54 protein-coding genes, 1 tRNA gene and 3 pseudogenes (1 of these 58 running past the window's edge) are annotated in these 57671 nt (G+C 54.7%); 25 read left to right on the plus strand and 33 right to left on the minus strand.

Annotation, left to right across the window (positions count from 1 at the left end):
* Positions 1-318: 318 nt before the first annotated feature.
* The 8 genes from ENN68_06800 to artC form a co-directional block, all read right to left on the minus strand.
* The gene (locus ENN68_06800) at positions 319-1626 is read right to left on the minus strand and encodes a hypothetical protein (protein ID HDS45783.1); all 1308 of its coding nucleotides are present in this window, start codon (positions 1624-1626) and stop codon (positions 319-321) included.
* Between the two features lie 99 nt (positions 1627-1725).
* Positions 1726-2823, minus strand: a complete 1098-nt coding sequence (locus tag ENN68_06805) for a DUF354 domain-containing protein (GenBank protein ID HDS45784.1) — start codon at positions 2821-2823, stop codon at positions 1726-1728.
* A 37-nt stretch (positions 2824-2860) separates the two neighbouring features.
* The gene (locus tag ENN68_06810; GenBank protein HDS45785.1) at positions 2861-3514 is read right to left on the minus strand and encodes a hypothetical protein; all 654 of its coding nucleotides are present in this window, start codon (positions 3512-3514) and stop codon (positions 2861-2863) included.
* A gap of 40 nt (positions 3515-3554) precedes the next feature.
* A complete protein-coding gene (locus tag ENN68_06815) occupies positions 3555-3944 on the minus strand; it encodes a hypothetical protein (GenBank protein ID HDS45786.1) in 390 nt (129 codons plus the stop codon).
* Between the two features lie 240 nt (positions 3945-4184).
* A complete protein-coding gene (locus ENN68_06820; GenBank protein ID HDS45787.1) occupies positions 4185-4814 on the minus strand; it encodes a PIG-L family deacetylase in 630 nt (209 codons plus the stop codon).
* 41 nt (positions 4815-4855) lie between these two features.
* Complete coding sequence (locus ENN68_06825) at positions 4856-6439, minus strand: hypothetical protein (protein HDS45788.1); 1584 nt, start codon at positions 6437-6439, stop codon at positions 4856-4858.
* Complete coding sequence (locus ENN68_06830; GenBank protein HDS45789.1) at positions 6429-6791, minus strand: DUF1616 domain-containing protein; 363 nt, start codon at positions 6789-6791, stop codon at positions 6429-6431. Before ENN68_06830 ends, ENN68_06825 begins: the two co-directional genes overlap by 11 nt.
* Complete coding sequence (artC, locus tag ENN68_06835) at positions 6788-7696, minus strand: archaeosortase C (GenBank protein HDS45790.1); 909 nt, start codon at positions 7694-7696, stop codon at positions 6788-6790. Before artC ends, ENN68_06830 begins: the two co-directional genes overlap by 4 nt.
* A 313-nt stretch (positions 7697-8009) precedes the next feature.
* On the opposite strand from artC, the gene ENN68_06840 reads away from it, so the two are divergent.
* On the plus strand, positions 8010-8435 hold the full coding sequence (locus tag ENN68_06840; GenBank protein HDS45791.1) for a DUF1616 domain-containing protein: 426 nt from the start codon (positions 8010-8012) through the stop codon (positions 8433-8435).
* 112 nt (positions 8436-8547) lie between these two features.
* Here the strand turns inward: ENN68_06840 and ENN68_06845 are convergent, their stop codons facing one another.
* The 5 genes and pseudogenes from ENN68_06845 to ENN68_06865 form a co-directional block, all read right to left on the minus strand.
* Positions 8548-8898, minus strand: coding sequence for a hypothetical protein (locus ENN68_06845; protein ID HDS45792.1), 351 nt, complete (start codon positions 8896-8898; stop codon positions 8548-8550).
* Between the two features lie 498 nt (positions 8899-9396).
* Positions 9397-13350 (minus strand): DUF1616 domain-containing protein, encoded by a 3954-nt coding sequence (locus ENN68_06850; protein HDS45793.1) that lies wholly within the window; start codon positions 13348-13350, stop codon positions 9397-9399.
* Between the two features lie 384 nt (positions 13351-13734).
* Positions 13735-14757 carry a hypothetical protein gene (locus tag ENN68_06855; GenBank protein ID HDS45794.1) on the minus strand — a complete coding sequence of 341 codons (1023 nt, stop codon included), beginning with the start codon at positions 14755-14757 and terminating at the stop codon, positions 13735-13737.
* 363 nt (positions 14758-15120) lie between these two features.
* Positions 15121-16058: pseudogene (locus ENN68_06860) on the minus strand (Gfo/Idh/MocA family oxidoreductase).
* Between the two features lie 132 nt (positions 16059-16190).
* On the minus strand, positions 16191-16805 hold the full coding sequence (locus ENN68_06865) for a PEF-CTERM sorting domain-containing protein (GenBank protein ID HDS45795.1): 615 nt from the start codon (positions 16803-16805) through the stop codon (positions 16191-16193).
* 672 nt (positions 16806-17477) lie between these two features.
* On the opposite strand from ENN68_06865, the pseudogene ENN68_06870 reads away from it, so the two are divergent.
* Positions 17478-17785 (plus strand): annotated as a pseudogene (locus ENN68_06870) (nucleotidyltransferase).
* An 11-nt stretch (positions 17786-17796) separates the two neighbouring features.
* Here the strand turns inward: ENN68_06870 and ENN68_06875 are convergent.
* The 3 genes and pseudogenes from ENN68_06875 to ENN68_06885 form a co-directional block, all read right to left on the minus strand.
* A pseudogene (locus ENN68_06875) lies at positions 17797-18980 on the minus strand (IS3 family transposase).
* A gap of 77 nt (positions 18981-19057) precedes the next feature.
* Positions 19058-20056: a UDP-N-acetylglucosamine-1-phosphate transferase gene (locus tag ENN68_06880; GenBank protein HDS45796.1), complete on the minus strand. Its 999-nt coding sequence runs from the start codon at positions 20054-20056 to the stop codon at positions 19058-19060.
* Between the two features lie 55 nt (positions 20057-20111).
* Complete coding sequence (locus ENN68_06885; protein HDS45797.1) at positions 20112-20948, minus strand: undecaprenyl-diphosphate phosphatase; 837 nt, start codon at positions 20946-20948, stop codon at positions 20112-20114.
* 330 nt (positions 20949-21278) lie between these two features.
* On the opposite strand from ENN68_06885, the gene ENN68_06890 reads away from it, so the two are divergent.
* From ENN68_06890 to ENN68_06905, 4 genes are all read left to right on the plus strand, one after another.
* Complete coding sequence (locus ENN68_06890; GenBank protein ID HDS45798.1) at positions 21279-22301, plus strand: hypothetical protein; 1023 nt, start codon at positions 21279-21281, stop codon at positions 22299-22301.
* 208 nt (positions 22302-22509) lie between these two features.
* Positions 22510-23112, plus strand: coding sequence for a DUF11 domain-containing protein (locus tag ENN68_06895; GenBank protein HDS45799.1), 603 nt, complete (start codon positions 22510-22512; stop codon positions 23110-23112).
* A gap of 371 nt (positions 23113-23483) precedes the next feature.
* Positions 23484-24596 (plus strand): DegT/DnrJ/EryC1/StrS family aminotransferase, encoded by a 1113-nt coding sequence (locus ENN68_06900; GenBank protein ID HDS45800.1) that lies wholly within the window; start codon positions 23484-23486, stop codon positions 24594-24596.
* 33 nt (positions 24597-24629) lie between these two features.
* Positions 24630-25223, plus strand: a complete 594-nt coding sequence (locus ENN68_06905; protein ID HDS45801.1) for an N-acetyltransferase — start codon at positions 24630-24632, stop codon at positions 25221-25223.
* Between the two features lie 36 nt (positions 25224-25259).
* Here ENN68_06905 and ENN68_06910 read toward each other — a convergent pair whose 3' ends face one another.
* A complete protein-coding gene (locus tag ENN68_06910) occupies positions 25260-26612 on the minus strand; it encodes a nucleotide sugar dehydrogenase (GenBank protein HDS45802.1) in 1353 nt (450 codons plus the stop codon).
* Positions 26613-26844: 232 nt separating this feature from the next.
* Between ENN68_06910 and ENN68_06915 the strand changes: the two genes are divergently transcribed.
* Positions 26845-27156, plus strand: a complete 312-nt coding sequence (locus ENN68_06915) for a hypothetical protein (protein ID HDS45803.1) — start codon at positions 26845-26847, stop codon at positions 27154-27156.
* 671 nt (positions 27157-27827) lie between these two features.
* A complete protein-coding gene (locus tag ENN68_06920) occupies positions 27828-28316 on the plus strand; it encodes an IS110 family transposase (GenBank protein HDS45804.1) in 489 nt (162 codons plus the stop codon).
* Between the two features lie 268 nt (positions 28317-28584).
* On the opposite strand, the gene ENN68_06925 is transcribed toward ENN68_06920, so the two are convergent.
* Positions 28585-29421 (minus strand): hypothetical protein, encoded by an 837-nt coding sequence (locus ENN68_06925; GenBank protein HDS45805.1) that lies wholly within the window; start codon positions 29419-29421, stop codon positions 28585-28587.
* A 105-nt stretch (positions 29422-29526) separates the two neighbouring features.
* Between ENN68_06925 and ENN68_06930 the strand changes: the two genes are divergently transcribed.
* Together ENN68_06930 and ENN68_06935 are read left to right on the plus strand one after the other, a co-directional pair.
* Positions 29527-30711, plus strand: coding sequence for an NAD(P)/FAD-dependent oxidoreductase (locus tag ENN68_06930; GenBank protein ID HDS45806.1), 1185 nt, complete (start codon positions 29527-29529; stop codon positions 30709-30711).
* A gap of 76 nt (positions 30712-30787) precedes the next feature.
* Entirely contained in the window at positions 30788-31633 is an 846-nt protein-coding gene (locus ENN68_06935) for a radical SAM protein (GenBank protein ID HDS45807.1), read from the plus strand.
* Here the strand turns inward: ENN68_06935 and ENN68_06940 are convergent.
* The 3 genes from ENN68_06940 to pfdA all read right to left on the minus strand — a co-directional run bounded on the left by ENN68_06940 (position 31611) and on the right by pfdA (position 34423).
* A complete protein-coding gene (locus tag ENN68_06940) occupies positions 31611-32732 on the minus strand; it encodes a hypothetical protein (protein ID HDS45808.1) in 1122 nt (373 codons plus the stop codon). The genes ENN68_06935 and ENN68_06940 overlap by 23 nt on opposite strands.
* A 55-nt stretch (positions 32733-32787) precedes the next feature.
* A complete protein-coding gene (gene ftsY, locus ENN68_06945; protein HDS45809.1) occupies positions 32788-33846 on the minus strand; it encodes a signal recognition particle-docking protein FtsY in 1059 nt (352 codons plus the stop codon).
* A gap of 82 nt (positions 33847-33928) precedes the next feature.
* Positions 33929-34423: a prefoldin subunit alpha gene (gene pfdA / locus ENN68_06950; GenBank protein HDS45810.1), complete on the minus strand. Its 495-nt coding sequence runs from the start codon at positions 34421-34423 to the stop codon at positions 33929-33931.
* A 124-nt stretch (positions 34424-34547) separates the two neighbouring features.
* On the opposite strand from pfdA, the gene ENN68_06955 reads away from it, so the two are divergent.
* Both ENN68_06955 and ENN68_06960 read left to right on the plus strand, forming a co-directional pair.
* Positions 34548-34952: a DUF126 domain-containing protein gene (locus tag ENN68_06955; protein ID HDS45811.1), complete on the plus strand. Its 405-nt coding sequence runs from the start codon at positions 34548-34550 to the stop codon at positions 34950-34952.
* Complete coding sequence (locus tag ENN68_06960; GenBank protein HDS45812.1) at positions 34927-35874, plus strand: 4-demethylwyosine synthase TYW1; 948 nt, start codon at positions 34927-34929, stop codon at positions 35872-35874. The genes ENN68_06955 and ENN68_06960 overlap by 26 nt, the downstream gene beginning before the upstream one ends.
* A gap of 102 nt (positions 35875-35976) precedes the next feature.
* On the opposite strand, the gene ENN68_06965 is transcribed toward ENN68_06960, so the two are convergent.
* From ENN68_06965 to ENN68_06990, 6 genes are all read right to left on the minus strand, one after another.
* Positions 35977-36150 (minus strand): 50S ribosomal protein L24e, encoded by a 174-nt coding sequence (locus ENN68_06965; protein HDS45813.1) that lies wholly within the window; start codon positions 36148-36150, stop codon positions 35977-35979.
* Between the two features lie 8 nt (positions 36151-36158).
* The gene (locus ENN68_06970) at positions 36159-36371 is read right to left on the minus strand and encodes a 30S ribosomal protein S28e (protein HDS45814.1); all 213 of its coding nucleotides are present in this window, start codon (positions 36369-36371) and stop codon (positions 36159-36161) included.
* A 30-nt stretch (positions 36372-36401) separates the two neighbouring features.
* Positions 36402-36797 (minus strand): 50S ribosomal protein L7ae, encoded by a 396-nt coding sequence (locus ENN68_06975; GenBank protein ID HDS45815.1) that lies wholly within the window; start codon positions 36795-36797, stop codon positions 36402-36404.
* A gap of 11 nt (positions 36798-36808) precedes the next feature.
* Positions 36809-38026, minus strand: coding sequence for an ORC1-type DNA replication protein (locus tag ENN68_06980; protein ID HDS45816.1), 1218 nt, complete (start codon positions 38024-38026; stop codon positions 36809-36811).
* A gap of 142 nt (positions 38027-38168) precedes the next feature.
* The gene (locus ENN68_06985) at positions 38169-39332 is read right to left on the minus strand and encodes a thiolase domain-containing protein (GenBank protein HDS45817.1); all 1164 of its coding nucleotides are present in this window, start codon (positions 39330-39332) and stop codon (positions 38169-38171) included.
* Between the two features lie 16 nt (positions 39333-39348).
* Entirely contained in the window at positions 39349-40386 is a 1038-nt protein-coding gene (locus ENN68_06990; protein HDS45818.1) for a hydroxymethylglutaryl-CoA synthase, read from the minus strand.
* A 48-nt stretch (positions 40387-40434) separates the two neighbouring features.
* Between ENN68_06990 and ENN68_06995 the strand changes: the two genes are divergently transcribed.
* Complete coding sequence (locus ENN68_06995; protein ID HDS45819.1) at positions 40435-41535, plus strand: aminoglycoside phosphotransferase family protein; 1101 nt, start codon at positions 40435-40437, stop codon at positions 41533-41535.
* Between the two features lie 104 nt (positions 41536-41639).
* Here ENN68_06995 and ENN68_07000 read toward each other — a convergent pair whose 3' ends face one another.
* The gene (locus ENN68_07000; protein ID HDS45820.1) at positions 41640-42575 is read right to left on the minus strand and encodes a hypothetical protein; all 936 of its coding nucleotides are present in this window, start codon (positions 42573-42575) and stop codon (positions 41640-41642) included.
* Between the two features lie 111 nt (positions 42576-42686).
* On the opposite strand from ENN68_07000, the gene ENN68_07005 reads away from it, so the two are divergent.
* A complete protein-coding gene (locus ENN68_07005; protein ID HDS45821.1) occupies positions 42687-43526 on the plus strand; it encodes a methyltransferase domain-containing protein in 840 nt (279 codons plus the stop codon).
* A 25-nt stretch (positions 43527-43551) separates the two neighbouring features.
* Here ENN68_07005 and ENN68_07010 read toward each other — a convergent pair whose 3' ends face one another.
* Positions 43552-44790, minus strand: a complete 1239-nt coding sequence (locus ENN68_07010; protein ID HDS45822.1) for a radical SAM protein — start codon at positions 44788-44790, stop codon at positions 43552-43554.
* Positions 44791-44861: 71 nt separating this feature from the next.
* On the opposite strand from ENN68_07010, the gene ENN68_07015 reads away from it, so the two are divergent.
* From ENN68_07015 to aspS, 5 genes are all read left to right on the plus strand, one after another.
* Entirely contained in the window at positions 44862-45548 is a 687-nt protein-coding gene (locus ENN68_07015) for a threonylcarbamoyl-AMP synthase (protein HDS45823.1), read from the plus strand.
* Complete coding sequence (locus tag ENN68_07020) at positions 45463-45624, plus strand: DUF1610 domain-containing protein (protein ID HDS45824.1); 162 nt, start codon at positions 45463-45465, stop codon at positions 45622-45624. Before ENN68_07015 ends, ENN68_07020 begins: the two co-directional genes overlap by 86 nt.
* Positions 45625-45648: 24 nt before the next feature.
* Positions 45649-46023 carry a 30S ribosomal protein S8e gene (locus ENN68_07025; protein ID HDS45825.1) on the plus strand — a complete coding sequence of 125 codons (375 nt, stop codon included), beginning with the start codon at positions 45649-45651 and terminating at the stop codon, positions 46021-46023.
* A gap of 116 nt (positions 46024-46139) precedes the next feature.
* On the plus strand, positions 46140-47627 hold the full coding sequence (locus ENN68_07030; GenBank protein HDS45826.1) for a DUF87 domain-containing protein: 1488 nt from the start codon (positions 46140-46142) through the stop codon (positions 47625-47627).
* Between the two features lie 87 nt (positions 47628-47714).
* Positions 47715-49016, plus strand: a complete 1302-nt coding sequence (gene aspS, locus ENN68_07035; protein HDS45827.1) for an aspartate--tRNA(Asn) ligase — start codon at positions 47715-47717, stop codon at positions 49014-49016.
* A gap of 40 nt (positions 49017-49056) precedes the next feature.
* On the opposite strand, the gene ENN68_07040 is transcribed toward aspS, so the two are convergent.
* On the minus strand, positions 49057-50994 hold the full coding sequence (locus ENN68_07040) for a U32 family peptidase (protein HDS45828.1): 1938 nt from the start codon (positions 50992-50994) through the stop codon (positions 49057-49059).
* A gap of 163 nt (positions 50995-51157) precedes the next feature.
* On the opposite strand from ENN68_07040, the gene ENN68_07045 reads away from it, so the two are divergent.
* The gene (locus tag ENN68_07045; protein ID HDS45829.1) at positions 51158-51646 is read left to right on the plus strand and encodes a hypothetical protein; all 489 of its coding nucleotides are present in this window, start codon (positions 51158-51160) and stop codon (positions 51644-51646) included.
* 210 nt (positions 51647-51856) lie between these two features.
* Here ENN68_07045 and ENN68_07050 read toward each other — a convergent pair whose 3' ends face one another.
* From ENN68_07050 to ENN68_07060, 3 genes are read right to left on the minus strand one after another with little or no spacing between them, the layout of a single operon-like run.
* Positions 51857-52549, minus strand: coding sequence for an amino acid racemase (locus ENN68_07050; protein HDS45830.1), 693 nt, complete (start codon positions 52547-52549; stop codon positions 51857-51859).
* A 54-nt stretch (positions 52550-52603) separates the two neighbouring features.
* Positions 52604-54352 carry an adenine deaminase gene (gene ade / locus ENN68_07055; protein HDS45831.1) on the minus strand — a complete coding sequence of 583 codons (1749 nt, stop codon included), beginning with the start codon at positions 54350-54352 and terminating at the stop codon, positions 52604-52606.
* 45 nt (positions 54353-54397) lie between these two features.
* Entirely contained in the window at positions 54398-55087 is a 690-nt protein-coding gene (locus ENN68_07060) for a lysine transporter LysE (GenBank protein ID HDS45832.1), read from the minus strand.
* An 87-nt stretch (positions 55088-55174) separates the two neighbouring features.
* Between ENN68_07060 and ENN68_07065 the strand changes: the two genes are divergently transcribed.
* The 5 genes from ENN68_07065 to ENN68_07085 all read left to right on the plus strand — a co-directional run.
* Positions 55175-55246, plus strand: a tRNA-Ala gene (locus ENN68_07065).
* 41 nt (positions 55247-55287) lie between these two features.
* Complete coding sequence (gene psmA / locus ENN68_07070) at positions 55288-56073, plus strand: archaeal proteasome endopeptidase complex subunit alpha (protein ID HDS45833.1); 786 nt, start codon at positions 55288-55290, stop codon at positions 56071-56073.
* A gap of 5 nt (positions 56074-56078) precedes the next feature.
* A complete protein-coding gene (locus ENN68_07075) occupies positions 56079-56771 on the plus strand; it encodes a ribosome assembly factor SBDS (GenBank protein ID HDS45834.1) in 693 nt (230 codons plus the stop codon).
* A gap of 6 nt (positions 56772-56777) precedes the next feature.
* Positions 56778-57455 (plus strand): RNA-binding protein, encoded by a 678-nt coding sequence (locus ENN68_07080; protein HDS45835.1) that lies wholly within the window; start codon positions 56778-56780, stop codon positions 57453-57455.
* Between the two features lie 11 nt (positions 57456-57466).
* A protein-coding gene (locus ENN68_07085; GenBank protein HDS45836.1) for an exosome complex exonuclease Rrp41 crosses the window boundary here: on the plus strand, positions 57467-57671 show its beginning. The gene runs 530 nt beyond the window's last position; only the first 205 of its 735 coding nucleotides appear in the window; it begins with the start codon at positions 57467-57469; its stop codon lies beyond the right edge, outside the window.

The following is a 57671-nucleotide window of genomic DNA, read 5'->3' on the forward strand; positions in this document are numbered from 1 at the left end:
ACAGGAAAGGGTGAGAAGAACAGAGAAAGAACACCGTGCATGGCTGAGGGCATCACAGATCATATTTGGAACTGGAAGGAATTATTGATGTTTAAGGTAAGCCACGAAATTTAGGACATTACCAAAATTAGAGAGAATATCGCTCAACGGTCATAAAAAGATCTTTATATGTCGACTATATTTTACTTTGCTTAAACCAATCGTAATTTATAATTGCTGCGTGACAAATTGTGTCTCCGAAAAATGGTGAAAAAATCATTATTATCCGTTCTTACAAGTAATTCTTCATCCGTATTAATGTTCTGGTACGCATAATCATTAGATTTCATTATATTCGCATTCTAACGTACTTTCTTCGCGCAGCTTCCACCATCTCGCCAATTCCCCCGCTGTAGCTATCCAAGCACCCTTTTCTTTACAAACCCGAATCAACTTTTCGTAGACCTCAGCACACTGTGGATATTCATCAGTATTAAATACGGTATGGTGCCAGAGCAGTGTTAAAACGCCCCCGTAGTTCTTCACTTCAGTAACTACCTTTACACATGATTCCCATGCAGTTACACCTGAATTGGTTGTAAGGGATATGTCCATAATTGCCAGCGGTATCTCTAAGAGAGACAATTCTTCGTTGTCGTCAGTCGGATGAAAAGGAAAACTGGTCCCCCATTTAAAACCTATAGCTTCGCCGCCTTTGAAGCCGAGCGAAGTATCATATTCCAGTCCAATGCTTTCGTGATACTTCCAGGTTTCTGGTATCATTAAATTCAGGTGATGCTGCCGTATCCCGTGTACCGTACTTCCTAACGTCTCTTCCAGATAGTCTTTCTCCTTCTGTAATTTCTCTTTATCTCTATAAGAGTCATACGAACCATGGAGTCCTATCTCCCAGCCGTTTGCAGCGAGATCTTTTATGAGCTCAGCGATTTTTGGGTCTCGAAAATCGTACCTCCGTGCATAATGGATCCACGTTGCCGGCTTAAGCAGGTTCACGTTTGCCGTCTCGTTCAAGAAGAAGAACGTGGATTTGACGTTGAGTGCGTTCTCAATCCTCATGATCTCCTCAAAGGTCCAGTAGGGGTTCCTCCCGGTAAGCTTGTCGGTGAAAAAGGTGGAGAGCTGATACCATCCTCTCCGCAATTCGCCGCGTTTCAGATGTTTCAGAAAACGCGTGAAATACTGGTAGGTTTTCCTGATCTCGTCGACGTCATGCGTTAAACATACTGCGAACTTCTTGCCCTCAGGCCAGAATGCCTTGTGGACTAACGGTACACCCGATTGCGCGCAGGCATGGCGTATAAGATCAAACAGCTCTTTTTCGTAGATATCGACAATCGGTACCGTTGAGAATATACGCTGCTTCTGGGTATCGATTTTCAACAAGGCCGCCTCAAACTTACCAGATAAAACGAAACCAATTTCTCTGAAAATGTTAAAATCCAGTTCTATTCCGTTTTCTGAATAGTTAACGGTATTTTTGAGGCTAACCTCTTCAGTTTCATTCTCAATCCTCTGCAAAATGCGGTGCGCAATCGCTTCATCGCCCAGCTCTTCATCTGGAACAAAAATACTGAATTCACTTCCGCTGGTATCATCTCCATTTATAATCACTTTTCCTGATTTCATACGAATTGTTGGTGACAATAGGCCGTAGGTTTGCACAAAATGAGTAAAGCCATAGGTACTGTAACGATCAGGATGGTCAGAGTGTAATGAGATCATTTATTAGTTAGTCCCTTTACTCTGTTGCTGCTGCTTATATCCAATAAAACTTTCTGGATATCGTTCGATGAAGTCGGTCATCCACGCCGTTACGTCTATCTTATCTTCCAGGAGTTTCTCCCTCTTCTGCTGCCATTTCTTTTTTGAATTCGTATCCTCTAAAATGCTCATCGCCTTCTCCAGAGCGTGTTTCTGGTCGGGATAGAAGCACAACAAATCGTATGTATCACGTAACTCCAGGAAATTGCCTGAGAAGTTACCGGTTGCAATCCCTTTGGATGTCGATTCTATATGTATCGCCGGTGTTCCCAGTATCGCCGCTTCCGCAGCCATCGTGCCGCCTTCGCCTATATATAAATCCGCATAATACAGGAGAGAAAGCATCTGCTCCGGTGGAACAGCTAATCTATATTGCTCGAGTTCAGTACTAAGTTTCCGCTCGGACGTGATAAAAACGCGTCCGTAACGTTCAAGCGATTTGATGAACTCTAATGCCGATCCTTTATCAATACCCATTAAATGAACATCATGAGATGCGCCCCACGAGATGAATCGTAGAATGATAAACTGATCATTACGTGAGAGACCCATTCCCGCTAAGACGGTATCATCGGGCGCGAAATACTTCGGATGGAGATAGGCAAGTTCATGGTAGCCATTATACCGGACATGTTTTTGGGGATTGAGTCGTTCTTTAAAGCAGGCCGGTGTGCAAATAACATTTGTAAAAGGGAATGTCAGTTTACTGCTTAATCTCACGTGTTCCGTATCGGTAAAAGTTATCGAGGGCTTTCTTAATAATTTCCCTACCTGGGCGATATACGGATCATGGACACCAACCAAAATATTGGGAACAAATTTTTTTGCGATTCTATATAATTTATAATTTCTTTTGATCATACCAGATGCTTTACCTAACGTGGTTGCGTAATGTTCGCCTAGATCATAATAAGTGAGTCCGTAAGCATGTAATAAATTCAGGGTAACCTCCTTCTTCCTCGCGGTAACGATAACTTCGTGCCCACTCCGTTCGAGATTCCATATACAGTGTTTGAATAAATGGACATGCGCAGGATGGCCGATGTCAATTAAGACTCTCATTTGTTTGCGTTAATCCCTTCAGGTTGTTACTGCACCATCATACGATTTTTTCTAACGCTATTTTGAGATCTGAATAATCTAATCCATGCTTTTCGAAAATGTCCTGTAACACTTGCTCGGGAACGTCTCCCTCGTTATTTAATCGCTCTAACGCTTCTGCCCGCGTTAATTGATGATCCCGTATCAAACTACTCAACCCGTCATCTTTATCATTGAATCCAAGCGTCTTTTTATACAGATAATCCTTTAATATCGCTATTTCACAATCGCCGCGCCAGGTTGATTTAATGCCCGGGTATTCCCTCCAGTTTAATTCAGTCTTGATTGTTCTAAGTATCTCATTCTCACGCCAATGTAAGTGTGCATGAAATGGTGAAATTTGTGTTATGCCCATTTTCTCCGCTAGTTTTTTCCGACCAGGATAGAAATAGTAATAGAATTCTTTGCCTTGTGTAATTAAAGAATCGCTATTCATAATCCATTTTGGATTCCTTACTATCTGGTATAAATACCCTGATACAAACGAGCTCATCCCACCATTTGGATTAACTTTCATAATATTAGTTTTATAGCCCTGACCCTCAAAAGGCGTTCCTCCACTAATAATTAAGGGGATATTGTTGTTCTTTGCCAAATTTAAGATTCCAACAGTTATGCCCAGCCTGCATCCTGTGCAAAGCACGCCGATCATCGCTGCCGAAGGTCTTCGCATCCATGATTTGATGTGGTGCTCAAAGCATTTTTTTTAGATAGACGTGCTCTTCAATAACTAGGTTCACCTTTAAAATATCGCACATGTTTTTCATATTCAGTTTCGTCTGTTCGGGAATAACGCCATTATCAACAGAGTATGCGAGTACTCTTAGATCCATCTCTTTTACAAGATAATATAAAAGGTAAGAACTATCCCTTCCGCCACTTATGCCAATTACACAGTCATAATCTTTATTCCTATCGCTTTTTTTAGTATTAGTAAGAAAAGAGTCTATTTCCGCTTTTAAAATATCTTTACCAAGATATTCCCGCTCCTTATAAGCAACACAATGATTGCAGACCCCTTCTTCATTAAAGGTTATCCCGGGATAATTTCCCGGTAAAATACAGTTTGAACATCTTTTCATGGTTGTGCTCCTTCAGTTATCAAGGACGGTATAAGATAACTATCAAACATTTGAGAGTTGATGCCATTGCCGTGTGAGGTTTTGTACCATTCGTATTCCGGAGTTGTTTACCAGGTATGTTTTTATCAACTCAACCGATCCAGGCAGTGATAAAACTCGACGAACATGCCCGTAATACAAAAGCGGGTTGATGATCCGTCCATAGCTCGTCGAATAGGCGATTGGGAGGGAAAGAGAAAATCACCGTATTACCCACCGTATCACTTCGAACACCTCGGCGTATTCCGTATTGATCTGCACCCCGCGGGTCCGTGCAAGGCTCCGTATGAACTCCTCACTGAGGTATGACCGACCCTTCTGCGAGTCGTAGCAGTGCAAGGCCGCGATCTTCTTCTGCACATGCGCCTCGTTCAGCAGCACGAACGCGGTCGTATCAAACGTGATGTTGTTCCAGGGCTGCTCATAGCCCAAAATCGTACAGCCCTTGAACGCACGCAGCGTTTCCTCACGCGTTACCCGGTGGTCCTGATGGGTATCGTAAGACGACGGCGTGAAGACCACCTCCGGCTGTAAATGCTCACGGATATCGATTAAGGTATCCAGTATCTCCTGCCGCAACCGCGGGAATTCGCGCACTTCATAATCGTATAACAGCAAATTGCTGCGGGGTATACCCAGTACTTCAGTCGCTCGCTTCACTTCCGTCTTCAGGATGTCGCAGGGATACGCTGCTGGAACTGACTTCTCACAGCACGATAAGGCGACATAAAAGAGCTCCTTGCGCTCGGCCGTAAAGCGCGCGACACTGCCGCCGCAGCCCAGTTCACCATCGTCCGTATGCGGGCTCAGGATCAAAATTCTCGTGAACATCTGCTGCTGCTCCTGGGTTCCCAAACGCCCCGGGGGCTCGCTCATCCGCATTCACCTGCTTGCGCTTGCTCACCGAGCACGTTCAGGTTTTGATACAGATTGAACAGGCGCGCATCACCGTGAATCACCGCACGAGGTATCAGGTAAAACGCCTGGTTCGTCAGTTCAGCATCGATCAGTGCCCGCTTCCAGTGCGCGAGAAGCGCCTCCAGGCCCACAGAAACGAGGAGATCAAGGAACGAGGGCGTAACCGCGAAGCAGCGTGATGCGGTCTTCAGCTGTGTATCGAGGCTTAAAGAGCGCCCCTGATACTTCTGTAAATCCTTCTTCACCACTGTTCCACCGCCCGATTGCTCCAGATGGTTGATCTTCACGGCAAGTTCTGCTTTTGTGGCTGCTAACTGCGTTAGAAGTGGCTGCGCATCGCCATAAAACGTATCCTGGGCCAACCCTGAGCTGCGCTGTAAATCCTTCAAAACAGTCCGGTGGGCGGGACCTACATAGTAATCACGGCCGAGCCATGCGACCGTCAGCGGCACGGTGAACCTGAACTCACGCGCGAGCTTATCTGAAATTAACCCGTATCTGAGACCACCGCCTGCTCCTGAGACGAAGAGCGCGGTGCCCAACCCTTCCGAAAAGACGAGATTGCGCGCCACGGCGTTAGGACTCATGCGGTCATAACGGTCTGCGAGCTCTGCAAACGGCAACTCGTACTGCTCCCTGCAGACCGGGCAGGTACCAGCGTACCGCTCGTTAGCGGGCGGTCTCGTGTGGCTGCCAGAGAGCGGTACCTTTCCACCGCAGCCGCAGTGATACCAGAACGGCACGGATTCCTCGCTAACGGTGCTGATATCCTCCAGGCCTTCTTCCTGTATGATTTCAGTATACCGCTGGTTGAAGCGCTCCCGCTCGGTGAGGAGCCGTACCGACTCGTCCATAAAGATGCCTGCGCGCTGCACGTCGGAATATCTGAAGAACAGCACCTGCAAGCTCAATAAACGATTACAGATGCGGGAAACCAGAAAAGCGTTCAGATCCGCAAAGTTAGTGCTCAACGCGTAACTCCGGGCCATCTCGTCGAATACCTGATCGAGCTGAGCCATCGCATCGTCGCGCGCATGTACACGATCGTGATAGAACGTCCGTATACGTTCGAGTTCCTTTAACCAGGTTTCATCCTTCGGCTTTTCGGTGCACGCAAACCGCTTCCAGCGGTCCTTGCCCGATATCGAGAAGCCGATCGTCTCGAAACCGTCCCGTGAGTTCGACGGGATCCTGTTCTGGTAGAGCCATTTCGCGGTGCTTAGATTGTGATCGGCAAACCCGAAGAGCGGTATACAATCCCGCCCAGAGGCTGCCAGGTGCTGCGCAAAAAAATCGAGCAAGAATACCTTCTTCCACACGCCGGCATACGGCCAGAAGTTCGGCTGGTGCCCTGATTCCAGCACGATCGTTTCCTCTTCTGGTAGTGCCGTCGTGAGAAGCGCTTGTACTTCGCTATGAGTTCCTGCAGCTCGATGGAACGTTTCAGCTATTTCCCTGATTCGCGCTAAATTCGCACGCTGCGTATCGCTCAAGGCCGGCCGTGCTTTCAAAAGACTGAGGAACTCCTCAGGGCTCATTGCCGTTTCCCTCGCCTTTTACGCGCCTCGTCGTCGAACTTCGTCGTCGTCGCTCAAGATACGCTAAGACAAAGAGTTCCAACCGCCAGAGCAAAAGAGCTGCCCCGGTAAGCGTCAGTAGCGCGAGTACAATATTCACCGCGGTCGTTGGTATGTGCAACGCCAGATCAATGAACAGGGTGGTCAAGAGAGCCGCAACGATGCTGAGTGCGCCGGCAAAGCCGAGGCGTTCGACCACACCCAGATCGTCCTTCTGCGGAAAGAGCGCGAGCGTCAAGGCATACCCCGGCACCAGCAGGAGAAACAGAAGACCAAAAACGATCCTGAGCAAACCCAGCAGGTCTGAGATCATTCCCGTCCTGATACGTTCGTTGAATCAGCAGAAGGATAGTCTTCACTCAGAAGCAGGTAGTACAGTACGGGCAGTAAGATGACGGCAAAGAGTACCCAGCCTAGATGTGAATGCGCCAGCATCATCGTGTCAAAACCGTAATAAAAACCGAGCGCCACTAATACCGTAACGCGTAAGAAATTAGCAGCGTACGAAGCGCCGGTTAAAATGAGCAGGAATTTTATAAAGTCGCGACGCGTAAAACGATGCAGAACGATAGAATACGCCAGCAGTGTGCTTATAATGAGGAACATCGAATACCACCCGAAACAGGCTAGATCCATCTTTAAGGTCATGAACTCCGTACCATGAACGTCTATGAGTCCCAGCGTATCAGGTACTAAAGAGAGCTCCAGCCCGAATAGCCGCAGAACATAAAAAACGGGTAACAGAACAGCATAATGACCGTAGTAAAGCGGCAGGCCGATGCCCAGTCTCGTCGGTACCACATAGATGATCATGAAGAAAGCAATGAAAAAAGAGGACAGATAAGCGCTGAAGAGCCCGATATCCCTGACCTGCTCGTTCCTTACGCTGGCGAGTATGAGTGATACACCAAGTAGTAAAACCATTGAATCCAGCGTCTGTAATGTGGACTGTGTATAATAGTTATACAGAAGATCGGCGAATAGCAACGTCGCACCGAGAAGCAGAAGGATACGCCGGTTGTTCTGTTTTCGGGCGATTCGCCGGTCAGTGCTCAATTTAATGAGCATGAGCACAGAGAGCGCGAAAAAAGCTGCTCCCAGGTATGCAGAGCCGTAGGTCAGCTCGATAAAACCGGCAATGATAAAAATGAGGAAAAGCACCAGAAGCAGTTTCTGGCTTTTATTCACGTTCTTTCCGGTTTCTCTGGCTGTTGCCATTCAGCTACCCCCAAAAATACACACACACACAAAAAAAAAACGATAAGCGTGTTAGTGCCGTAGTGTGTTCGTATCGCCGTATAGTTCTGAAATGGTGTGAGTCTCGTAAGTGCTTCCTGCACCGGTTATCTGAACTCATGCTATGCCCTTCCACCCGGTGCCTCTACAGCCTGGCGCCAGAGACCCACAACGGAATTCAGCTGATGCATCAGGATCGTTTGGTTACGTACGTACGTACGTAGGTACGTACCGCAGACCCCTGCTCGTGCAGGTCGCGTGGCAAGGTTTATAACCGCGAAGATATCCTTTTAAGATGGGTGTATGGCGCATGACGCAGGAGATGGACAGGCTCATTGAGAAGACTATTATTATTGCGATCATACTCGGCGTGGTGGTAGCTGCGTATCTTATCTGGGTCGCGTCACAGGAGTCATATTCCGCACTCTATCTCTATCCCGACTCGTATACAAATTACGTTGAGGCTGGTGAGACCATCTCATTTGTTTATGGCGTGCAATCCTTTGAAACAGAGCGAACAAGGTATATCTTGCTGATCTACGTGGGCAACGAGTTGCGAGACACAAAGGAATTCTGGCTTGATCGCGAAGCAATTCATGAAGAGACGCAGACCATAACCCTGCCCGAAGAGATTGACTTCCCCCTTAAAGTGCAGCTGCTGCTCGAGGCAAATGGTAACTCATATGACGTCCATTTCTGGTTAAAAGAGAAGTCCGTGTGATCTGTTGCTGTCATCTATAACCGCTGGATCGTATCAATGTTACCGGTGCGCCGTATAATGCACGATAAAAAAACGATACTCGTGGCCCGGTAAGGACGGTGTTGTCAGCATCCTAAATTCGCAAACCCCCGGTTCCAAGCCAGAACACATAATCCTGCTCCTGTAACCATGCCCGTAACGACGGCGCCCATGCAAAGACGCCGCGATCGCCCGTGCTCAATAAGGCACGAGCCTTCTCATAGCCGCGCTGCAGGATGCGCGTGCCCCGGGTCGACTTCAATATCGACACAAGAGCCGCTAACTTCTGCAGGAGCTGCGCATTCACGATCTGTCCGTACCTCTTCGCATAGGCGGTCGCGGTCATGACTAACGCCTTCTCTAATCGGCTCAGTCGCCGCCAGTTGCCGTTCCGTACGCCTTTCCTGAAACTCGCCTGGAGTTCAAGATACTGGGTGTTCTGCATGCGTGCCCTGCTGCTTATCTTGCAACGGTATAGTATAAACGTGAAGAATAAATAAAGCACCATACGGGCTTTGTGTTCGTACCCCGGGTTCGGGCATTCGGTTCTTCTCGTGCACCGCGAGCGGTCTGCTGCTCTGCAGGAGGTTCCTTGACGGTAACAACTTAGAAACTACTCGCATAATAAGGTATCGATTCCACCCGCCTGCGTGGGCTTGCGTAGACAGAGGATTATACCAGATAAAGCGGATAAAGGAAAACGAGCAGCAAAAAGCAGTGGCCGAATATGGATTCGATTATGCTCTCAGAACGCGGGATAGCTTGCAACGTGCAGCGATAAAAACAGTAAGTACGTGTTACTGGGTCGTCTGCACAGTTGCACGATTGTGCGGTAAGAATTCGATTGAACGGCTTTCACGGGGAGAGTGGGGCGGCATCCAGGGACAGTGGATCCAAAAAGGCCAATCTGCTGAAGCTCGTGCGGAGTTCAGCGCGTAGCTCACTATCTGTAGCGCCGCAATCTGGTACGATCTCCCACCTGCACCAGATCACCGATCGGCGTGAACGCCACATCGTCCCAGTAAACCGTCACATCGAGATACTCCACCGATTCCGCAGCATAAACGCGCAGGGTCACGGTCGTATCGCCCGCGGTGAGGTACACGGGAACCTCAACCAGGCGCCAGCCCGATTTCACCCGTGGCACGGTACGCTTGATCCACTCAGCTTCCCACCAGTCGTATCGTGACTGCACCCAGTCATTAAAAGCTTCACGGGTCTTGATATGCTCATTCCAGATCCAGTACGGGCCCACAAACTCCTCCACCACCCAGCCGGTATAGCCCGCATCGCGCCCTGAAACGTCATCTGACCAGACGACCTCGTCATTCACGAGCACCTGCTTGATCAGCTTCTTACCTTCAGCCGAGGTCGTTTCATACGTATCGCGGACCGTGAACGATAAAACCGCAACACCGTCATTCGCCACATAAACGTCCTGACTCAGCGCGGCATAATCGCCGCTCGTCAGCCGGCCACGCTGCGTCATGCCATAGGAGAACGGTGGTGAGGTATTTTCGTGCGCGTACAGCGCGCTGTCAAAATGGCCGCGGGACGCAAACGTCCACCACCCGATCGAGCGCATATCACCGTTATCCACCACGGGCAACGGCTCGAGGCCGTACCGCACCAGCGGCTCTAAAGTATTGAGATTGAGCGCGGTCGAGACCGAAAGCGCGATAAAGCGGTAAGGCTTCTCACTCACGCGGCTCTTGAAGAGCAGGAATTCGAGCTGCTGGGTACTGCCGACCCTATCAGAAGTGAAGGTCAGCGGTTGCTCCCATGTTTCACCCTGCTTCAGCCATTTGCTCCTCGTCTGAAGTACACGGCCTTCAAATCGCAGCTGGAGCAGATACTCCTGTTCCGCGCGATCATGGTGCTCTACCCGCGCGAGAAACGCCATCGGCTCGCCGAGATACAACGCGGTGGGGTACGTATCCTCCCTGCCTGCCGCATCAAGAATGGCGAACGAGGCGGGTAGCGATTCCTCGAGAAGTGCGGTGATCGGCTCGATCCGCACATCATCCCACCAGACCGTGATCGGGAAGTCTGAGCTCGATCGTTCCGCATACACCCGCAGCATCAGGCTGTTCTGCTTCGCACGCAGCGTCACCGGTAGCTTCACCTGCTGCCACGCAGCGTCACCCGCAACGTTATCCTCCCAGATCACCACGTCATTCAGCAGCACCTGCTTCACAAACGGGCCCGCACGGTCACTGGTATAAGAATCCTGCACGCTGCAGGCGATAACGACCGTAGCAGGATAGCGCGTAACCGTGAAGTCCTGGTAAATACCCGCAGAAGCGCCTGCTTCCAGACGCGTCCGGCCGGGATAGCGGAGTTCATACGAAGTCCAGGGCGATAAGTATACCGCGTCCGTTAACCCACCGGCGAAGTCCGCTGCGGTCCCTGAATAGCGCCACCCGTCTGCTGTGTCGAACTCGGCATTAAGGAGTGCAGGTAACGGCGATACCACGTAATTCGAGAGTATGCCCGTATTCGTGTGATCAACCTCCGAGGAGACCTTGAGCTGGAACGACTTATACGGCTCCTCGTCTACGTGATCTGAGAACAGCAGAAACTCCAGCTTTAAAAGCGCGCCAAGCCGGTCGGGCACGAATGCAAGTGGCTGCTCCCACCGGACGCCATCCTCCACGAACACCTCCTGGCTGCTGAGCACCGCGCCATCGAGTCGCACCTGCAGGATATAGGTCATTGGTCGGTGCTCGTTATTATCGATACGCGCCAGTACCGCCGCAGGCACACCCAGATGGAGCCTCGTGGGGTGGTAATGCTGCTCCGTGCCGTTCATATCGAATATCGCGAATGAGGTCTCCGGCTCGTTCAAGAGCACCGCCAACGGCTCCAGGCGCACGCTATCCCACCAGACGGTCAGCGGAAAGCTGGTCGCATCTTGCTTCGCATACACCCGCAGCGTGACGCGGTTCGTGCCATTATCGAGCATCACGGGGATCCGGACGTCCTGCCAGCCGTCATCGCCCGCAACATCGTCCTCCCAGACCACCAGATCATTCACCACCGCCTGCATGGAGAGGTACCCCACGCTCCGGGTTGTACGGTAAGAATCGGCGACCGTGAACGAGAGCGTGGCAAGACCTTCCGCAGACTCGAACTCCTGATAAATACCGCCCAGAGCACCCGTGGCTATCGCGGTGCCCGAGGGAATATCGAGTTGATACGTGCTCGCCGGATATGCATCGAGTGCCACCTCGAGCGTTACCCGCTGCCCGTCACCTGTACTGAACTCAGTAGCGGTTGCCAGGTATCCAGCAGGAAGCACGTCCAGCCATAACCGCCCCGGGATTACATCCAGTTCGAAGTAGCCCGTGCTAGCCGTCAGCGCGGACTTATCGTACTGGTCGCGGTCACTGACCACCACCGTCACACCACTCAGGGGCGTCGCATTATAAAGGACATACCCGCTCACCGTGGAGACCGCTGCCGGCAACAGCTCGGGCGGTAACACTGGTATCGTCTCGTTGATCCCCGACAGTTCCGCAACGGTCCGGTTATGCGCGATGATCGGTTCGAGACCCAGGTTGCGTACCAGCGGCTCATCCGCTGTCAGCTCGAACGCCGTCTCCAGCTTCTGGTACTCGCGCGCAGTGATATCGCGCCAGTAAAAGTCCGGCATGAGCTGGAACTCATAAAAACCGGTTTCGTCCGTGATGTTCGTCCGCTCGATCCCGTAACGGTTCGTCACGTGGATCCGGGCGTTCCCGATCGCCACTCCCGTGCGGTTATCAAGCACGTAGCCACTGACCGTCGCATCCTCCACCATCTGGTAGAACTTCGTGTAATGCCCCCGGAAAAGCTCCCCGGTCCTCATAAACTGCCAGTTCGAGTCCAGCTCCATGTCCGAATTCGCGAGCACCGGCAGCTCCGTGAGCGCATAGCCACTCAACGCTGCCAGATTGGCCGGGTTGATCACTGACTCAACCCAGAAGTGCACCGACCGATACGGGCTGGTGAAAGAGCCGTCCTTGAAGAGCAGGAACTCCAGCTTCGCGTGCTGCGACACGTGCCGCGGCGTGAACTGCACGGCATCTTTCCAGGTCTCACCGTGTGACAGGCGGATCTGCTCTTCATGCAGCTGATAGCCGTCCAGCAGCACCTGCAGCGTATACGTCACCGGGGCACGCTCATAGTTCTCGATGACCACACTGATCGTGCTGGGCTCCAGCAGGTGCACCGCTTTCGGATAGGTATCCGCCTTGCCGCCCGCGCCCATGATATATAACGCGGTGTACGGCTCATCATCGATGGTGACCTTCGCATAGATCAGTATCCCGCCTACAATAAGGATCAAGCAGATCACCGCAATGATGAGCGCGCGTTTTAATGCGCTCGGCTTCTCAGCGGTTCGCCGGGGTGCCCGGCACGCTGCGCAGGAGACGCGTGGTAACAGATGCTCCCCCTTGAGGAATCGCAGAAGACCAACGAAGAAGATGAGCACCTGCGCCAGAAGCAGACCGGTGAGATCCGCACCGAGGTCCAGCGCACTCATGCTCCGGCCGGGCACAAAAAACTGGTGCAGCTCGTCCGTGACACCAAAGAGCAGGCCGGCGAGCACCGCGAAAAGCGCCGGCCGGGTGCTCACCATAACACTACGAGACGTGCGGAATGCCAGGTGCAGCAGCAGCCCGAAGACCAGATACAGCAGAACGTGCGCAATCTTGTCCGGATAGAGGTACGCGACATAAAAAGGATACATGAGCACCTCAAGCCCCACTTCCTTGAGATAGTCCACCAATCCGTACAGGAACGCGAACTCATCGAGCCCCGGAAGAGTAGAACGAGAGGAGAGGTAAAAGAGAAACGCCGCATACGCACAGGTCAAAGCAGCGAACAGGTGGTATCTGGTCAGCTTCGCCATAGTATTTTAGTGCTTATAGAATAGAGCTCTGAATTTATAAGAATGGATATGATGCAGATATCATTTTCGCATGTATTGCTTTTTCGCGGCTACCTCATGCATGCTTCCGTAACGAAAAGAGGGTTAGGTAGAATAGAAGAGAAGGGCCGAAAAAGACGCTGAGCAATGTGTGCCGCTGCCGATAGATAGCTCAAGCACAGGCACAAACCGCGCACTACTGCGACTGGCAGCGCAAAGGTCCCGAATTCGGGTATTCGGTCTCATGACTGACGGTGTTCGGGGTTCTTTTCTGATGATGACCCACCCTTCGGGAAAAGGAGGGGGGAAAGTAAAAATGATAAAAATGAGGATCGGAAAAAGGAAATCGATCCATCTCCTTTAATTTTAAATACCTTTTTTCTTGTTGCGATAGTTGAAGAACGCGAACAGCCCTATGAGTGACAGCGCGGGCAGTGCAATCGTTGTAAATTCCGGCACTTCAGTGGTTGCATTTTTCAACTCGATCACGTCATTAGCGCACCACAGGGTAAGGTGTAAGTTGGCTAAATCAGTATCCAAGGGATTGTCCAAGGCGCTTCGTGGTACACTGATTTCATAGATCCAGTTCGGACCAGATTTAATATTTGATGTGTAAGTATGAACATTATCATTGTGCCCAGAATTCACGTGAGCAATAGTCGCAAAATTTCCTCCTACAGCTCCTACAGCTCTATAATAATCGATCTCTCCGATCGCCACCCAATTAGTTGGCCATGTGGACGGCCTTTGGGTTGTGCCTGTCTTAATCCAAGTCGGATTTTTGATTACCCTTCCTTTCGTATTGCCTTGATTTTCTTGTAATACGATGGCGTAATCCGTGCCCTTTATTTCGATCCTCAAGTCGCCTATCGCCTCTTCTGGGACCGATGCGATTATAGCAATGTAGACATTGGTTGCATCACTGTCGAAATACAGCGCTTCTATATCGCAAATCTCGCCACCAGCTGGTTGGGTATGGCCGAATATCTGAGGTTCAATGTACGGTGTGTAGCTAGAGCCGGTACCCTTAATGTGAACACCTGTTCCATAATCTGACCAAATACTACTAGTCGTTACCGCTAAACCGTCACGTCGATTATCTTCCACGATCCAATCGCAGGTTGCACTACTAGGCACCCAATAATGAGCGATATCCTCGAGAGGTGGTGGAGTCACGTATCCTGTCCAATATGCCATCCCTTTGTACCATTCACCCAGGCCCCAGTCACTCAAATCGCCGTCTATGGTGGCTGGGGATGGGAAAGCCATCGCCGGTGCGGTCAGTATCGCTAACAGTACAACGAGAATGAGCGAGCCAAAATAGGTTCCTAGTTTCACTTTTTTGCTTTCACCTCCTAACCGTTCGCTTACCCCAGGGGTTTCATTCATGTTCTCCTATTGGGGCAAGACTGCCTATAAAAGGCTACGGGCTTCCGATTCGTACCTCTGGTACTGATGCAACGTCGGCAAGGCGCGGAGTGCGACCGTTCGAGGGTGAGCGCGGAGGTTGAACCATGAAGTAACGGACGCGATTAGATGATTCCGCCGCAAACCTTCGTGCCGGTTGCTGCGGAGCCTTGGCCGACCGAAGAGGCTGTCCATCGCTAGCTAGAGCTGTGCTAGATGCTGGTTAGTGGCTGGTACAGTAGGGTTTCCAGCCCTGCTGTGTTCCGGCAGGGTACCATAAGTAACAAAGTAACCTGAACGCGCTAAAGAAAGCTTGTCGGCCTCCGCCGCCCGTTTTAACGGGGTTTACGCGCTTACGGCCAACGGCACGTTCGTGCCGTTATCGTACGACTGGATCGCGGCGAGCGCGACCTGGAGTGCATATTTACCCTCCTCGCCTGACGGGCTCGGCCGCTCGCCATTCCCCACCGCGTGGAGGAAATGCTCGAGCTCGTTCCGGAGCGGCTCGCGCGGCTCTACCTTTATTTCTTCGACAGCACCTTCACGCCAGAGCTCCAGGCGCTGGTCCAGATAGTCCGCATGCGCGACCCCCTTCGTGCCGGTCACGGTGATTTTGCGTATCTTATGCGGTGTGAGCCAGTTCGTCTCCACGAACCCCGATTTCCTGCCCGCGTAGTGCAGCAGAATAGACGCGTAATCCTCCTTTATATGGAAGCTGTTGCCACCGATTGCATACACCTGCTGCGCCTGCAGCCCGTACAGGTACGAGATCTGCGAGATCAATGATAATGCCCACATCCCGTATCCGCGCGGGGTTGGGGCCCACCCGGCCAGCGGCAGGAGATCGAAAGCAGCTCGCCCAGCTCGCCACCCACCACAAGCTCCTTCAACTTCTGGATCACCGGGTTGAACCGCTCGATATGACCCACCATCAGCTTCACACCCGCGCGACGCGCAGCTTCTATTATAGCGTCCGCTCCGCTCAGGGTGTCCGCGATCGGCTTCTCCACCAGCAGGTGCACACCATATCCAGCGGCTTTCGTCGCGACTTCGCGGTGCAGGCTCGTCGGTACCGCGATGCTCACCGAATCGAGATCCTGCTGCAGCAACTGCTCGTAGTCCGTATAAGCGTCCGTGTGGTAGGCCGCGGCCACCTCACGCGCCTGCGGTTCACGCGGGTCCGCAACGCCGACCAGCTCCGCGGCCGCAAGCTCATGATAGAGCCTGGCATGGTGCACGCCCATCGCGCCCACACCGATCACGCCCACCCGTAACCGTTTCATCTTCTTCCGTTTTCCTCCCAGCGCCGGTTCTTTGCTGAATGAAGCTCCCCCCGTTCGGAAAAAGGAGGGGGGAAAGTAAAAATGATAAAAAATGAGGATCGGAAAAAGGAAATCGATCCATCTTCTTTAAGATTATTGTTTCTTCTTGCGGTAGCTGAAGAACGCAAAGAGTCCTACGAGTGACAGTGCGGGTAGTGCAATCGTTGAGAATTCCGGGATCTCTGGACCACAGTACGGTCCCCATATTTTCCCCAGATATTCGTTAGTTCCAAATTTCACAGCAAGGTCATTGTTGGATAGGTAATAATTGCCACTCAATGTAAACCAAAAGAGTGTGGGTACTCCCTTACCGATGTTTACTTCATCGAATTTTACGCCTACTATTGAGTTCGCGGGATTGATTTCATCTTGGTAATATACGGGTTGAGGTTCACCATCAATAAGCTTGTCTGGCATGCACCAAAAGGTGATCCAGTGACTGATCTCGGGGTACGCTGCTTCATTATAGTTGGTCACTCTGTAATACCAGGTCACTCCTCCGTTAGTAGCTTCAACACCCAGAAACTCTATCATATGATTGTTGCAAAACTCTACGTCGTATGCGTCTGCACACTCATCAATATAAGGATAATCCCAAGGATTGTTAGTTGGTGGTTCATTGCCGGTACTATTAGCAAATGTCAAAGATAGCGAAGCAACTAACGCAGCTACAACGATTATCGATATAAACGTTCCTCTGAGTTTCACTTTTTTGCTTTCACCTCCTAACCGTTCGCTTCCCTCGCGGGTTCATGTTATCCTATTGGAGCAACAATGCCTATAAAAGGCTACGGGCTTTTGATTCGTACCTCTGGTACTGACGCATCGGAGACGAGATGAGGAGCGCTGACGGGCGACCGTTCATCCAGGATCATGATGCGTATCCACAGGTTCAGCTGCCCGTATCGGCGGCGAATACAACCTCCGCTCAGCCTGTGCGGATACCGTGTGCGCCGCCACCAGCTGCTGCCTTCCATCACCCACCGCATCTTCGAGCGCCAGCACGCGGCGGCGTAGCGGCGAAGCGTAGAAGCGATAGCACACAGTGTACGATACATACGAACGAACCTCTGCTGACTGATCCCCTGAACTCCATCCACAGCAGGATGCCCACCTGCTACCTCTCGCTCATGCGCTAAGGTCTTACCGGTCTGCCCACTCCCGCGTACTCATCGCTGGCGTTGGCACACTGCCCGCCTGACCCAATCCACGCCACTACCCGCTTCATGTCCAGAAGAACCGTAACGGGACCGGTGCTGTAGCACAAACAAGAGATTGATTTTTAAAACCAGACAACAAATCCGGTAGTGGTGATGGGTGCTACAATACCTATCTATCGTATGGACGAGGGAGGGTTAAAGGTCGAGGAGGAGCGGCAAGATGGATGCTGCTGAGGTGGCGCGGAAATTGGCGGAGAAAAAAGCGCACATGAGGCGGGCTTTTCATGTAATGTAAGAGAACTGGGGTTATTTGGCTCTTATATCCGGGGTGAAGAGACAACAGCCAGTGATATAGATGTTCTTGTCGATTTTACCAGGGGGCACAAGGATTTTTTCAATTATATGCGGTTAAAATTTTACCTTGAAGGGCTTTTTGGACGGGATGTTGACCTTGTGATGAAGGATGCGATTAAATCACGGCTAAAGGATCGTATCTTACACGAGGTTGATGGGGTGAACCCCTGTTAGTATACAATAGGTTAAGAAACGCTATTTAAAATCACCCCCTTTTCGAAGTCAATCGGTGACCGGTACCCCAGGGATGAATGCAGCCGCTTTTTGTTGTATACGTCGTCGATGAAGCGGAAGAGGTTTTTTGAGGCGTCTGAAAAGGTCTCGTAGTCATTGAGATAGACTTCCTCATACTTTAGCGTCCGGATAAAGCGCTCAACAAATGCATTATCGTACGGGTTGCCTTGCGCTGACATGCTGATACTGATCCCGTGGGCATCGAGGCATTCGATGTACTCTTTCGAGGCATATTGAACACCCTGGTCTGAATGAGGAATCAGTCCATGCATGTTATCATTCCAACGATCTTCTATAGCCATGGTCAAAGCACGCAAAACCAGCTCTGTGTACAGGCTTCTATCTAGATTCCATCCGATACATCTCCTGCTGAAGAGATCCAAAACAACTGCCAGATATACGAATTCTCGGGGCAGCTATACGTAGGTAATATCCGAAGCCCAGACCTGATTCAGCCTGGTTATTTTCAGGTCTTTTATCAGGTTAGGATATCTCCTGAGGATATGATTGGAGTCGGTGGTTTTTGGCTTGAACCTCTTCCGAACGCACAGGAGATTGTCTTCTCGCATAAGCCTCAACACACGTTTGTGGTTCACCGTATAGCCACGGTTCCTGAGTTCTACGGTTATCCGTCTGTACCCGTATGCCGGAAACTCCACGGCGATCTTCTGGAGCTCATTTCTAACCGCTATATTCCCGCCCTTTACCGGTTCGTTCTTCGACTGCTTCTGCCATTTATAGAACCCGCATCTACTGACGTCCATTATGTGGGTGGCGTGATCTACGGATATTTGACTTCCAGACTCTTGACACTCTTTGATGACCATATACTTCACTCCAGCAGCCCCCTTTTTCGCTCCCGAATCCGGCTTTCCAAGGTCCCTAAGGCCTTTTTAAAAAACTCGTTCTCCGCGTATAACCGTCCGACCAGCCGTTCAAGTTCTGCCATCCTGGCCTGATCTTTGTATACCCGTCCGTTGCCGCTGAATGCTTTCTTTGGGTTCTCAAAATACTCAGTTTTCCACTTCACGATGAGGGACGGGTGAATCTCGTTCTCCCGTGATACCTGCGCGATTGATTTCCCCGTCTCGATGTCTCGCACTATCGCGATCCTTATCTCAATTCGCTCAGTAATTTCTTTGGTAAAGCTTTCTTTTAGTTACAAAGAACGGTTTGCTTTCTTTTACAAAGAACGGTTTATTTAAGAACCACTCAGTACGGTATGAAGAGCCCGAGCACGCAGAACGGTAGCGTGAGCGCATACATCGCGAGCACCGCCTGCCGCTCCGTCATGCGGAAGTGATAAGGTAACACCCACTTCAGCGTCAACGGATTCGGGACCTCCAGCGTGCCATCGTCACGCACGCGCCCGAACTTCGCCAGCTGCCACTTTAACGTTTCGGGATGTAGCTTGTGCATCACCCGCCAGTACGCGTACATGAGGAAGTTGACCGTGTGGGGCAGGAACATCACGAAGCCCGCGACCAGAAAGCCCGAGACCACGATCGCGCTACCAAGCGCGGCACCGAGCGCTAACGCGCCTACATTGCCCCATAAGATGCGCGCGGGATACCGGTTGAACCAAACAAAGCCGAGCGTCGCACCCAGCAGGCAGCTCAGCACCAGCATACCCGGCGACCCGACCATAATGAACTTCACGAGCATGAACGCGATAAGCAGCGCAGACAGCCCCGACGCGAGCCCGTTGAAGCCCGAATGCATGTTCACCAGGTTCGCCACCACGAGCACATAGAGCGGCACAATGATGAAGAGATGATACACGCCGAGATCGATCACACCGAGCACCGGGATCGTTATCGCGGTCGTTAAGATCACGAAGATCAACCTATACGAGAAGAAGAAGAGCAGAACGATCTTCACCACCCGGCCCACATCAACAAGGTCATCCACCAGCCCGAAACCAGCATAGAGCCCCGCAACGAGCAGGATCGCCCAGTCTGTATCGGTGGACTGGAACGGGATACTGACGAAATAAAAGGGCAGGTGCTCGAGCGTTGCTTCCAGCCCGAAGAGCAGGAAGACCACCGCGATGATCGCTATACCGCCCTGCGTCGGGATCTCGCGCAGATCGCGCTTGTACCGGTCAACGGTCACCGTGCCCCGCTGCTGCAGCTTCACGATGAACCGCGGCATGACCAGCAGCATGAACGCAAAATTCAACGCGAGCGCTAGCACCAACCCGGTGAGCATCTCTCAATACACCCCGCAGTCATTCATTCATTTATGATACTCAGCATGTGCTTAGCTAATATATAAAGTACCCGAGCTGCGGGAGCTGCGTGAGCACGATCGTCAGCGCGCCTAAGACGATGCAGAAAGACGCGAAGTTCACTCGCGCCGCAAACCGCAGGAGCAGATCCATCGTCAGATAGCCCGCGAGGAGCGACGAGAGCACCATGAGCGCCGCAGACCGCAGAGATACCGCGGGCACCTGCCCGAGCTCGAACAGGATCAGCGCGCCCAGCACCGCCGGGACACTCATGAGGAACGATAACCGTAACGCAAGCTCCTGCGTGATGCCACGCATCAGCAGGATCGTGATCGTCGTCCCGGACCGCGAGATACCCGGGAGGATCGAGAAGCCCTGCACGAGCCCCGCAAGCACCATGTCCGTTACGGTTAGCTCATCAAATCGACGGTAACTGGTCCGGGCACGGCGCTGCAGCCCCAGCAGGATGCCCGTGAGGATCAGCAGGCACCCGATGAGCAGCGTTGCGTGCTCCACGCTCTCGATCATACGCGCAACGAAATAGAGCAGCGGCAACGCCGTTACCGCCGTCGCGCCGGTCGCCACCACAATGTGCCGCAGCAATAACTGAGACCTCGGATCACCACGCAGCGACCCGCGATCTGCGCGAATGCGGAATAAAGCCGCGAGCATCGACCGGAAATCAGCGCGAAAACGCAGGAGGACCGCGAGCATCGTCCCGGTATGCAGGAAGATCGCCATGGAGAGCGCCGCTGCAGGCTCGAGCCGCAAGAACTGCAGCATCACCAGGACGGTCTGACCCTGGCTGCTGATCGGTAACCATTCCGTAACCCCCTGCAGCACCCCTAACAGCACCGATTGATACGCATCCATCGCTCTTCTGTGAACTCCTCACTCTGGCTTAGCAAGCGACCCAATAATAAAAGTTGCTTGGCGCTTAATACAGCACCTGCATGCAGGAACGGTGAATCAGTGAATATCGGGCTGCACAAACATCCGCTTACGGTCGCCCTGTGATCCGCTCGCTGCAGTAGTAAATTTCGAGTCGAATGCGCTTGCTGCATGCAGCACCCGGTTACGGTAGTTACAGCCGCGTCAGTGCGGAAGCTTTAAATACCCGCACCGACAACCGAACTCTACCATTGACAGAAAAATGAGAAGATATAACGATAAACTGAGGACTCAGGAAGGTGAATGCCGGTGATGCATCAACTCGGTAAAGCACTCTGCGTTGTGTGCCTGCTTCTGGCTACTGCAACGATCGCCGCCGCAGAATGTGAATGGAACGTGACCGTTGATTGGTGCTGCAATGGCAGTTACTCCGCGGGGTGGTTCTATAACACCACAGATGAGAACTGGACGTATGCCATCGGCCCCTGGGATGCCGCGGCTGTATGGTTCCGCTTGAATATCAGTGGCGAACCCTTCTACGGGTACTGTAAGGACTTCGATATCAATGTCACTCGCAATGCTTCCTTCAACGCGACGATCATCCCCGCAGAGCCGAGCTGTAAGAATAATTCGTTCGCTTATGTGCTGAACACGTGGACACAATCCTGCGCAGACTGCGAAAACGTCTCCGCGGGACAGGCCGCGTTCTGGTACTTCTGGTACAGTGATGCTGCAAGCTGCCGCACCGGCATACCGTTCTACAACCATACCGCACGACCTACCGAGCCCGGCTGGGAATCACGCTGGATTCCCGATTGCGCCGTGCATCCGGAGGCATGCACGATGATCAATGCCTCGATCAACAAGAGCGTGCCCTACAAACTCGCGCTCACGCCCAGCTCGGGTACGTACCCGCCGGGGACACCGGTCGAGCTCGAAGCGGTCGTACAATTCTGTGCGGGCACTGACCCGGATGAAGTCACCGTTCGATTCGAAACTGAGCCCGGTTGCGCTCTTATCGAATCGGGTACGGACGTGGTAGCGGTTATGACCTCCGGGGGGATAGCACGAGCGACACTGTGGTGTGAGCCCAGCGTCGCTCACGCAACGGTCTCCGCAACGATTAACGATGCATACTGGTTCGAGCTGATCATTCCGTGCGATGACCATCAGGGACTCATCAGAGTGGTGAATATCCCGCCTGACAATGCAGCCTTCAGATTTGTTTCCGCGCCGCAGGTGCCTGCACTCTCGCGGGCGGCCGCACTGATCCTGACGATCGCGCTGCTTGCGGTTGCGCTCACCACGATGAAGAGACGCACGAGAGAGTCCTGACCGGGTGACTGGCTGGCTGACTAACTGACTGATTGGTTGATGCGTGCCTGGCTAGCTTCAGCTAAGGGGCGGCAAAACGGGTATTAGCAGGTGCTCGAGCCCGAAAACGAGCGCGTAGCACACCGACGACCTTACCTGAGGTTCTTACTTAGGTTACATAACCCTATATATTTATCCATCGACAATCTTGCCTACAGGAGGAAATGACATGAAAATTACAGCCCGAAAGGGATGGATGTATAAAAAAGGTCTTAGGGTTATCTGTATCTACCTCGCGATCGCCGCGATGGTTGGTATGCTTCTCGTAGGTACGGTAAGCGCAATGGCATCTGATAATAAGCCAACACTTACCAAGGTCAGCGATGTGTGTGAGGACTGCGTGAACCGTGGGGATGAAATTACCTACACGATTTGCTATAGCAATCCCGCGTCTTTCAAGATAACCGAGGTAAAGCTCATCGATACGCTGCCAGAAGAAACGGAATTTCTAGTCGCATCCGATGAGGGGGTCTATAATGAGACATACCATACGGTTACCTGGAACATCGGAACACTCGCTGCATATACGGGGGAAGCCTGTGTCACCGTGACCGTAACGGTGAAACCCGGTACTGCTGCAGGAAGCATGATCAATAACACCGCAACCTTGAGCTATAACGTCCTCCTTACTTACAGGGCAACGAAAACCGCGTCTGACGAGACGGAAATATGCGTGACTGAGATACCCGAATTCACCAGCATCGCGCTCCCCGTTGCCGCTATACTCGGGCTGATCGTCTTCTTTAACCACCGCAAGCGGAGTTACCGGTAACCGGGGGGGGGAAACCAGGGGTCAGAGCCCGGCGACTACCCGGTCATTTATGCCATCCTACCAGTATTCGCTCACTGCAGGTGCCGCGGAACAGCGCGTGCCGTGCTCAAGAGCAGGCGCCAAAAAGACGCTCCGTCCGGTACGGCAGAGCGCGGGTTACGCTCACGAAGGATAGCGCGCGGGCTCGCCCAAAAACGTGCGCTGCCCGTCGCGGTGAATCGGGAGCGCAGCTTGCTTATCGTCGGCCGCGAACGGAGTCCAAGGAACCCTGAGCACCACCGACCGACCGTGCGAACGGCAGCGCGGCAGCAAAAAATTTATATGCGAACAACGCTGTGTTGAATTCCAGTAAAGACCGTGAGTGAGTTCATATGACACGCGCCATACCAATCGCTAAGCCGCTGATCGGCGACGAGGAGGCACGACTCGTCACTGAAGTGTTACAGTCCGGGATGCTCGCGCAGGGCGAGTACGTCGCGGAATTCGAGCGGCGGTTTGCTCGCTACTGCGGCGTAACGAACGCCGTCGCGGTTAGTAACGGGACCGTCGCGCTTGATCTGGCCTTGAAGGCCGCTGGCATCCGGCCCGGTGACGAGGTGATCACACCCGCATTTACCTTCATCGCGACCGCCAACGCCGTACTGTTCCAGGGCGCTCGGCCCATCTTCGCCGATGTGGATCCGCAGACCTGCAACCTCGATCCCGATGACCTGCTCGAGAAAGTCACCCCGCGCACACGCGCGATCATCTGCGTACACCTCTTTGGGCTGCCCGGTGAGCTGCACGCGCTGCAGGAGATCTGTGCTGATCATCAGCTCGCACTGATCGAGGATTGCGCACAGGCGCACGGCGCGGACTACCGGGGGCATAAGGTCGGGAGCTTTGGGATCGGCTGCTTCTCGTTCTACCCTACCAAGAACATGACCACCGGCGAAGGCGGCATGATCACGACCAGCAGCGAGCAAAGCGCAGCGACACTGCGGTTATTGCGGAACCACGGCGATAGCGGCAAGTACCAGCATACCCTGCTCGGCTATAATCACCGCATGACCAATCTCGAAGCGGCGATCGGGCTCGCCCAGCTCCAGAAACTGGACGCGTTCAATGCCAAACGCCGCGCGAATGCCGCGTATCTCTCGCAACACCTCACCGCACCGGGGCTCAACCTGCCCCGCACCCGCGAGGGCGTGACACACGTCTACCACCAGTACGCGGTCACCGTTGAGGCTGAGTTCCCGCTCTCGCGCGACGAGCTCATGCGCCAGCTTCAGGAGCGCGGGATCGGCTGCGCTATCCATTATCCACTACCCGTTCACCAGCAGCCGCTCTATCAGCGGTTGGGATATACCGATGACGCGGTCCGCTGCCCGAATGCCGCGGCGATCGCGCAGAAGATACTGAGCCTGCCGGTGCATCCGGCAGTAACACCCGCAGATCTCGAGTATATCGTGGAGACGATTAATAGTCTGGGCAATGACGCTTAACGCACTGAACCATGACGCTTAACGCACTGAACCATGACCTATTATAAACACCCTACGGCCGTGGTCGAGACCGAGGAGATCGGTGAGGGCACGAAGATATGGCACTTCGTTCATGTTCGAGCGGGCGCACGGATAGGGAAACGGTGCAGCATCGGCAAGAGCGTGTATATAGATACGAATGTCGAGATCGGCGACGGCGTGAAGATCCAGAACTTCGCATCCGTCTATCAGGGCGTGCGACTCGAGGATGAGGTCTTCGTCGGGCCGGCCGTTACCTTCACCAATGACCGGTACCCCCGCGCGTTCCTGTGGTGCGAGGGGATGATCCTGCCCACACTCGTTGAGAAGGGCGCGAGTATCGGTGCCAATGCCACCGTGATGTGCGGCGTGACCATTCACGAGTACGCGATCGTCGGGGCTGGGTCGGTCGTTACGAAGGACGTCACGCCGTTTGGACTCGTTTACGGCAATCCCGCAGAGCTCCGGGGATTCGTGTGCTGCTGCGGTACGAAACTGCCCGTCGAGGGCCAGACACGCGAAGACGGGTTACTCCACTGCCCGCTCTGTGGCAGGACGGTCACTGTGGACGCGCAGCTCGTATCGCGACTGCGAACCGCGATACGGTAAGCACGCTGTCCCACCAACCATCCACTACCACACGGCTCAACGGGGTTTGCCCACACCCTTATAAATGAAACCCGCCGCCTCACAGGTCGCCTTGTCAAATGCGTTTCGGCCGTCCACGAGCACCGGCGTACGCATCAACCGCTTGAGCGATTCGAGTGACAGCTCACGATAAGCGCGGTGCAGGGTCACGAGGGCAACCGCATCCGCGCCGTCCACCGCTTCCGTGATATCCGCGGTAAAGGGCAGCTCAAAATCACGCACGTACGGGTCATGGAGGACTGGCTGAGCGCCTCGTTCCTGTAAATGCGCGTAGAGGTCCTGTGACGGTGTATTCCGCGTATCATCTGAGTTCTCGAGGAACGCAACACCTAAAATAGCTACCTTTGACGATGCCAGGTTGCGCCCTGCATCTCGTAAACCCTCATCCAGTAGCTCCACTATGTGCAGCGGCATCCACCGGTTTAAAGCTCTGCTGCTCAGAATGACCTGCGGATCTACCGTAAAGGTGCCGAACGTGTCCACACCGTATTTCAGCAGCCATGAATCCTTGGGCAGGCAGTGCCCGCCAACGCCCGCGCCGGGGAAGTGCATGTTCCTGACGGGATTGGACGCAGGATGCAGGGGATCGTTCGGCAGCGTATTCACCAGCTCGCGAACCGCAAAGGCATCGACACCTAAACTCTCGCAGATGAGCGCAACCTCGTTGGCAAACGCGATGTTCACGTCACGATACGCGTTCTCCACCACCTTCGCGGTCTCCGCGGTAAGCGAATCGGTGGGATAGATCTTCTCCTGCACGATATGGCTATAGAGCTCAACGCCACGCCGCGCGCTCTCCTCATCGACGCCGCCGACGATACGCGGCAGGTGCACGATATTCTTGATGAGTCGGCCCACCATCACCCGTTCATACGAGAAGGCCAGGTAAAAATCGCGCCCCGCTACAAATCCGGACGCGTCTTCTAAAAGCGGCTTGACGATCCTGGTGGTCGTACCGGGCGCCACGGTGGATTCGATCACGACCAGCGTCCCCGGCTTCAGATACCGGCCGACCTGGTTACTTACCGCTATCAAGGACTCATAATGCGGCGTTCCTGCTGCATCCGTGGGTGTTTGTACGTCGATCAGTATAACATCCGCATCATGGCACGCTGCGTAGTCATCCGTGACGCGGAAGGTTCCGTTCTTCACCACGCGGGCGATCAACTCAGAGAGCCCCGGCTCGTCACCGCCGACGGGATTCCGTCCCGCATTTAACCACGCGATCTTCCAGCCTGAGCGCTGTGACCGTCGCTGTATGCCAACCACCTGAAAGCCCGCTACATCGGCGAAGAGGGCCGCGATCGGTATGCCCACGTAGCCCATCCCGATAACCACTACCTTCCTCATCTTACCGTTACTAGCTCCTTCTCTATTGCCCTTAATAAACTATACGACCGGTTAAGAACGTACGTACGTACGCGCGCGCACCCCCCCTCCCGCGTCCGCGCGTCCGCGCACCCGGCCGGTCGTTGCTCACGTCGAGCAACGTTTCCCTCCACCGGAAAAACAGCCGAAAGTTATTTATACTGCCTGCCTTTATTATAGTCAGTACCATGGGTCATGGAAGAGGTGTACTCAGATGGATGTAGACATTCGCACACAGGTGCCGGCGCCCGGCATAGGGGGATCTTCTGGTTCAGGTCGCGGACCGAAAGCACGACGGGGGAAATTGGAGATCATCGTCGATATCCTTAAGGTCTGCCTGGACGGCGCTCTTAAAACGGAGATCGTGTATCAGGCCAACCTCAATTTTAAGCGGGTCGATAAATATATCCCCTTCCTCGAAGCGAGGGGCCTCATCGAAAATACCGGCACGAGTTATTGGACCACTGATAAGGGCAAAGAGTTCTTGGACAACTATCACCACGTGAGAGAGCTGTTCCTCTCATAATACGATAAACAGAGAGATAGAGAGCGAGAGAATCAGGACCGGAAACCGCAATTCTTTGCCCGTTATCTTACACTAGCTACTACCTGGTACCTTCTAAAAAATCTTACCGGGCTTGCTCATACGGTCTCACTGTACGCCTCTGAGATTACGGTACGGCAAATCAATTCTCTACTCTACGTTGCTGCGTGTGTGTGGATGGCTGGCTTGAGGTCTGAATGAACCGGAGATACGAAGGCAACAGAGAGAGACGCAGCATCGGGTGACCGTAAACGTAGTCCCTGAACGCCGTATGTCCTGCGCGCGCAAACACGCGCTACACACATACACACCCGCCGGTACTTCGGCGCGAAAGGCCTCTGCCTGCCCGCTAGCTAGCTAGCTAGCTATCAGCGTATAATCGTTCGTGGGCAGGGTCGTTGCACCACCATCACCGTAACTGGAGCGGGGGTGGGGGGTATCAGTAAGTAACTGGCCGTAAAAAAGTCGCGCAACAGGATCGCGGCTATGAAGCGTCTGTCATTTAGCAAGCAGTGAGCAGCTATTGATGGATTGGATTGACCAGGCGGTATTGCTTATTCATGGTGGGCCTGAAAAGATAGTGGAATGGCGTCCGGGCGAGTCTTGTTCGAATCAGGACCTCCCTTAAGAATCGCGTGCATGCACTCTTAACTATGGAAAGAGTGCAGCCGCCAGCAGTGAGTGATCTCTTCGGGAAGAAAGGACGGGCGTTTCTGGAAACAGTCAGGATTAGAGAGTCGAGACGGTTGGCGTTGGATAATTATCTGAAGCTGCTGGATGAGCTGAATGAGCGGATTACCATGGTCGAACAGATCTTAGAAGAGAAGGCGGAGTTGACTGAGGAGGTGGGATGGTTGAGGACCATACCTGGCATCGGGCTCCATAACGCGGTGCTCATCCTGAGCGAACTGGGAGAGGTAGCCCAATTTTCCCGCCCTCAAGGGCTCGTCTGCTACGCAGGCCTGGCGCCAAAGGTAGCGCAATCGGGCGATCAGGTACGGTACGGCCATATCAACCGGCAGAGCAATGGTTTTATCCGGTGGGCATTGATCCAGAGCGCGTGGTCGGCAGTACTATCGTCCACGCCGAATAGATTCCAGCGGATCTATCTCGAAGAAGGTGAAGGCGAGAAGAGGCGCTAAAATAGCGATCGTGGCCACCGCGCGTCACCTTGCAGAGTCGGTGTATTGGGTATTAACGAAGCAGGAAGCTTATAAAGAAATTAAGGCACAAAGAGCCTCGTCTTCTCCCTGATCCTGCGAGGATCGTTAAATCGAGTGGAGGCCGCCGCTACGACGCGTAACCATGTGCCGAGAAAGACACGAAGGGTTAAGTATGAATAGAATCAGAACCATGGTAAGATAGGGTGGGATGTTTTTCAGAGAGGAGAAGTGCCGTTGTAATTTACTCTCACCCGTACATATATTCGTTCGACTCAGCACCGACACCCTCACCCCGGTACGCGGCTTTCGCCTTCTCTCGCTGCTCCCGCATCCGTGCCTCAAGCGCTTCGGCGCTCCGCTCGAACATCGCCTCGATCTCGGCCGTCTCCTCGATCACAACGCCCGAGAGCTGCTTGAACGCCTGCAGCGCACGGGCGCACGCTCGTAAGTCTTCGGGATACGTGCCCGCACCGAGAATCGCGTAGCTCTCGATCCCGAGCATCGCGGCCAAGCCCGGCAGCAGTCCCGTCTTCCTGATGATCGTGTACCGGCCGATGTTTCGGCGCGTCATCTTCCGCATGTTCTTCGGGATCTCCTTCTTCGAGCCTTCGAAACAGCCAATAAAAGCCGTTATTTCTCCGCCCGGCTTCTTGAACGGTTCTTGCTGCGGCAGGATGACCCCGATTGTGTAGAGCTCCTTAACGTTCAGCGCGCGTGCGAGTTGTGCCACACCTTCCGCCTGTTTATAGGCCGACTTCGGGATGTACTCGGTCTCCGGATACTTGCCGACATAGCAGAACAAACGCTTTTCTGCACTGTACCAGAGCTCATCGTGCGGGATCTCAAATTCATCGTCGCGTGCCTCGACCATGGGCGGGAAATCGTACGAGTAGATATGCCCGATCTCCTCGGCGTCGCTCAAGAGTTCCTTCAAATGGTACGGGATGACATTGCCCATCGGCGGGAAGCCGACGATCATGATCGTCTCGACGTTTTCGATCTTCGCTTTGAACTGCTTGGCATCGACGGCCCAATAATAGCTGAACTCATTGATCTCAAACCGCTCATGCTCGACGCTGCTCATGGCACTGCTTGCTTAATACTCTATACCCAAAGCAGCTATTTATATCCTGTAGATTGTAACAGTTCTTGGGTGACTCAATTCCCTGAAAGGACTACCATCGCGATGATTGAGGAGAGATACGACGTTGTTGTCGTTGGCGCAGGCCCTGCCGGAAGTCTCACGGCAAAGACCGCCGCGGAACGCGGCCTGGACGTCCTGCTGCTCGAGCGGAACCAGGAGATCGGGGTGCCCGTGAAGTGCGCGGAAGGCGTGAACAAGGCGATCGAGCAGTTCATTACGCCCGATAAGAAGTGGATCTGCGCGGAGGTGAAAGGCGCATACATCTACGCGCCTGACGGCACCCCGGTGGTAATGTCGGGCGAGAAGATGGAGGAGGTGGGCTACGTGCTCGAGCGGCGCATCTTCGACAAGGTGCTGGCACACGAAGCGGCGCGTGCCGGGGCTGAGGTGCGCGTGAAAACCGCAGCTTACGGGCTCATCACTGAGGACGGCTGTGCGCGGGGCGTGGTCATTCGCTCTATGGCCGCGGGTGAGACGAGACGCATTTACGCGAAGGTCGTGGTAGGTGCCGACGGTGTGGAATCGCGCGTCGGCTGCTGGGCAGGCCTGAATACCCGGCTGCGACCCGCGGATATGGACGTCTGCGCCGAGTACCTCATGTGCGACATCGAGATCAACAAGGATCATTCGGAGTTCTTCCTCGGTAACGAGATCGCGCCCAACGGCTACGCCTGGGTATTCCCGAAGGGTGAAGATACCGCGAACGTGGGTCTGGGCATCGGCGGCGATCGCTCTGGTGAGGGGCACCATGCGATTGATTATCTGCGCGCTTTTGTCCAGCGGAAATTTCCCCACGGCAAGATCCTCGCGGAGATCTGCGGCGCGGTGCCGGTCTGCGGTCCGATACGTGAGAGCGTAACGGACGGACTCGTGCTGGTGGGTGATGCGGCCTGGCACGTCAATCCGCTTACCGGGGGTGGCATCATCTACGCAATGCGCGCGGGCACGATCGCTGGCGACGTGATTGCGCATGCGGTACAGGAGAACGACGTCTCCAAGACGCGCTTGCTAGAGTATGATAAGCGATGGCGTAAGGAGTTTGGGAAGCGGTTACATACCGGCTTGAAGGCAAAGGAGTTCTTCTTTACGCTCTCCGATGCTGACCTCAACGCCCTGGCTCAGTCCCTGCAGGGCGTTGCGATACCGGAGCTCTCGACCTGGGGGCTCTTGATGGAACTCGTGCGACGGAATCCCCGTATGCTCGCGGGACTGGCGAAGGCGCTCTTGTAACCTATTCCCGAAGAAAACGCAACTCAGGCTTATTCGCCTGGGTGCCTGTTAGCTAGCTATATGCTATATATACCACATGATAAAAACGGGTATCAGACACGTCCCCTTCATCACCCTGTCCGAGCTGAAACCGCGCGTCTGGATCACGCTCTCCGGCTGTAACTTCCGCTGCCGGGGCTGTTTCAGCTTGGCACGCGAGCCCATCGGGGAGCCGATGACCGCTGAGCAGGTGGTGGCTCTGGTGAAGAGCGCGGCACACCGGTATTATGGCGATACGCAGCTTGAAGAAGCAGTAATCACCGGTGGCGAACCGACGCTGGATCGCGAGTATCTCGTGGCGTTGCTCGCGCAGCTGCACGAAGTTGTACGAGAGATCGTGCTCGATACACATGGCTATTTCCTGGATGATGCGTACCTGCAGGAGCTGATCGAGGCGGGATTGAGCGAGGTCATGTTCGATCTTAAAGCCTTTGATGAGCAATTGCACGAGTGGTACACCGGGTACTCAAACCGGAAGATACTGGAGAATATCCGCACTGCGTACGGCAAGGTGAAGCTCGTGGTGAATACCGTTTACCTACCGGGCATCGTCGATGATCGCGAAATAGAGCGGATCGCAGGATTCCTCGCAACACTCGAGGCTGACGAGCCGATCGATTTCCGTATCAATCGGTTCAGGGCAGAGTTGAGCCGCGAGCCGATCGCACGGAATCCTTATCCCGTGGAGATCGCGCGCGCATATGCGATCGCAGCCCGTGTTCTGGGAAATCCCGCGATTGGCAAGAGCTGCGTGCGCGAACGGGTAATCGGCGAGAAGCGGGGGTGGATCACTGTCTTCCCGGACGGCACTACAAGGCGGCGAACGCTGGATACCTACCGTGCGGAAAATGCAGCCCTACTTACGATTCAGGACGAGGTCTGACTTGTGAGCCCACCGCAGTCTCATCCTGTTTCAGTGCCCGTGGCAACTCCTTTAGCTCATCAACACCCAGTCGCTCTACGAGGTCCGAGAGTAATCTCTGCTCGTAATTCGCATAGCCTACCCTACCCGGAACGACGAGGGCTATCTTGCGATCTTTGAGCTTGGGATACGCGTTTGCGAACACATTGTTCATATCACCGAGCCATTTGGGGGTCTCCTCGAGGACGAAGAGAACCGGATAGTCCTTCCAGTCCAGTATGTCAAAGCTCGATAACTGGTCGGTCACGGCGACGTAGAGCTTATCCTTCCCCACAATCATGTTGCTCGTGAAGAAGAACGAGGTGTCATCCACGTCGAACCCGCTGAAATACCCCACGGTGTCTTCGAACTCCTCCGCCGACATGCCCGCCTGCGTCGCCAGATTGGTACGGTAATCGCGTATTCCTCGTCTCGCATCGGCGACCTGCTCCTTGAGCATCTTTTCCAGCTGCGTCACCATCGGCGAGGCCGCGAGTTGCTCCTGCTTCCAGGCGTAAAACCGCTGTTTCACGGGCTCGAGATCCGACTCACTCAGGAACAGCGCCAGGAATTCAGTATCGCGCCGTTTTCCGTAGAGCGCTGAGCGCTCTTTGATGAACTGCTCTTCCACCCGCCGGAACGCAGATGAAGAGAATATGCTCGAGAGATCTCTGCGAAGGAGTTCGTATTGCGAGAACCCACAGATGCCGAGCTTACCGATCTTCACGAGCAGTTCGAGCATCTTGAGCGCCGCGAGATCACCCTCTGCCAGGGCGCGCTCGAGAAAGTGCTGGAGATCTCCCGGCTGGGGGGCGTACGCCGCGATGGTTTCGTTAAAAATGTCCTCGTAGCCAGAGAGGCAGAGGTATTCGTCGTTCGCACCCACCTTTAGGATCTCCCAGCGCTTCAGCACCCGTAAGGGATCCCTGCAGTCCTTTCCCGTAAGCGCCGTAAAGTTCTTCGCTAGCGATTCCTCTGTCGTATAGCTCTTCAGGACCGCGAAGAGCCCCAACAGGGTCCGTATATCCTCATCCGTCTCAGCCAACCGTACCAGGGTATCTTTAAACTCATCAGGAAACATCTCTCGTCTTTCACCTCGTCTCCATGCTTATCCTTTATTCTATCTGTTTGTTCGTTTAGCCGGCGGTTCGGTTCTCACCTAATAACCGATCCACGAGCCATTCCGCATCAAATCTCTTTAAATCGTCATACGCCTGTCCAATGCCCAGGAAGAGTATGGGCTTTGCGGTCGCATGAGCGATAGAGATCGCCGCGCCACCTTTGGCATCCACATCTACTTTCGTTAACATGCCAGCATCGATCCCCACGGCCTCGTCAAACTTCTTCGCACGTTCAACCGCGTCATTACCGGCGACCGCCTCGTCGACAAAGATCACGAGATCCGGCTTGGTCACGCGACAGATCTTCTTCAACTGCTCCATCAGATCCACCGAGGTGTGCATCCTGCCCGCGGTATCTGAGAGCACGATCTCACTGCCGTGCGCGCGCGCATAGTTCATCGCATCATAGACGACCGCAGCGGGGTCTGCACCATACTGATGCTTGATCACCTTGATGCCCAGGTTTGCCGCGTGCGTCTCGATCTGCTCAGTCGCGCCTGCACGGTACGTGTCGGCAGAGGCAAATATGACCGAATAGCCGGCATCAAGTAGTTTCTTCGCCATCTTCGCGATGCTCGTCGTCTTTCCCGTGCCATTCACCCCGACGAACACGATATTAACGGGCTTTTCATGTGCAGCCACAAACTCGTCAAAATCAAAGGGGTTATCCGCAGTAAAGATCTTCAACATAGCGTTCTTAATGGCATCCTTCACCAATTCCTCGGTGTTCTCACGCCATTTCTTATGCTCGCCGACCAGTTCACGCTTCACTCCTGCAACGATCGCCTCCGCCACGGAGAGAGCAACGTCGCTCTCCAGGAGCGCGTTTTCCAGCTCTTTGAGCGGTGCCTCCAGGTCTTTCTCGTCCAAGATCGTTTCGCGTTCGATGAACGCACGGCCTCGCTCCGTGATCGTCGTCTTCGAGCTTGTGTGAGGCACGCGCTTTTCCTCAGGTGTTGGCTTTGGCGCTCCTGCCTCCGCACGCTCCTGGTCTTCCCGCTCACTTTTCTCCTTTATTTTCTCTACCACCGTCTCCCGGAACTCGGTGAGCTTCTTCCTCAGTCGATCGAACATTTTGTCTCTCTGAATGAACTCGTTCGTGCCCTTCCCCTGCGGGCGAAGTAACTGAACTGGCGATAGGTTACGCTAGGCTCTGCTACGCCGGGCGTGCTCCGCGCGGGCCGGCTTCCGATTGTGCTGCGAGCTCTTGCAATCGTTTCTGTAACCGTTGCGCCTCCTGATCCAGCCGCTGTAAAAGCTCGTTCATCTCACGCTGAGAATTCTCCAGCTCCGTCTTCTTCCCGGCTAAGTATGCGATTGAAGATTCAGGGTCTCGCTCGGCACTGATGCCGCCACCAATCATCAAGATGATCTTCTCAGGACTGCTGAGCGTGACGTAAATAGACGAATTAGCACCGATGGGCACGAGTAGCTCGCTGCCCGGTTTCATTTCCTTCAACTGTTTGATCGTCTCGATCGCCTTTTCGTGCTCAACAATCGCTTGCCGAACGAAGAGTAACTCCTGCGTCGTTTGCTCGGCCTGCGCTTGGTATTGCCGCAGTTGCACGAGCAGCGATTGCAATTCCGCCTGCTGCGCACGCTCTTTTTCCGTTATTCCTCTCCCGCTCTCATCCATAATTATCGCCTTCAAGTAACTATTCGGCTCTTATCCTTATAAAATCCTAATTGGTCTCTATACAGAACAGAAGCGCTCATCAGGAGAAAGCGAGGACATGCCCGTGCGTATGACCGGCGAAGAGTCGCAGGGTGGAGTGCTGAAACTCCAGGGCAGGAGCATCTCACGAGGAATCGCGAGCGGGAAGGCGTTGATCTCGCAGCACAAGATCTCATTCCTGGGCGGTGTCGATCCGCTCACGGGCATTATCGTTGATCAATCGGTAGATATCTGCGGGGAGAGCATCGTGAATCGTGTGCTGATCTTCCCGGGTGGTAAGGGCTCAACCGTTGGCTCATACGTCATTTACCAGCTCAAGCAGCACGGAAAGGCTCCCGCTGCAATGGTCACGCGTTCTGCGGGGACGATTGTCGCAGCGGGCGCAATTATTGCGGAGATTCCGGTCGTTGACTCACTTGAGCGTGATCCGATCGAAGGCGACGTGATAACAAATGGTATGGAGGTGCTCGTGAATGGCGATGAGGGCTATATCGAAGTACGCTGAGGGAGCACTGCTCACCCTGGAACGGCAGGGTTACCACTTCGTCGGTACGCACCAGCATAGCGCGGTGAAAACGTGTCTCTGGCTACGGAAATCGCTACGCGGTGAGGGTAACTGTTACAAAGGTAAATTCTACGGGATTCGTGCGCATCGATGCGTCCAGATGACGCCCTCCATCTTCTGTAACCAGCGGTGTGTTCATTGCTGGCGACCCCTTGAAGCCGTTACCGTCGATCGCGATGAGGTGGCGGTGATCTGGGATCCGCCCGAGGAGATCGTTGAAGCGTGCTTACAGGAGCAGCAGCGGCTTATATCTGGCTTCAAGGGCTCGGCAAAGACCAGCGGCGAGCTGTTTGAAGAAGCGATGAACCCCAAGCATGTGGCGATCTCGCTCATCGGTGAGCCGACGCTCTACCCACAGTTGACGGAGCTGATCGAGCAGTTTAAGGCGCGTGGTATGACGACCTTTCTGGTAACTAACGGTACGAAGCCTGAGATGATCCGCTCGATTCGTCCCTATCAGTTGTACCTCTCGTTAAACGCGCCTGACGAGTCCACGTACCAGAAAACGGCGCACGCTCACTTATGGCACCAGGTCCTGGACTCCCTGGAGGTAATGCATCAGTTAAAGGGGCAAACGAGGCGCGTTATTCGGATTACCTGTATCGCGGGTATGAACATGCTCAATCCGGCAGGCTACGCGGCACTGGTGGGTCGCGCCAGTCCCGACTTCATCGAGGTGAAGGCCTATATGCATCTCGGGTATTCGCGGAAGCGGCTAACCCGGGCTGCAATGCCCCCGCATGCGCGTGTGCGCGCATTTGCGGCAGCAATTGCGGACGAATTGGCGACGGTCGGGTATCCCTACACCGTGGCCGATGAATCCGAGATCAGCCGGGTGGTTCTTCTCGCCGCCCAGCCGTGAAATCGTTGAGGTGGTATGGCGGACAAGCGCCCCACGTTACCGCGAAAAGATCGTTTCAAGGAGTAAAGAAGCTTAAAAATGGACGGTGGCAGGTCTCATCAATCAATCCTTGGCACTCGCCGCCCACTTCAACTTCCTGCTCTTCCGGCGCAGCTTGAGCATATTCCGCTCGCATTTGGAGCTGCAGAAATACAGGACGGTGCCGTCGCGCCGCACGAACATCTTCCCGGTTCCGTGCGCGAGCCGTGTATCACAGAACGAGCATCGCTGTTCCATCTGTTCTGTTACCTCCGTGTTAGTTTCCGTACCTCGCGCGCCGTCTCCACCAGCATCAAGATATCACCGACGCGTATGGGTCCAATGCAATTCCGCGTAATTATTCGCCCTCTATTATCGCCTTCCAGTATCTTGCATTTCACCTGAACGGATTCGCCATGCATACCGGTGCGGCCAACGATTTCTACGATCTCGGCAGGTGTCCCTTTCTCTTCGCTCATTTCCTCTGTATGGTCGGTTACTCTTTCGACTTACCCTTTCAGCGTCTTCAATTCCTCTGCAATCTTGCTGATCGCCTCATCCGCTTTTCCGGGGTCCACGATGGCAACAGAGGCGCAGCCTTTGTTGATGCCGCAAGCAGAGCCGAGATCTTTCTGATTCTTCACGTACAGGTACGGAACGCCCTTCTCTTCACAGAGCGGAGGCAGATGCATGACTATCTCGGCTGGCGTTATGTCCTCGCTGATCAGCACTAACTTTGCCAGACCACGCTCGATCGTCTTCGTCGATTCGTTGGTGCCTTTCTTCACCGATCCTGTAGCTCTCGCCAGTTCTACTGCCTCCAGTGCTTTGGTCTGTAACTCCTCTGGTACCTCGAACTTGAGATGTCCGGACACCGATTTTCCCTTTCCTTCTTTATCGCCCATCTTTCATCCCCCTAAAATGTTGTCTGCTTCCCTACTCTTATAGAAGATATGGCTTTAAGTTTATAGTCTTCTTGAAGCACTGGCTGCACGCACTCCTCAGGTATGCTGAGCGAGATCTCCTTGGTCCTGCCGTACCTGCCCTTGCTCACGATCACGGCATTGATCAGCCCGAGGATGTCGAGTTCGGAGACGAAATCGGTGACCCGGCGCTGCGTCAGCGGATCCATGTCCAGCTGATTGCAGACGCGATGGTACATAGCATACACTTCACCGCTCGAGAACCGCCGTTTGTTCCGTTCTTTGCACAGCAAGTACACACTGCTGAGTACTATCTTCGATTGGAGTGGCAAGGTCTTGACCACCTCCGTCACACGGTTCATCTCCAGCCTCTCACTCGCTTGCCGCACGTGCTCCTCAGTCACCGTCCGCGTGCCCAAGCGTTCAGCAATCTCGCCTGAAAGCCGGAGGAGATCGAGCGCACGTCGCGCATCACCATGCTCGGATGCGGCAAGCGCGGCACAGAGCGGAATCACGGCACACTCGAGCACATCAGGATAAAAAGCCCTACCCGCACGCGCGTAGAGGATATCTTTCAACTGCTCGGCATTGTACGGCGGGAATATGACCTCTTCCTCGCCCAATGACGATTTTACTCGCGGATCGAGGAGATCAGTGAAGGTTAGATCGTTCGAGATCCCGATGAGGCTCACCCGAGCGTTATCGAGCTCGCCGTTGATCCGGGAGAGGTTGTAGAGCGCTTCGTCGCCCTTGCTCGCCAATTTGTCGACCTCATCGAGAGTGATGATGACGCGCCGCTCTTCAGCATCGAGCGCGGTCTTGAATTCCGAGTAGACCATGTCCGTCGGCCACCCGATCATCGGAACCCGTTTATTGAAGATCCGGGCAAGATAGGCGAAGACCCGGTACTGCGTATCGAAGACCTCGCTGTTGATATAAAGGATCGAGCACTTGGCACCGGTTTTCTGCGCCATGGCCTCCAGTTCCTTACTCACATATTTGACCGTGGAGGTTTTGCCGGTCCCGGTTTTCCCGAAGATAAGGATGTTCGAGGGTGTCTCACCCTTTAAGGCCGAGGAGAGGACGTCGGCGAGCGCCTTGATCTGCTCCCAGCGGTGCGGAAGCCGTTCGGGAATATAGGTCGCGCGAAGCACTTCCTTGTTGGCAAATACCCCTCCGTCGTTTATCAGGTCTTCGAACAGATTCTCCATGGTATCCCTGAGCTCGCCCCCAGTCTCGGGGAGCTGAGACTAGCAACTTATACAAGGCTACTCTATATATAGTGAACTCTGATGGATATTGCTCGAAATTTTTTTCCTTGCCATCGCGGCAAAGCGGTGCTACCCGTGGAACTCAGCGGGTTAAGATGTGGACGATCGCCGTTCCTCCGGTTCCGCCGATATTGTGCGTGAGAGCGACCTCCGCACCCTGCACCTGCCGCTTTCCCGCCTCGCCCCTTAGCTGCTGCGTTATTTCCGCGATCTGCCGTATACCCGTTGCGCCCAGTGGGTGACCGCAGGCTTTCAGCCCGCCAGACGGATTTATGGGTATTCGTCCACCTAACGCGGTCTCCCCTGCTTCGGTCGCATTGCCACCTTCGCCCTTCTTTACGAAACCCAAATCCTCTATCGCGATTAACTCGGCGATAGTATAGGAGTCATGGACCTCGGCGAGGTCAATCTGTGAGGGTTGCAGAGACGCCTGCTGGTACGCATTCTTGGCCGCCGTGACCGTGGCATCCATCGTGATGAGATCGCGGCGGTCGTGGAGCGAGATGGTATCACTCGCCTGGGTGGATGCCTTAACATAGATGGGGGAATCGGTATACTGCCGTGCCTTCTCCGCGGCACAGACCACGACCGCGGACGCGCCATCCGCGATACTGGAGCAATCGAGCATACGAAGTGGATCGGCGACGAGCGGCGACGTGAGTACGCTTTCGAGGCTTATTTCTCGCCGATATTGTGCTATCGGGTTATGGACGGCGTTCGCATGATTCTTGACCGCCACCTGAGCCATCTGTTCCGCAGTGGTATTGTAACGCGTCATGTGCAGCCGCGCCATTTGCGCGAAGAGCGAAGGCAGGGTCGCGCCGTAGATCACTTCCCATTTACGATCCACTGAAGATGCAAGCAGCTCTTCCACGCTATCCGATCCCACGTCGGTCATCTTCTCGACGCCCGCGGCGATCACGAGGTCGTACCAGCCGGAGGCTATAGACAGTACCGCCAGATGCATCGCCAGCGCACCGGACGCGCATGCGGCTTCTGCACGGGTAGCGGCGATATGCAGTCGTGCGAGGCCTGCATAATCGGCAATCAGCGCACCTATGTGCTCTTGCTCGATGAACCGACCCGCCGACATGTTCCCGCCGTAGAGCGCCTGGATCTCCTCACCGCTGATGCCCGCATCCTCGATCGCCCGGAGCCCTGCCTCGACCGCGAGGTCACGGAAGGAGCGCTCCCAGAGCTCGCCAAAGAGCGTCGTTCCTGCACCGATTATTGCTACCTCTCGCATTCTTTCCCTTCCTCACTCACATCCGTATCTTTCCTTGATGTTTCGCGTACGCGGCGTAATTGAGATATTTCTTGAAGAGGATGAATGACTCGACCTTCGGCGCCTGCTCGCGCAGTGCGTCGATCCGATCAGTGACGCGGAAGGCGAAGGAGTCAGAGCCGGCACCGGAGCCGAATGAGGTTAATAAGATGCGCTGCCCCGGAGTCGCCTGGTCGAAGGTCGCGGCAAGTCCGATCAGCGAGGACGCGGAATAGGTATTCCCGAAATGCGTGACCATCAGCCCGGGCTTCAGCTGCGCGGTATTGAACCCGAGCGACTTCGCGGCCTTGAGCGGGAATTTCCCGTTCGGCTGATGGAAGACGGCGAAGTCGAAATCGTCCGGTTTGAAGCCCGCCTTCTCCATGAGTAACTGGGATGCGGAGATCGTATGCCGGAAGTACGCAGGCTCCCCGGTGAATCGGCCACTGTGCGCAGGGTACTTCTGGAGGTCGCGGCGCCAGAAGTCCGGTGTGTCGGAGGTGAAAGATGCATACTCTTCAATCTCAGCGACCACCTCCTCCTGCCCGATGATATAGGCCGCACCACCCGCACCTGCGGAGTACTCGAGCGCATCGCCGGGGCTCGATTGCGAGACGTCAGCCCCGATGGCGAGACCGTAGGTGATCTTATCGAGTGAAACGAGCCCCATAGCGGCCTGTATAGCCGCCGTTCCCGCTTTACATGCGAATTCGAAGTCGGCCGCGGTGATCGCGGGTGACGCGCCGATTGCGGCGGCAACGATAGTGGCCGTGGGCTTGACGGCATACGGATGGCTCTCCGAGCCCACATAGATCGCCCCGATCTTTGTGGGATCGAGGTTCGCGCGCCTGATAGCGGCTCGAGCAGCCTCAATCGCAATGGTAGCGGTATCCTCGTCGAGGTCGGGCACGGACTTCTCCTCCACGAGCAATCCGGCCTTAATATTCGCGGAGTTCTCGCCCCACTGGCTCGCTATATCATCCACCCGTATCCGGTAATAGGGTACATAGACGCCGTAAGAGACCACCCCTATCATGGAATATAGATTTAAGGGGGCAGATAATAAAGGTTACCTTTGAGGCCGATGGATGATGCGATAAGCGCGTATCTGGAGCTCACATTTGGGCCATCAGTAAAACTCCTCAGCGTCAAAAGTCTGGGCCTGGAGGCGAAGACCGAACAAGAAGCGGATCGTGAGATCAAGGGCTTCGGTTATGGTCGGCCGTACTTAGTCACGTTCGAGACCGGCTCGGGAGAGCGGCGGGAAGTGGTGCTCTCCACGATGAAAGGCGATGCGTTCGGCCACGACCATTTCGCAGACCGTGCAGGCATCCTACTCTGGCAGCATCACGCGTTCAATACCTTGCCAAAGCATGTCCGATCGCTTGATGTGGGCTATGTCGCAAGGGACGGCAGTATGGTCTCGGCCAGCGATGCGGATGAGTTCTTCATGGTCTGTGAGATGGTAGAGGGTGTTGAATATGTCCACGATCTGAACCGGTTAAAGGCGGGTGCGACGCTGTGTGAGCTTGACCGTGAGCGAGTGGCTGAGCTGGCCTCCTATCTGACGGAGATTCACGCTCTTAAGAGCTATGAGTCGCACCTGTACGTGCGTCGGCTCAGGGAGCTGGTGGGCCATAGCGAGTGCATCTTTGGACTGACGGACAGCTATCCGCCCGGAAATCAATTCATTACGGGGAAAGATCTGAGCGAGCTGGAGAAGCAGTGCATCGACTGGCGCTGGAAGCTGAAAGAGCGAACGAAGCGGTTATGTCAAGTGCATGGCGATTTTCATCCGTGGAATGTCTTATTCCGCGAAGGGACGGATTTCACGGTGCTTGACCGAAGCAGGGGCGAGTGGGGCGAAGCAGCGGACGATGTCTCCTCGATGGCCATCAATTACCTGTTCTTTGGACTGCTCAAGACGGATGGTACGGTCCTTGATACTGATTTTAAAAGCTTGTTCGAGCTGTTCTTCGCTACGTATCTCGAGAAGACGGGCGATTACGAATTGTTACGGGTAATCCAACCATTCTTCGCATTCCGTGGGCTCGTGATCGCGTCACCGGTGTGGTATCCGGATATATCACAGGAAACACGGAGGAAATTGTTTAACTTCATCAGGAACGTGCTCGACGCGGAGAAGTTCGAGTATCTGGATGTTGCGCAGTATTTGGAAGGCTAAAGTGGTCTTCCCGGTGCTGCCCAGCCCGGGCGATCCGCGTCGTTCGCTTTAATAGCTTCACCATTATATCATCGCGGTCATAGCTCGCGAAATCCACAGCACACCTAGTAGATCACCATCAACACCAGCAGGATCACAAAGAATCGCGTCACCATGCTTATCAGATACAGGATGACCGTGAACTTCACGCCAAGCTTGCCAAACAACGAGGTATACAGCGGGAGGCTGTATTTCAGATAGGTGACCGAGATGGTCATCAAGCTGCCAACGAGCAGCGTCAATATGGCTTGCTCTGCCGTCACCACTCCCTTGGTGAGCAGCGAGGCCACAATCGCGTAACCTGCGGAGAAATGCGCTAATTCTGCCACGATCGCGGTGATCACCTCACCCGGCAAGTTCAGCACCTGTAAAGCCGGGGTGAAGAAGACACTGATCCGCTCCATGAGCCCGAATACAAAGAGTAGCTCGACGATCAAAAACGCAACGACCATGAAGGGCAGGACCTTCAACAAGGTGCTCGCCGATTTCTTCACCGCGATCCTCAGCCGCTCCTGCTGTGTCCGCTCAGCAGTTTCCGTAACGATCTGCTCATCCGCTCTACACGCCTGACGCGGAAACCTGAATCGCGCGTAGATGAGCGCGCCGAGCGATTGGAGAAATGCGGCGAGGAGATTGAGCGCGACGTAGATGCCTCCGACCACCGGACCCAGGAGCACGAGTGCAACCGGCGCGTGCGCCCTGAAGAGTGACTCGCCAACCACGGTCGGAAACGTGCTCATCACCAGCGTCACGATTGTTTGCCGCTCACCGATCTTCCCCTGCTGATAGAAGCCTGCTAAGACTGACTTACCCGCCATCGGATCGAGAAACGCCGCAAAGAGCGAGATCGCGCCCTCTCTGGGCAGGTTCGAGGCACGACAGAGCGGTCGCACGAGCGGCGATAACTTCCGCAGCGCGTCGCTCTCCAGCACCACATTCGCCGCGACTACGCCCACCGTAACAAGGGCAGCAACTCGGAGAAGGTAAAAGGCGGTGTCCATCGTTCATGTCAAATGGTACGGAGGTCAAAGAAAAAGGTCTCAGTCTTCATATCCCCGCACGATCTAACAAAGATACTGGTGAGAGAAGAGCCTTAGATAGAGAGCACTACCATGCGGTCAAAGCAGCGGGAAGCTCAGCCGAATACCGCGCAGCGTGCGTATGTCCACGGGTATTCGGAGCGCGAGCTGATCCGCTTGTACGATCAGGCTAATACGCTAGCACCGCTCTTGCACCGTGACACGGTCTATCCGTCCGGGAGCGCGGTTCTTGAGGTTGGCTGCGGTGTCGGTGCACAAACGGTCCATCTGGCACGAAACAGCCCCGAGGCGCAGTTCACGGCCATTGACATTTCTGAAACCGCTCTCCTCAAAGCGCGGGCACTGCTTGAGGATGCGGAGCTCCCGAACGTCAGGCTTCTCCAGGCTGATCTCTTCGCGCTGCCCTTCTCTTCTGATCGGTTTGACCATATCTTCATCTGTTTTGTGCTTGAGCACCTGCAGGAGCCGCTGGCTGCATTGGCATGCTTAAAACGCGTGCTCAAACCTGGTGGTTCGATCACGGTGATCGAGGGCGATCACGGGTCGGCCTATTTCTATCCCCGGAGTGATGCAGCGCTCCACACCATTCGGTGCCTGATCGAGATCCAGGCGCGATTGAACGGCAATGCACTGATCGGTCGAGCACTCTTTCCGCTCCTCACCTGGGCGGGGTTCACCAACGTTCAGGTGGATCCCCGGATGGTCTACGTGGATTCGAGCAAGCCGCACCTGGTGGCGGGCTTCACCAGGAACACCTTTATCGCGATGGTGGCGGGCGTTCGTGACCAGGCGCTCACCGCAAATCTGATTGACGCAGAGACGTGGACGCGCGGAATCGTCGACCTCTACCGGACAACAGAGCGTGATGGTACCTTCTGTTACACCTTCTTTAAAGCAACAGCCGTCAAGTAGTGATCGAGTCTTCGGAGCAGAACCGTCAAACGTCCAGCCTGCGCTGCTCCCCGCTGCGTGCTCTTACTACTGCACTCCAGCGCCGATAATCTCGCAACTTCCACGCACCCGCCTGCTTCAAGTCGGCAATGCCACAGGCTGGCGCTTCGTTCGCAAAATAACACTGCAGGCAACTCCCGTTACAACCAGCGACGGGCTCAAACCGCTTTCCCTCACCCGGTCTAACATAGAGCGGCACGTTTATGCCTTCGCAGTTCTCCCGGTTTGCGCTCATGAACTCAGCATTCAAACCCCTGACGCGCTTACCCTGCACTGACGCGAACTCCATGCAGAGGCTCATGGTCACCCCGTTACGGTCGCACAGCGTGCGTATCATCGTGAACAGCTTGCGGCGATAGTCCAGGCGAGCATGCAGCCGCCCGCCCATTCGCTCGCTGTACAGATCCACCAGCTGCTTCCCGGAGACACCGAACCGTGCTGCCAATTCAGTACAGAACTCATGCTTCATCGTTACCGGGATGTCCAGACAGCTCGTGATAATATGCCCCGCTCCTGCTTCCACCACGTTCCGCACCAGCTCCTCTAAATCACCCCGGTTGTCCGTCACACAGGGTATCACCGGATCGATACGGCACACTGCGAACGTGCCCGCATTCGCAAGCCGCTCAATGTTCCGCACCAGCTCCTCGGTGGACGCGCCGCCAGCCATCAGGTGCTGACGTTTGTCTTCGTCTGGTGTAAGCAGAGAAATCGCACCGAACGCGTGCTCTTGCTGTTTGAGGAATCCTAACGCGCGCTCGCTGATGCGCCCTTTCGTCGTTACCTGCACCGGGATATTGCGAGCAACAAACTCCTTCAGGATCTTCTCCGTCAGCTCGTAGCGCTCGTTGAGCGGCTGAAACGGGTCGGTCACCGGTGAGAGATACCCGCAGCTCACTACTGATAGGCTGTCCAGTTGCTGCGCAATTCGTTTATTAAAATCGCGGAATACCGTGAGGATGCCGTGCTCGCGGAAGGCGGTGAAGTACCCACCCAGCGCATGCGAGTAGCAGAAGCGGCAGTTGTGGCTGCAGCCATTATACGGGTTGATCAGGAGCCGCTCGGCCGTGCATTCACGGTTACCATACGGTTCTATACCATTCCACCAGCCGTGAAGCTGCTTATTCGAATCCACGAGAATATGCGGAATCGGGTGCTGAATGACCTCACAGTCCTTGCTCCGGCCACCGAATGCAACGGTTAGCCGCGTTGAGGGGCTCTTCATAATTTATACCGGAGTACGGGATAGTAATAAAGGCGCTTTTGTGCTCATGCACTGCGTGCTACGCGATAAGAATGCAGCCAGAATTGGAGACCCTCTTGCAAGCCGCGATCGAGACGATTAAACGCGGTGGCACCGTCGTCTATCCGACTGAGACTGTTTACGGGCTTGGTGCCGACGCGCTCTCAGAAGCAGCGATCGCCAAAGTGTACGAACTCAAGCAGCGCAAGCGCTCAAAACCGCTCTCACTCGCCGTCTCCTCATTCGAGATGCTGCAGCGCATCGCAGCTGTCAACGATCCCGCGCTGCTGGATCTGCTTGCTGAACTGCTGCCCGGTCCGGTTACTGTCCTCCTGCCCAAGCGGGAGCTGGTGCCCGACCTCCTAACTGCGGGCTCAGAACTCGTTGGCGTGCGATTCCCCGATAACGAGATTGCACTCCGCATTATCCGTGAAACAGGGCCAATAACCGCGACCAGCGCGAATATATCCGGCCAGAACCCGCCAACGCGCGCTGATGCGGTGGCCCTGGAAGCAGATGTACTTATAAATGGAGGGACATGTAAGTATAGTATGCCGTCCACGGTGGTGGCTGTCACGAGCGTCACGGCGACCGGTGAAGCGGCGACTCAAACGATCAAACCGGAGATAAAGATACTGAGAAGAGGAGCAAGGTATGAGAGAGTACTGCACGTCCTGCGGCGTAAAGCTACTGGAGAAGGGATTTACCGTCTTTCCCTGTCCGAATTGCGGGGAGAATGAGATTGGCAGATGTGCGAAATGCCGGAAGCAAAGTAATGCATATACCTGTGAGAAATGTGGGTTCGTGGGTCCATGAGCCCGGAGGTCAGTAAGCAAAGCAATGAGATGGCAAGGTGAATCGAGACGAAAGTCCACGGGTGGCCGGCTTCACCGTAATCGGAAGAAGCGCGCGCACGAGGCTGGTCGACCCGCGGCAGACACGATTATTGGCGAGACGCGGCGACGTGAGATACGGACGCACGGCGGCAACAAGAAACTGCGCCTGCTCAGGGCAGAATTCGCGAACGTCGCCGATCCGAAGAGCGGAACCACCAAGACCGTTAAGATCATCAGTGTGAAAGAGAACCCGGCGAATCCCTTCTATGCTCGCCGGAATATCACCACCAAGGGCGCGATCATTGAGACAGAACTGGGCAATGCGGTCGTCACCAGCCGCCCGGGTCAAGAAGGGATCGTTAACGCCGTCTTAGTCTGAGAGCGGATAAGCCGCTCCCCGACCACTCGTCAGTTTCGTGTCGTGTCGTGTCGTGTATCTTATCTTTTAGAACATTTTACAAGTATCGGTACGAAGTGCTATCTGACGCTGGTACCATGTACAAGGTAATAGGCACAATTACGGGCGACGTGGGGCTGCACCAATTCGATTTCGTCGTCTCCGGCGAGGTGCGGCGGAACGAGTACATTAAAGTCTGGAACGAATTGGACGGCTGGATCCTCGGGCGCGTCGTTTCTATCCTCGATGTCGAGGAAAAGACCGCAACGGTCGAGATCATCGGCTACAAAGACGATCGCGGGTTCCTCATGCAGCCCAAGAGCACGCTCCCGCGCGAGTCAAAGGTCTTCAAGGCTGACCAGACCTTCGTCATGGATACGCTCGGGCTCAGAACCCACGGCATTCATATCGGCACGCTCGACGGCCGCAATATCCCGGTCTATCTGAAGAAGGATGAGCTCATCCAGAAGCACTGCAGCATCCTCGCCAAGACGGGCGGGGGAAAATCCTATACCGCAGGCGTTATTATTGAAGAACTCCTCGACAAGAACGTCCCGCTGCTCATTATCGACCCCCACGGCGAGTACCTCTCCCTCAAGTTCGAGAATCAGAACGAGGAAGAGCGGAAACAGATGGAGAAATTCGGGATCGCGCCCAAGGGCTACGATTCGCAGGTGGTCGTCTACACCCCCGCTAACTTCTCCGTCAATCCTGCTGCAAATAAGCTCTTCCGCATCGATGGGATCAATTTGAGCGTCAGCGAGCTCTACGACTTCTTTCCACTCTCAGACGCGCAATTGGGCGTACTATACCAGTGTATCAACGATATCAAAACGCGAAAGGAGTTCTACACCGTCGATGAGATCATCAGCGGCGTCGCGGAGAGCAAGAGCACCTCGAAATGGAAGATCATCCACTTCCTTGAGCGTATTCGTGACACCGGTATCCTCTCCGATAGTCCCACGCGGATCGAGGAGCTCGTCAAGAATGGGCAGGCCTCAATCATCGATATGAAGGGCGCAGATCCGAAATTACAGCAATTGATCGTCTATCGGCTCTGTAAAGAGGTGTTTGAGGGCCGGAAGATGGGCAAAATCCCGCCCTTCGTGCTCGTGATCGAAGAGGCGCACAACTTCTGCCCCGAGCGCGGCTTTGGACAGGCAATCAGCTCCCATATTCTCCGCACGATCGCCTCAGAAGGCCGGAAATTCGGACTCGGGCTGCTCGTTATCTCGCAACGACCCGCGCGCGTCGATAAGAACGTCATCTCGCAATGCAATACCCAGATCATATTGAAAGTAACGAATCCCAACGATATCAAAGCGCTGAGCCGCGGCCTGGAGTTCATGAGCTGCGAGATCGAGGAGGAGATCAAGCGGATACCGCAGGGCGTTGCCTTGCTTTCCAGTCCAAGCATCGAGATGCCTATCATGGTTGACGTGCGCGTGCGCAAGAGCGAGCATGGTGGACGGGCTGCGGAGGCACGAACGGCGCCGCAACAACGCCCCTCGTTCAAATCAGACGAAGTGGATCTCGAAGAAAGTGACAGAAGGAAGAGCGTACTTTCTCGCCTGCTCTTTGAGTAGCATTCATTCGTACGGAGCTTAAGTCTCGAATTTCGCAGTATCGGCTTGTGCGGCAACTATAAGTATGGCGGTCGTTAAGTAGAGATCATGAACGTATCAGTCATTGATCGGAGATATTCAACTGAGCTGAGCGCAGCGAGTGATGGCGAGCGCGTGAATATCGCGGGCTGGGTGCATGAGAAGCGCGATCTTGGCGGGCTCTTCTTCCTCATCATTCGTGACCGTGAAGGTTATGTCCAGGTGACCTTTCATAAGCGCACCGTGGGCAAGGATCTCTTCGAGCAGGGCCGGAAAATCCCGCGCGAATCGGTTGTCTCTATCAAGGGGCTCATCAGGGCCGAGCCGAAGGCACCCAACGGCTACGAACTCATACCCGATCACCTGGACGTTCTGAGCGTGGCTTCACCGATCCTGCCGCTCGATACTACCGGCAAAGTGGGTGCCGAGCTGGATACGCGGCTCGACGCTCGCTTCATGGATGTGCGCACCGAGCGAACGAAGCAGATCTTCATGATTCGCAGCCGTATGCTTACGGCAGTCAGGAACTTCCTCACTGATCGTGGCTTCGTCGAGATCAACACCCCGAAGATCGTGAGTGCGGCAACCGAAGGTGGCACCGCGCTCTTCCCCATCACCTATTTCGAGCGCGAAGCCTTCCTGAACCAGAGCCCGCAGCTCTACAAGCAGATGCTCATCGCCTCCGGCCTTGATGCGGTCTTTGAGATCGCGCCCATATTCCGCGCCGAAGAGCACGACACCACCAAGCACCTCAACGAAGCGACCTCAATCGATGTCGAGGTGGCTTTCGTCACGATGGAGGCGGTCATGCAGCTCTTAGAATCGCTCGTTGCACACGTATACGCAGAAATAGCGCCATATCCTGGCTTAAAAAGCGGTGCATTTGACTTCGTAATACCCCCAACCCCCTTCCGGCGGATCACCTACGAGGAGGCCTTAGACCTGCTCGCAGCAGAGGGTGTGGAGCTCGAATGGGGTGAAGATTTCAGCACCGCGCATGAGCATATCCTCGGCAAAGTGATTGGCGAGCACTATTTCATCATCGACTGGCCCTGCGCGATTAAGCCCTTTTACGCGCAGCCGATCGAGGGGACGGATATCTGTGACGCCTTTGACCTGATGCATCCACGTCTGGAACTCTCATCGGGCTCGCAGCGTGTCCATTCCTACGAGCTGCTCACGGAGCGGATTGAATCAAAAGGGCTCGCACCGGAGAGCTTCGAGTTCTATCTCAACGCATTCCGGTTCGGTATGCCGCCGCACGCGGGCTGGGGGCTCGGCGTCGAACGGTTGCTCATGACCCTGCTTGGATTGGAGAACGTGCGGGAAGCAGTGCTCTTTCCTCGTGATCGGCGGCGGTTGGTGCCCTGACCTGGTTGGAGAACCGGGCGACGTACAGAGCGTAGCTCATTCATTGTACGCCTCTGGTGAAATGTCCGCGGGTGTGCTTCCGTCGCGCGGACTTCTTCACGGTTTTCCCGGCGAGCACGTCCCGGTACAGCCCAATGATCCTCCCAGCGTTGCCGTCCGTAAGGTCGAGGAAGAACTTCGTGATCCCGACCTCGCAGAGCCACTGAACCTCGTTGAAGAGCCCCATCGGGAGGCTGTTCAGGATCTGTGTGTACGTGAATTCGCGTCTGACCGGGAAGACGAAGCCTCGCTCGTCCTCCAGGCGCTCACCCGGGAGTGGATATTTCGTCGTCATCAGCACCGGTCTGCCGTGCACGAGTACGGCAAAGTTCTTAGATCGAAACGCGGACAGCTCGGTGAGCGTGAGCTCCGGGGAGACCACCGGTACTACAGCCCCGTAACGGTGCACAAAGGCTACATCAAGGTCGTTGAAGATGTTCGCGCTGTATTCGAGATAGACTCTCTGCAGCGCTCCAGAGCATTCGAGTGAAGGTAAGAGACCGAGATTGCCGAGAAGGATGGCCTTCGAGTCAGATTCCACTATTCGACGGTGAGCCTCGGCTGCTTCGTCATCAGCGAGAATCCGCGGAATATACGGCAGTGCGGTGCTCGCGGCGAAATCATCGGCAAAGATTGAGTAAAAGATTCTGGTCGCCCCGGCTTCCAACGCAGCCTCTGCGTCGGTTTTTGAATACACCTTCACCAAAAGCTCCTGACCGTCTGATTCAAGCGGGTTCAGCTCGGGTAGCGGCACCCGTCGCCTTACGCGCGTGGGCGGAGCGATCTTAGGGTTCTGATGCGGCAGCGGTGTTAAGTGCAGCGGCGCGGTTGATGAGGTCTTGTAAATGGTATCGCCGGCGGCGGCGCGAATGGCTAACTGTACCGTTTCCCCCCTATCGGCGTGGGAGACCGACTTCCCATCGAGCTCTATTTCCTTGATCACCGCACCGTCGATGCCTGCTTTCGTCCAGATCCCGATACCATCGCCCACGGCGAGCAGCTCATGCAGCGTGACCCTTCGGTCCTTACTAAGCACGCCGAGAAAGAGCCCGCGGTTACGTGGCGTCTCCGGTGCGATAAGGTCCACGGTATCGAAGAGGTATCCCTCCGTAAAGTCACGGTTGAACTCAAGCGCGAGCTCTTTAAGCTCCCGTTCAGGCACGCGGAACTCGCCCTTATAGTACGAATCGACGGCAAGACGGTAGACGCGTGTTGCGAGCGCCGTGTACCGCGGACTCCGGAGCCGACCTTCAATTTTGAACGAGGCAATACCCGCGGCGATGAGTTCCGGAACCCGTCTCACGAGGCAAAGGTCCTTGGTGCTCAACCGGTAACTGCCGTTATAGCTCTTCCGGCACGGCTGCGCACACAGGCCCCGGTTACCGCTACGCCCGCCTAGAAAGCTGGAGAAGAGGCACAGGCCGCTATAGCTGAAGCAGAGCGCGCCGTGCACGAACACCTCTGTCTCTATCGCGGTCTTCTTGATAAAAGCCCGCACCTGCGCGAGCGATAACTCCCGGGGCAGCGTTACGCGGTCTACCCCGGGGAGGAGATCGGCATAAGACGAGTTGGAAACAGCGGCCTGCGTCGAGCTATGGATCCTCAAATCCGGAAACGTATCTTTAAGCAGAGGAGCAAACGAGAGGTGCTGGATGATAACGCCGTCGATGTCCCGGGAATAAGCTTCTGAAACGTCATCAAAGAACGCCGGAAGCTCGTCATTCTTCACCAGAATATTGAAGGTGAGATAGACCTTCACGCCATGCTCGTGCGCGTAGCTTACCGCATCACGGAGCTCCCGCATCGTGAAGTTCTCCGCACGCCGCCGCGCGTTGAACGTGCCAACGCCGAAATAAACGGCATCAGCGCCGTTCTCGACTGCGGCTTGCAGTGACCGCGGACTCCCGACGGGTGATAACAGTTCTACTCGGGTCGGCATTGCTTGATCTTTTACTCGCGTTCTACTATCTACGAAAGACCGCAGTCGCCAAAAAGATCGATCGCTTTTTCTGCAGTCGATACAGATCCGGCGCGGAAACCGGCAAACTCACTTTGCCCCTTCCTTTTTCTGCAGCTACACGTATCCTTCTTCATATCCTACCATGAACCGCACCAGACGCGTCTTCTTCTCCTGCTCCATGCGCGGCGGGTACAGCCGGGTGAAACAAGCAGAATTACGCAAGATCCCGGACATGATCGAGGAGCTGGATCTGGAGCTTCTCAGCAGGCATCAAACGCAAGCGAACTTTGCAGAACGCGAGTCGAGACTCACAAATCAGCAGATTCACGATCGCGATTACCGCTGGCTGGAGGAAGCAGACCTTGTGATAGCGGAGATAACGAACCCGAGCCTTGGCGTGGGTGCGGAAATTGCCGATGCCATTCATCTCAAGCTCCCCGTGCTGGCAGTATATAAACGTGAGTACGAGGACCAAATCTCCGCGTACATACGCGGCAAACCGGGTGTGGTGAGCAGGGCGTATTCGGACCACGGTGAGTTGAAAGAGCGCATTCGGGAATTTATACAGCAAGAAAAGCCCGCGGATAGCAAGGTCAAAAGCGGTTTAGCGTCTTTGCAATTCCTTTACTAAGCTCTTTCTGAAGTCTCTTAGCACGGGCCAGTAAATTCCAGGAAGAAACCGCTTCAATTCGTTGTATATAGCCCTATCATCTATTCTCTCGATTTCACGCAAGAGTTCCGCTTTGTATGACGCAACCACGTTCCTTGCCAGTTTGAGGGCGATGGTGTGCCTTGGCCGACACCCGGAATACCTCTGCTCTCCCTGCTCTCGCCACAAATCTCAGCGCAGCAGTTCCCGTACGGTCGCCACGGCCAGTATCTCAAAGCTGTCCAGTAGTGGTACGGAGCTGTCAGGTTGCTGGAGTACTAATTCCAGAGCGGTACACCCTAAGATGACCGCCTCCGCACCTCCCGACTGCAACGTCCGTATCACCCTCAGCAACGCTTGCGTGTTCTCCACCGACTTGTTACCGTCCAGGATCCGCTGAATGATTGTGGAGACAAGCCGCTGCTCGGTCAAATCCGGCGTTACCACCTGTATCCCGTATCGCGCAAGCTCCTGCTCATACAGCTCATGGGTGATCGTTTCTGTCGTAGCCAGAAGCCCCACGGTTCGGTATTCCGCACGCGCGCATACGTCTGCTGTTTCTTCCATGATGCTCAGGATTGGAGGCGCAACACAGGCGCGTAATTCCGGCATGAAGTAATGCACCGTATTACAGGGGATGACGATACTATCGACACCTGCAGCCTCCAGACTCTGAACCCCGCGAACCAAAAACGGCAGTATCTGCTCCTCGTTCCGGCCGCGTTCCACGATCTCGCGTTCCAGATCGTATGGCACCGGAACATTGTTCAGTATGAGGGGTGGATACTGCGTGTTGTCGCTCGCCCGTGCTCTCGCATTGATCTGCAGGAAAAACCGTGCAACCGTTTCAGGCCCCATAACGCCCAGAATGCCTACCGTTCTCACCGTCTCACCACGCCTCCTTCCTGACTCATGACCGCGGTAAAAAGCACCGTCTGGTTAGTAGTTAGTAGTGCCCTTAAGGATAAGCTCCTGCTTCGCAATACCTTGCTCGCCCAGCTCATACAGCCCCTTATCCGTGATCTTCAAGGTGGGAATCACCGGCAAGGCAAGGAAACTCAGTGCCATAAACGGCGACCCCAGTTTCCCGCCCAGCGCACGATACGCCGCTTCCAGCTTCTCCATATCCTCCATTACCTGAGCAGGCGCATCGAGCGACATGAGTCCACCGTAGTGGAGCTGGAGTGTGCTCACCGCTTCTGGTGAGACCACAACCTCGCCGCCGCCCATCGCTCTGAGCGCATTTACTGACCGGGCCATAGCAGCATCAGTAGTACCGACGACGATGATGTTATGGCTGTCATGCGCAACGGTCGATCCGATGGCGCCTTCTTGTAGCCCAAAGCCCGTGACAAAACCGACGCTGAAACCGCCCGTGCCGGTATGACGCTCGATCACCGCGATCTTCAAGAGGTCGCGCTCGATATCCGCTTCAAGGAGGCCTGTTCGTACGGTAAGCTCGTGAATGACCGATTCCGTTATCACGTGGCCTTCCACAACCCGTATGACCTTCACCCGTGCTCGTTCACCCGGGCAGGGTATCGCAAATTGTTCTGCGGCGACTGGTGGGCAGTGCACGCTCTCGAGCCCAAACGAATAGTCAAAAGGTACTTCCGGAACCACCGGCTCACCATGCCGTGCTATAATGCGACCGCCTGCAATCACCAGTTCTGGTGTGAATCGTGCGAGATCATCAAAGACGACAAGATCCGCCCGGTAGCCGGTTTCGATCACGCCTCTGTCGTCCAACCCGAAATGCCTGCTCGGGTTATGCGTCGCCATGCGGAGTGCTGTAACCGGGTCGAGTCCCCAACGCACGGCGGTCCGCAGGTTATAATCGAGATGGCCATACCGTACCAGATCGCCACTATGCCGGTCGTCGGTGCAGAACGAGAGGTTCTCGGTCGGCAGTTCGTTCTCGATGAGGTACTGTACCAGCCGCTTCAGATCCTGTGCCTGACTGCCAAGCCGGATATACACCGCCATCCCGCGACTGATCTTCTCCTCGAGCTCCCAGCCTTCGGTCACCTCGTGATCGGAGCTGATCCCGGCAGCAACGTAGTTCTTGAGATCCTCGCCGCTCAGCAACGGGCAGTGCCCCTCGATTACCTTACCCACGTTCCTGGCCGCCGCGATCTTGCCCATCACCTCACGATCACCGCTCAGAACGCCCGGGAAGTTCATCAGCTCGCCCAGGCCAATAACACCCTCCTCGCTGAGGAGCTCTTCGACCTTCTCCACGCCCAGCGTCGCACCCGAAGTCTCAAACGGTACTGCGGGCACGCAGCTCGGAACGGTCGTATACACACTGATCGGCTGCAGTTGTGCCTCCTTCAACGTCGCTTTTACGCCGCGGACACCAAGAACGTTGGCGATCTCGTGCGGATCATTGACGACGGTGGTCGTGCCATGAGCCATGACAAGCCGCACAAACGCGCTCAACGGCAGTTTACTGCTTTCAAAATGAACGTGCGGCTCCACCAATCCTGGTGCAACATATCTGCCCCTAACCGGCACCGTCTCCGTGCCCGACAACTCGGGTTGTATCTTGACGATTTTCGTACCTGTGATGCCGATATCGGCCTCGAAGGTCCGGCCGTTTTCAACATCCACGATCCTGCAATCCTTTAGCACCAGATCGTACCTGTCACGTCTCCGTGCCGTTCGGGGTGTATCGTTTATCTGCATGCACTCCGTTGAAGCTCCGGTCACTTGTACCACGGGGGACGAACCTCAAATCAGACCAGTTACACCTTTAATGAAGAAAAAAACGCCTAAGGTGATAACAAAGAGCGCGAGGCCGAGCATGATCCGCTCGTAGCGCTTGCCCACGAGGAAGCGCTCACCACGCGAGAACGAGTAGGAGACGAACGAATACCAGGTCAGATCCGACATGAAATGCCCGATCGATACCAGAGCGATCCCGGCGACTGCGAACCACTCGAAGCCCTGTAACAGGAGTGGATAGCCTACGGTCACCCACCAGGGTATAAAGGCGGGATTAAACGCCGTGAAGAGGATGCCGCCCGCGATCGAGCTGTGATACGCGTACCGAAAACCGCGCCACCGCACGGTATTCCCCCGGGCTGCGATGGATGCGTCATCAGGAGCGCCACGGGCGCTTCTGAAGGTCGTTACCGAGATAAGAATGAGCGCAATGCCGCCCATAACATAGACCAACGATTTGAACTCGAGGAAATAGCTCGTGATGCCCAGGCCGAGAACAAGCGCGAGTATGAGTGCGAGCTCCACCGAGATATGGCCGAGCACGGTGAGCGGTCCAGAACGAGCTCCTTTCTTTACGGTGTCCGCGAGGACATAGGCCAGCATCGGACCGGGAATCAACGCTCCGCTCAGGCCGGTAAAGAAGCCGATTGCCAGAAGAGAAGCGCCAATGAGTATTGGTGAAGCGATCAGATCCATTGCGGTTCGAGCCTTGCAAAAGGTGAAAACGATTAACTATTTATGACTGACGCTTTATAAAATATCTATCGTGGAGAACGGAGACGGGGGCTCGTAGCTCAGTGGAAGAGTGCCTCCTTCGCGAGGAGGAAGCCACGGGTTCAAATCCCGTCGAGTCCATGGGTCGTAGCATAGCATAATATACGAACGAGGTGATGTGAATGCAGATGATGCCACAGATGGGGTATGATAGAGGCATAACAACATTTAGCCCTGATGGCAGGTTATTTCAAGTAGAATACGCACGCGAGGCGGTGAAACGAGGTACAACCGCCGTCGGTATCAAGGCGCGTAATGGCGTGGCACTCCTGGTGGACAAGAGATTGACGTCCCGATTACTGGAAGGAGGCTCTGTGGAAAAGATCTTTCGCTTGGACGATCATATCGGCGCCGCGACATCTGGATTGGTTGCCGATGCACGTATGCTCATCGATCGCGGCAGAATAGAGGCGCAGATCAATAAAATCGTCTATGATGAGCCGATCGATGTGGAGACCTTGGCGAAGAAGGTATGTGATTTCAAGCAAGCGTACACCCAGCTTGGGGGTCTCAGACCATTCGGCACCGCACTTTTGATTGGCGGCGTTTATAACGGGAGCTGTTACCTCTTCGAGACTGATCCCAGCGGCGCGTTGCTCGAATACAAGGCCACGGCAATCGGATCGGGACGAAGCGTCGTTACCGAGCTCTTGGAGCAGGAGTATCAGGAGGATCTCTCTCTCACGGATGCTATCTTACTCGGGCTGAAGGCGTTATACAGAGTCACTGAAGGCCGGCTCGACATTACCACGGTCGACGCAGGTCTCGCGGAGTGCGAGAGTAAGCGGTTCAGGATCTTGACCGCTGACGAGTTGGCGCCCTACGTAGAGCAGGTAAAAGAAGAAGCGGCGAGTGCGGGACAGTCTGAGGGTGGCCAGAGCACAGATACCGGTGAGCCCCAGGAATAATCGAAATGGTCAGCCTGGACAGGGCAGTTATCGCACGGTACAAGCATAGCAAGAAGATTTTTGAGATTCTTGTTGATCCTGACGGCGCGGAGCGGATGCGCGGGGGTGGTCAGGTAGACCTCGAGGAGCTGCTCGCGGCAGATGAGGTCTTCACCGATGCCGCGAAGGGTGATAAGGCGACGGAAAAGGATCTGATGGACGCGTTCTCGACCACTGAGCTGAGCGAGGTCGTCAAAAAGATCATCAAGGAAGGCGAACTGCATCTCACAACAGAGCAGCGGCGGCGGAAGATCGAGGAGAAGCGTAAAAAGGTCGTCGAGCGGATCGCTCGTATCGCTATCAATCCACAGACCAACACCCCCCATCCCGTTACGAGGATCGAGATCGCCATGAACGAGGCTCGCGTGCACATCGATCCGTTTAAGAGCGTCGATGAGCTGGTAAGTGAGACGGTGAAAGCGCTCCGCCCGCTCATTCCGATTAAGATCGAGGAGAGCGAGGTCGCGGTCAGGATCCCGGCGCCTTATGCCGGGCACGCGTACGAGCTGAAGCGGAGTTTTGATGTGCAGAAGGAGGAGTGGTCGACAGACGGCTCTTATATCGCGGTGGTAAAACTGCCCGCGGGGATGCGGGACGAGCTCTTTTCCTTCGTGAACCGCATCACCAAGGGAGATGCACAGGTCAAGATATTGAAGTGAGAAACCATGTATAAAGTGGTGGTACCCGGAGATTACATCTCCGATGAGGCTAAACGAGCAGGTGAGGGGACGTACGTAGAGGTGGGCAAGGTTTACGCTGCGAACTACGGTATCGTGAGCGATAAAGAGGAGATACGGGTGGTCGCGCTCGCCGGTAAGTACGTGCCCGCCAGAGGTGACGTCGTCATCGGTAAGATAATCGAGATTGCATACCCCTACTGGATTGTCGATATCGGATCGCCCTACGAAGGGCGATTGCATAGCAACGAGTTTGGACGGGGGGGCGACCGGAAGATTGACTTCAGTTCCATGAGTGAGTATCTGGACCTGGGTGATCTGGTCGTGGCGAAGGTGCTGAATGTGGACGCCCTCATGCGCATCGATCTGACGTTGAAGGATGAATTCAGGATCAGCGATCGCGGGCGCTTGATCGAGATCTCATATACAAAGGTGCCGCGCGTTATTGGGCGGAGCGGCTCGATGATCAAGATGCTCAAGGAGAAGTGCAACTGCTTTATCTTCATCGCCAAGAATGGGCGGATCTGGATACGCGGAAAAGAGGAGGATATGAACCTCGCGACCCAGGTGCTGCTTATGATCTCGAATGAGGCGCATACGTCCGGCTTGACTGATCGGGTGTCGAATTTTTTGGATTCGTTTAAGAAGGAGCGAGAAGGAGAGTGAGAAGAGGAGGAATGAAGAACGAAGAGTTAGAGTTGATAAAGGACGGGAAAAGATTGGATGGTCGCGGGTTTGATGAACTGAGACCGATAAAGATCGAAGTAGGTGTGTTGAAGCGGGCGGACGGGTCCTGCTACTTCCAGTTGGGGAATAATAAAGCGATTGCTGCGGTGTTCGGACCACGAGAGATGCATCCGCGGCACTTCCAGGACGCCAAGA

It is taken from the genome of Methanomicrobia archaeon, assembly GCA_011049045.1.
GTDB lineage: Archaea > Halobacteriota > Syntropharchaeia > Alkanophagales > Methanospirareceae > JACGMN01.

Coding starts and splice junctions, on each gene's coding strand:
- ENN68_06800 (HDS45783.1), bottom strand. CDS start 1,626: ATGAAATCAGGAAAAGTGATTATAAATGGAGATGATACCAGCGGAAGT.
- ENN68_06805 (HDS45784.1), bottom strand. CDS start 2,823: ATGAGAGTCTTAATTGACATCGGCCATCCTGCGCATGTCCATTTATTC.
- ENN68_06810 (HDS45785.1), bottom strand. CDS start 3,514: ATGATCGGCGTGCTTTGCACAGGATGCAGGCTGGGCATAACTGTTGGA.
- ENN68_06815 (HDS45786.1), bottom strand. CDS start 3,944: ATGAAAAGATGTTCAAACTGTATTTTACCGGGAAATTATCCCGGGATA.
- ENN68_06820 (HDS45787.1), bottom strand. CDS start 4,814: ATGTTCACGAGAATTTTGATCCTGAGCCCGCATACGGACGATGGTGAA.
- ENN68_06825 (HDS45788.1), bottom strand. CDS start 6,439: ATGAGCCCTGAGGAGTTCCTCAGTCTTTTGAAAGCACGGCCGGCCTTG.
- ENN68_06830 (HDS45789.1), bottom strand. CDS start 6,791: ATGATCTCAGACCTGCTGGGTTTGCTCAGGATCGTTTTTGGTCTTCTG.
- artC (HDS45790.1), bottom strand. CDS start 7,696: ATGGCAACAGCCAGAGAAACCGGAAAGAACGTGAATAAAAGCCAGAAA.
- ENN68_06840 (HDS45791.1), top strand. CDS start 8,010: ATGGGTGTATGGCGCATGACGCAGGAGATGGACAGGCTCATTGAGAAG.
- ENN68_06845 (HDS45792.1), bottom strand. CDS start 8,898: ATGCAGAACACCCAGTATCTTGAACTCCAGGCGAGTTTCAGGAAAGGC.
- ENN68_06850 (HDS45793.1), bottom strand. CDS start 13,350: ATGGCGAAGCTGACCAGATACCACCTGTTCGCTGCTTTGACCTGTGCG.
- ENN68_06855 (HDS45794.1), bottom strand. CDS start 14,757: ATGAATGAAACCCCTGGGGTAAGCGAACGGTTAGGAGGTGAAAGCAAA.
- ENN68_06880 (HDS45796.1), bottom strand. CDS start 20,056: ATGCTCACCGGGTTGGTGCTAGCGCTCGCGTTGAATTTTGCGTTCATG.
- ENN68_06885 (HDS45797.1), bottom strand. CDS start 20,948: ATGGATGCGTATCAATCGGTGCTGTTAGGGGTGCTGCAGGGGGTTACG.
- ENN68_06890 (HDS45798.1), top strand. CDS start 21,279: ATGCATCAACTCGGTAAAGCACTCTGCGTTGTGTGCCTGCTTCTGGCT.
- ENN68_06895 (HDS45799.1), top strand. CDS start 22,510: ATGAAAATTACAGCCCGAAAGGGATGGATGTATAAAAAAGGTCTTAGG.
- ENN68_06900 (HDS45800.1), top strand. CDS start 23,484: ATGACACGCGCCATACCAATCGCTAAGCCGCTGATCGGCGACGAGGAG.
- ENN68_06905 (HDS45801.1), top strand. CDS start 24,630: ATGACCTATTATAAACACCCTACGGCCGTGGTCGAGACCGAGGAGATC.
- ENN68_06910 (HDS45802.1), bottom strand. CDS start 26,612: ATGAGGAAGGTAGTGGTTATCGGGATGGGCTACGTGGGCATACCGATC.
- ENN68_06915 (HDS45803.1), top strand. CDS start 26,845: ATGGATGTAGACATTCGCACACAGGTGCCGGCGCCCGGCATAGGGGGA.
- ENN68_06920 (HDS45804.1), top strand. CDS start 27,828: ATGGAAAGAGTGCAGCCGCCAGCAGTGAGTGATCTCTTCGGGAAGAAA.
- ENN68_06925 (HDS45805.1), bottom strand. CDS start 29,421: ATGAGCAGCGTCGAGCATGAGCGGTTTGAGATCAATGAGTTCAGCTAT.
- ENN68_06935 (HDS45807.1), top strand. CDS start 30,788: ATGATAAAAACGGGTATCAGACACGTCCCCTTCATCACCCTGTCCGAG.
- ENN68_06940 (HDS45808.1), bottom strand. CDS start 32,732: ATGTTTCCTGATGAGTTTAAAGATACCCTGGTACGGTTGGCTGAGACG.
- ftsY (HDS45809.1), bottom strand. CDS start 33,846: ATGTTCGATCGACTGAGGAAGAAGCTCACCGAGTTCCGGGAGACGGTG.
- ENN68_06960 (HDS45812.1), top strand. CDS start 34,927: ATGAGGGCTATATCGAAGTACGCTGAGGGAGCACTGCTCACCCTGGAA.
- ENN68_06965 (HDS45813.1), bottom strand. CDS start 36,150: ATGGAACAGCGATGCTCGTTCTGTGATACACGGCTCGCGCACGGAACC.
- ENN68_06970 (HDS45814.1), bottom strand. CDS start 36,371: ATGAGCGAAGAGAAAGGGACACCTGCCGAGATCGTAGAAATCGTTGGC.
- ENN68_06975 (HDS45815.1), bottom strand. CDS start 36,797: ATGGGCGATAAAGAAGGAAAGGGAAAATCGGTGTCCGGACATCTCAAG.
- ENN68_06980 (HDS45816.1), bottom strand. CDS start 38,026: ATGGAGAATCTGTTCGAAGACCTGATAAACGACGGAGGGGTATTTGCC.
- ENN68_06985 (HDS45817.1), bottom strand. CDS start 39,332: ATGCGAGAGGTAGCAATAATCGGTGCAGGAACGACGCTCTTTGGCGAG.
- ENN68_06990 (HDS45818.1), bottom strand. CDS start 40,386: ATGATAGGGGTGGTCTCTTACGGCGTCTATGTACCCTATTACCGGATA.
- ENN68_06995 (HDS45819.1), top strand. CDS start 40,435: ATGGATGATGCGATAAGCGCGTATCTGGAGCTCACATTTGGGCCATCA.
- ENN68_07000 (HDS45820.1), bottom strand. CDS start 42,575: ATGGACACCGCCTTTTACCTTCTCCGAGTTGCTGCCCTTGTTACGGTG.
- ENN68_07005 (HDS45821.1), top strand. CDS start 42,687: ATGCGGTCAAAGCAGCGGGAAGCTCAGCCGAATACCGCGCAGCGTGCG.
- ENN68_07010 (HDS45822.1), bottom strand. CDS start 44,790: ATGAAGAGCCCCTCAACGCGGCTAACCGTTGCATTCGGTGGCCGGAGC.
- ENN68_07015 (HDS45823.1), top strand. CDS start 44,862: ATGCAGCCAGAATTGGAGACCCTCTTGCAAGCCGCGATCGAGACGATT.
- ENN68_07020 (HDS45824.1), top strand. CDS start 45,463: ATGAGAGAGTACTGCACGTCCTGCGGCGTAAAGCTACTGGAGAAGGGA.
- ENN68_07025 (HDS45825.1), top strand. CDS start 45,649: ATGAGATGGCAAGGTGAATCGAGACGAAAGTCCACGGGTGGCCGGCTT.
- ENN68_07030 (HDS45826.1), top strand. CDS start 46,140: ATGTACAAGGTAATAGGCACAATTACGGGCGACGTGGGGCTGCACCAA.
- aspS (HDS45827.1), top strand. CDS start 47,715: ATGAACGTATCAGTCATTGATCGGAGATATTCAACTGAGCTGAGCGCA.
- ENN68_07040 (HDS45828.1), bottom strand. CDS start 50,994: ATGCCGACCCGAGTAGAACTGTTATCACCCGTCGGGAGTCCGCGGTCA.
- ENN68_07045 (HDS45829.1), top strand. CDS start 51,158: ATGAACCGCACCAGACGCGTCTTCTTCTCCTGCTCCATGCGCGGCGGG.
- ade (HDS45831.1), bottom strand. CDS start 54,352: ATGCAGATAAACGATACACCCCGAACGGCACGGAGACGTGACAGGTAC.
- ENN68_07060 (HDS45832.1), bottom strand. CDS start 55,087: ATGGATCTGATCGCTTCACCAATACTCATTGGCGCTTCTCTTCTGGCA.
- psmA (HDS45833.1), top strand. CDS start 55,288: ATGCAGATGATGCCACAGATGGGGTATGATAGAGGCATAACAACATTT.
- ENN68_07075 (HDS45834.1), top strand. CDS start 56,079: ATGGTCAGCCTGGACAGGGCAGTTATCGCACGGTACAAGCATAGCAAG.
- ENN68_07080 (HDS45835.1), top strand. CDS start 56,778: ATGTATAAAGTGGTGGTACCCGGAGATTACATCTCCGATGAGGCTAAA.